The 54908-nt window shown below is 71.7% G+C and carries 52 protein-coding genes and 1 riboswitch (2 of these 53 only partly in view); of the genes, 26 read left to right on the forward strand and 26 right to left on the reverse strand.

Annotated elements, in window-relative coordinates; genetic code table 11:
* Positions 1–987: the 3' portion of a serine--tRNA ligase gene (gene serS / locus ACFZCF_RS11540; protein WP_391286209.1), read on the forward strand. It extends 303 nt beyond the left edge of the window; the window shows 987 of its 1290 coding nt (coding positions 304–1290); its start codon lies off the left edge, out of view; it ends in the stop codon at positions 985–987.
* Positions 984–1790, forward strand: a complete 807-nt coding sequence (locus ACFZCF_RS11545; RefSeq protein WP_391286211.1) for an HAD-IIB family hydrolase — start codon at positions 984–986, stop codon at positions 1788–1790. Before serS ends, ACFZCF_RS11545 begins: the two co-directional genes overlap by 4 nt.
* A 169-nt stretch (positions 1791–1959) precedes the next feature.
* Here ACFZCF_RS11545 and ACFZCF_RS11550 read toward each other — a convergent pair whose 3' ends face one another.
* Both ACFZCF_RS11550 and lpdA read right to left on the reverse strand, forming a co-directional pair.
* Entirely contained in the window at positions 1960–2577 is a 618-nt protein-coding gene (locus tag ACFZCF_RS11550) for a rhomboid-like protein (protein ID WP_388442238.1), read from the reverse strand.
* Positions 2578–2684: 107 nt separating this feature from the next.
* The gene (gene lpdA / locus ACFZCF_RS11555) at positions 2685–4088 is read right to left on the reverse strand and encodes a dihydrolipoyl dehydrogenase (protein ID WP_189949299.1); all 1404 of its coding nucleotides are present in this window, start codon (positions 4086–4088) and stop codon (positions 2685–2687) included.
* Positions 4089–4245: 157 nt separating this feature from the next.
* On the opposite strand from lpdA, the gene ACFZCF_RS11560 reads away from it, so the two are divergent.
* Together ACFZCF_RS11560 and ACFZCF_RS11565 are read left to right on the forward strand one after the other, a co-directional pair.
* Positions 4246–4944: an FCD domain-containing protein gene (locus ACFZCF_RS11560; RefSeq protein WP_391286215.1), complete on the forward strand. Its 699-nt coding sequence runs from the start codon at positions 4246–4248 to the stop codon at positions 4942–4944.
* Entirely contained in the window at positions 4941–6212 is a 1272-nt protein-coding gene (locus ACFZCF_RS11565) for an MFS transporter (protein WP_391286217.1), read from the forward strand. Before ACFZCF_RS11560 ends, ACFZCF_RS11565 begins: the two co-directional genes overlap by 4 nt.
* A 16-nt stretch (positions 6213–6228) precedes the next feature.
* On the opposite strand, the gene ACFZCF_RS11570 is transcribed toward ACFZCF_RS11565, so the two are convergent.
* From ACFZCF_RS11570 to ACFZCF_RS11585, 4 genes are read right to left on the reverse strand one after another with little or no spacing between them, the layout of a single operon-like run.
* On the reverse strand, positions 6229–6948 hold the full coding sequence (locus ACFZCF_RS11570) for an ABC transporter permease subunit (RefSeq protein WP_391286219.1): 720 nt from the start codon (positions 6946–6948) through the stop codon (positions 6229–6231).
* A gap of 16 nt (positions 6949–6964) precedes the next feature.
* On the reverse strand, positions 6965–7876 hold the full coding sequence (locus ACFZCF_RS11575) for an ABC transporter ATP-binding protein (RefSeq protein ID WP_359527970.1): 912 nt from the start codon (positions 7874–7876) through the stop codon (positions 6965–6967).
* 49 nt (positions 7877–7925) lie between these two features.
* Positions 7926–8828 (reverse strand): ABC transporter permease, encoded by a 903-nt coding sequence (locus ACFZCF_RS11580; protein WP_391286222.1) that lies wholly within the window; start codon positions 8826–8828, stop codon positions 7926–7928.
* On the reverse strand, positions 8825–9790 hold the full coding sequence (locus ACFZCF_RS11585; RefSeq protein ID WP_388443482.1) for an ABC transporter ATP-binding protein: 966 nt from the start codon (positions 9788–9790) through the stop codon (positions 8825–8827). Before ACFZCF_RS11585 ends, ACFZCF_RS11580 begins: the two co-directional genes overlap by 4 nt.
* 294 nt (positions 9791–10084) lie before the next feature.
* Here ACFZCF_RS11585 and ACFZCF_RS11590 point away from each other — a divergent pair, with 294 nt between their 5' ends.
* From ACFZCF_RS11590 to ACFZCF_RS11610, 5 genes are all read left to right on the forward strand, one after another.
* On the forward strand, positions 10085–10930 hold the full coding sequence (locus ACFZCF_RS11590) for a M24 family metallopeptidase (RefSeq protein WP_388442253.1): 846 nt from the start codon (positions 10085–10087) through the stop codon (positions 10928–10930).
* On the forward strand, positions 10930–12729 hold the full coding sequence (locus tag ACFZCF_RS11595) for an SDR family oxidoreductase (protein WP_388442256.1): 1800 nt from the start codon (positions 10930–10932) through the stop codon (positions 12727–12729). Before ACFZCF_RS11590 ends, ACFZCF_RS11595 begins: the two co-directional genes overlap by 1 nt.
* A gap of 88 nt (positions 12730–12817) precedes the next feature.
* Positions 12818–13759, forward strand: a complete 942-nt coding sequence (locus ACFZCF_RS11600) for a MerR family transcriptional regulator (protein ID WP_391286225.1) — start codon at positions 12818–12820, stop codon at positions 13757–13759.
* Positions 13760–13855: 96 nt separating this feature from the next.
* Positions 13856–14398: an RNA 2'-phosphotransferase gene (locus ACFZCF_RS11605; protein WP_391286227.1), complete on the forward strand. Its 543-nt coding sequence runs from the start codon at positions 13856–13858 to the stop codon at positions 14396–14398.
* A 127-nt stretch (positions 14399–14525) separates the two neighbouring features.
* Positions 14526–14990 carry a hypothetical protein gene (locus tag ACFZCF_RS11610; RefSeq protein WP_391286229.1) on the forward strand — a complete coding sequence of 155 codons (465 nt, stop codon included), beginning with the start codon at positions 14526–14528 and terminating at the stop codon, positions 14988–14990.
* A 23-nt stretch (positions 14991–15013) separates the two neighbouring features.
* Here the strand turns inward: ACFZCF_RS11610 and ACFZCF_RS11615 are convergent, their stop codons facing one another.
* Positions 15014–15916, reverse strand: a complete 903-nt coding sequence (locus ACFZCF_RS11615; RefSeq protein ID WP_391286231.1) for an LLM class flavin-dependent oxidoreductase — start codon at positions 15914–15916, stop codon at positions 15014–15016.
* A 258-nt stretch (positions 15917–16174) separates the two neighbouring features.
* Here ACFZCF_RS11615 and ACFZCF_RS11620 point away from each other — a divergent pair, with 258 nt between their 5' ends.
* Positions 16175–17056: a Cof-type HAD-IIB family hydrolase gene (locus ACFZCF_RS11620; RefSeq protein WP_391286233.1), complete on the forward strand. Its 882-nt coding sequence runs from the start codon at positions 16175–16177 to the stop codon at positions 17054–17056.
* Here ACFZCF_RS11620 and ACFZCF_RS11625 read toward each other — a convergent pair.
* The 4 genes from ACFZCF_RS11625 to ACFZCF_RS11640 all read right to left on the reverse strand — a co-directional run bounded on the left by ACFZCF_RS11625 (position 17053) and on the right by ACFZCF_RS11640 (position 24938).
* Entirely contained in the window at positions 17053–18765 is a 1713-nt protein-coding gene (locus ACFZCF_RS11625; RefSeq protein ID WP_391286235.1) for a GAF domain-containing protein, read from the reverse strand. The two genes, ACFZCF_RS11620 and ACFZCF_RS11625, sit on opposite strands and share 4 nt — an antisense overlap.
* A gap of 20 nt (positions 18766–18785) precedes the next feature.
* On the reverse strand, positions 18786–22319 hold the full coding sequence (gene cydD / locus ACFZCF_RS11630; protein WP_391286237.1) for a thiol reductant ABC exporter subunit CydD: 3534 nt from the start codon (positions 22317–22319) through the stop codon (positions 18786–18788).
* An 81-nt stretch (positions 22320–22400) separates the two neighbouring features.
* Positions 22401–23402 (reverse strand): cytochrome d ubiquinol oxidase subunit II, encoded by a 1002-nt coding sequence (gene cydB / locus ACFZCF_RS11635; RefSeq protein ID WP_391286238.1) that lies wholly within the window; start codon positions 23400–23402, stop codon positions 22401–22403.
* An 18-nt stretch (positions 23403–23420) separates the two neighbouring features.
* Positions 23421–24938 (reverse strand): cytochrome ubiquinol oxidase subunit I, encoded by a 1518-nt coding sequence (locus tag ACFZCF_RS11640; protein WP_391286240.1) that lies wholly within the window; start codon positions 24936–24938, stop codon positions 23421–23423.
* Positions 24939–25140: 202 nt separating this feature from the next.
* Between ACFZCF_RS11640 and ACFZCF_RS11645 the strand changes: the two genes are divergently transcribed.
* Complete coding sequence (locus ACFZCF_RS11645) at positions 25141–25515, forward strand: cyclophilin-like fold protein (RefSeq protein ID WP_391286243.1); 375 nt, start codon at positions 25141–25143, stop codon at positions 25513–25515.
* A gap of 67 nt (positions 25516–25582) precedes the next feature.
* Here the strand turns inward: ACFZCF_RS11645 and hisC are convergent, their stop codons facing one another.
* Positions 25583–26680 (reverse strand): histidinol-phosphate transaminase, encoded by a 1098-nt coding sequence (gene hisC, locus ACFZCF_RS11650; protein ID WP_388442289.1) that lies wholly within the window; start codon positions 26678–26680, stop codon positions 25583–25585.
* A gap of 393 nt (positions 26681–27073) precedes the next feature.
* Between hisC and ACFZCF_RS11655 the strand changes: the two genes are divergently transcribed.
* From ACFZCF_RS11655 to ACFZCF_RS11665, 3 genes are all read left to right on the forward strand, one after another.
* Positions 27074–28180 (forward strand): LacI family DNA-binding transcriptional regulator, encoded by a 1107-nt coding sequence (locus ACFZCF_RS11655; protein WP_388442292.1) that lies wholly within the window; start codon positions 27074–27076, stop codon positions 28178–28180.
* Between the two features lie 484 nt (positions 28181–28664).
* Complete coding sequence (locus ACFZCF_RS11660; protein ID WP_391286246.1) at positions 28665–30089, forward strand: metallophosphoesterase; 1425 nt, start codon at positions 28665–28667, stop codon at positions 30087–30089.
* A 161-nt stretch (positions 30090–30250) separates the two neighbouring features.
* Positions 30251–30892, forward strand: a complete 642-nt coding sequence (locus tag ACFZCF_RS11665; protein WP_388442298.1) for a hypothetical protein — start codon at positions 30251–30253, stop codon at positions 30890–30892.
* 63 nt (positions 30893–30955) lie between these two features.
* On the opposite strand, the gene thiC is transcribed toward ACFZCF_RS11665, so the two are convergent.
* On the reverse strand, positions 30956–32731 hold the full coding sequence (gene thiC, locus ACFZCF_RS11670; RefSeq protein ID WP_388442301.1) for a phosphomethylpyrimidine synthase ThiC: 1776 nt from the start codon (positions 32729–32731) through the stop codon (positions 30956–30958).
* A riboswitch (TPP riboswitch) is annotated at positions 32726–32862 on the reverse strand. Its footprint overlaps the gene before it by 6 nt.
* 71 nt (positions 32863–32933) lie before the next feature.
* On the opposite strand from thiC, the gene ACFZCF_RS11675 reads away from it, so the two are divergent.
* On the forward strand, positions 32934–34304 hold the full coding sequence (locus ACFZCF_RS11675; protein WP_388442304.1) for a YibE/F family protein: 1371 nt from the start codon (positions 32934–32936) through the stop codon (positions 34302–34304).
* 138 nt (positions 34305–34442) lie between these two features.
* Here the strand turns inward: ACFZCF_RS11675 and ACFZCF_RS11680 are convergent, their stop codons facing one another.
* The 4 genes from ACFZCF_RS11680 to ACFZCF_RS11695 form a co-directional block, all read right to left on the reverse strand.
* Entirely contained in the window at positions 34443–34883 is a 441-nt protein-coding gene (locus ACFZCF_RS11680) for an SsgA family sporulation/cell division regulator (protein ID WP_388443485.1), read from the reverse strand.
* Positions 34884–35021: 138 nt separating this feature from the next.
* Positions 35022–35786 carry a helix-turn-helix domain-containing protein gene (locus ACFZCF_RS11685; protein WP_391286249.1) on the reverse strand — a complete coding sequence of 255 codons (765 nt, stop codon included), beginning with the start codon at positions 35784–35786 and terminating at the stop codon, positions 35022–35024.
* Positions 35787–36070: 284 nt separating this feature from the next.
* On the reverse strand, positions 36071–36289 hold the full coding sequence (locus tag ACFZCF_RS11690) for a DUF5326 family protein (protein WP_388442309.1): 219 nt from the start codon (positions 36287–36289) through the stop codon (positions 36071–36073).
* 162 nt (positions 36290–36451) lie between these two features.
* Positions 36452–36769: a cupin domain-containing protein gene (locus ACFZCF_RS11695; protein ID WP_189953407.1), complete on the reverse strand. Its 318-nt coding sequence runs from the start codon at positions 36767–36769 to the stop codon at positions 36452–36454.
* 50 nt (positions 36770–36819) lie between these two features.
* Here ACFZCF_RS11695 and ACFZCF_RS11700 point away from each other — a divergent pair, with 50 nt between their 5' ends.
* From ACFZCF_RS11700 to ACFZCF_RS11715, 4 genes are all read left to right on the forward strand, one after another.
* Positions 36820–37203: a phage holin family protein gene (locus tag ACFZCF_RS11700; protein WP_391286252.1), complete on the forward strand. Its 384-nt coding sequence runs from the start codon at positions 36820–36822 to the stop codon at positions 37201–37203.
* Between the two features lie 9 nt (positions 37204–37212).
* Positions 37213–37731, forward strand: coding sequence for a low molecular weight protein-tyrosine-phosphatase (locus ACFZCF_RS11705; RefSeq protein WP_391286254.1), 519 nt, complete (start codon positions 37213–37215; stop codon positions 37729–37731).
* Positions 37728–38900 carry a cystathionine gamma-lyase gene (locus tag ACFZCF_RS11710; protein WP_391286256.1) on the forward strand — a complete coding sequence of 391 codons (1173 nt, stop codon included), beginning with the start codon at positions 37728–37730 and terminating at the stop codon, positions 38898–38900. The genes ACFZCF_RS11705 and ACFZCF_RS11710 overlap by 4 nt, the downstream gene beginning before the upstream one ends.
* Before the next feature lie 126 nt (positions 38901–39026).
* Positions 39027–39506, forward strand: coding sequence for an NUDIX domain-containing protein (locus tag ACFZCF_RS11715; RefSeq protein WP_391286258.1), 480 nt, complete (start codon positions 39027–39029; stop codon positions 39504–39506).
* Here ACFZCF_RS11715 and ACFZCF_RS11720 read toward each other — a convergent pair.
* Entirely contained in the window at positions 39438–40670 is a 1233-nt protein-coding gene (locus ACFZCF_RS11720) for a globin domain-containing protein (protein WP_391286260.1), read from the reverse strand. The genes ACFZCF_RS11715 and ACFZCF_RS11720 overlap by 69 nt on opposite strands.
* Positions 40671–40901: 231 nt before the next feature.
* Here ACFZCF_RS11720 and ACFZCF_RS11725 point away from each other — a divergent pair, with 231 nt between their 5' ends.
* The 3 genes from ACFZCF_RS11725 to ACFZCF_RS11735 all read left to right on the forward strand — a co-directional run bounded on the left by ACFZCF_RS11725 (position 40902) and on the right by ACFZCF_RS11735 (position 42823).
* On the forward strand, positions 40902–41765 hold the full coding sequence (locus ACFZCF_RS11725; protein ID WP_391286263.1) for a GNAT family N-acetyltransferase: 864 nt from the start codon (positions 40902–40904) through the stop codon (positions 41763–41765).
* 117 nt (positions 41766–41882) lie between these two features.
* Entirely contained in the window at positions 41883–42341 is a 459-nt protein-coding gene (locus tag ACFZCF_RS11730; protein ID WP_391286265.1) for a MarR family transcriptional regulator, read from the forward strand.
* Positions 42342–42370: 29 nt separating this feature from the next.
* Positions 42371–42823, forward strand: a complete 453-nt coding sequence (locus ACFZCF_RS11735; protein WP_391286267.1) for a GNAT family N-acetyltransferase — start codon at positions 42371–42373, stop codon at positions 42821–42823.
* Positions 42824–42890: 67 nt separating this feature from the next.
* On the opposite strand, the gene ACFZCF_RS11740 is transcribed toward ACFZCF_RS11735, so the two are convergent.
* Positions 42891–44273 carry a serine hydrolase gene (locus tag ACFZCF_RS11740; RefSeq protein WP_391286269.1) on the reverse strand — a complete coding sequence of 461 codons (1383 nt, stop codon included), beginning with the start codon at positions 44271–44273 and terminating at the stop codon, positions 42891–42893.
* A gap of 37 nt (positions 44274–44310) precedes the next feature.
* Positions 44311–45786: a replicative DNA helicase gene (dnaB, locus tag ACFZCF_RS11745; RefSeq protein ID WP_388443488.1), complete on the reverse strand. Its 1476-nt coding sequence runs from the start codon at positions 45784–45786 to the stop codon at positions 44311–44313.
* Positions 45787–46228: 442 nt separating this feature from the next.
* Here dnaB and ACFZCF_RS11750 point away from each other — a divergent pair, with 442 nt between their 5' ends.
* Complete coding sequence (locus ACFZCF_RS11750) at positions 46229–47566, forward strand: MATE family efflux transporter (RefSeq protein WP_391286271.1); 1338 nt, start codon at positions 46229–46231, stop codon at positions 47564–47566.
* A gap of 121 nt (positions 47567–47687) precedes the next feature.
* Here the strand turns inward: ACFZCF_RS11750 and rplI are convergent, their stop codons facing one another.
* The 4 genes from rplI to rpsF form a co-directional block, all read right to left on the reverse strand.
* On the reverse strand, positions 47688–48134 hold the full coding sequence (gene rplI / locus ACFZCF_RS11755; RefSeq protein WP_169094053.1) for a 50S ribosomal protein L9: 447 nt from the start codon (positions 48132–48134) through the stop codon (positions 47688–47690).
* Positions 48135–48152: 18 nt separating this feature from the next.
* On the reverse strand, positions 48153–48389 hold the full coding sequence (gene rpsR / locus ACFZCF_RS11760) for a 30S ribosomal protein S18 (RefSeq protein ID WP_005315025.1): 237 nt from the start codon (positions 48387–48389) through the stop codon (positions 48153–48155).
* 64 nt (positions 48390–48453) lie between these two features.
* A complete protein-coding gene (locus ACFZCF_RS11765; protein WP_391286274.1) occupies positions 48454–49059 on the reverse strand; it encodes a single-stranded DNA-binding protein in 606 nt (201 codons plus the stop codon).
* Between the two features lie 69 nt (positions 49060–49128).
* Positions 49129–49419, reverse strand: coding sequence for a 30S ribosomal protein S6 (gene rpsF / locus ACFZCF_RS11770; RefSeq protein ID WP_004950685.1), 291 nt, complete (start codon positions 49417–49419; stop codon positions 49129–49131).
* A gap of 240 nt (positions 49420–49659) precedes the next feature.
* On the opposite strand from rpsF, the gene ACFZCF_RS11775 reads away from it, so the two are divergent.
* From ACFZCF_RS11775 to ACFZCF_RS11785, 3 genes are all read left to right on the forward strand, one after another.
* The gene (locus ACFZCF_RS11775) at positions 49660–49974 is read left to right on the forward strand and encodes a hypothetical protein (RefSeq protein ID WP_319011551.1); all 315 of its coding nucleotides are present in this window, start codon (positions 49660–49662) and stop codon (positions 49972–49974) included.
* 118 nt (positions 49975–50092) lie between these two features.
* On the forward strand, positions 50093–51211 hold the full coding sequence (locus ACFZCF_RS11780; protein WP_388442345.1) for a lipid II:glycine glycyltransferase FemX: 1119 nt from the start codon (positions 50093–50095) through the stop codon (positions 51209–51211).
* Between the two features lie 110 nt (positions 51212–51321).
* Positions 51322–52353: an alanine racemase gene (locus ACFZCF_RS11785; protein ID WP_388442348.1), complete on the forward strand. Its 1032-nt coding sequence runs from the start codon at positions 51322–51324 to the stop codon at positions 52351–52353.
* Between the two features lie 24 nt (positions 52354–52377).
* Here ACFZCF_RS11785 and ACFZCF_RS11790 read toward each other — a convergent pair whose 3' ends face one another.
* Both ACFZCF_RS11790 and ACFZCF_RS11795 read right to left on the reverse strand, forming a co-directional pair.
* Entirely contained in the window at positions 52378–53931 is a 1554-nt protein-coding gene (locus ACFZCF_RS11790; protein ID WP_391286278.1) for a glycosyltransferase 87 family protein, read from the reverse strand.
* 203 nt (positions 53932–54134) lie between these two features.
* Positions 54135–54908: the 3' portion of a transglycosylase domain-containing protein gene (locus tag ACFZCF_RS11795; protein ID WP_391286280.1), read on the reverse strand. Its footprint extends 2064 nt past the window's final position; the window shows 774 of its 2838 coding nt (coding positions 2065–2838); its start codon lies off the right edge, out of view; the stop codon is at positions 54135–54137.

The following is a 54908-nucleotide window of genomic DNA, read 5'->3' on the forward strand; positions in this document are numbered from 1 at the left end:
CTCGGCAACATCGTCCACGAGGACGTGCCGGTCGGCGGCGAGGAGGACTTCGTCGTCCTCGAGACGCACGGCACCATCCGCGACTTCGCCGCCGAGGGCTTCGAGCCCAAGGACCACCTGGAGCTCGGCGAGGCGCTCGGCGCCATCGACGTCGAGCGCGGCGCCAAGGTCTCGGGCTCGCGCTTCTACTACCTGACCGGCGTCGGCGCGCTCCTGGAGCTCGCGCTGGTCAACGCCGCCATCGCGCAGGCCACCGAGGCCGGCTTCATCCCGATGCTCACCCCCGCGCTGGTCCGCCCGCGCGCGATGGAGGGCACCGGCTTCCTCGGCCAGGCCGCGGAGAACGTGTACCACCTGGAGAAGGACGACTACTACCTCGTCGGCACCTCCGAGGTCCCGCTCGCCGCGTACCACATGGACGAGATCATCGACGCCGACAAGCTGCCGCTGCGGTACGCGGGCTTCTCGCCCTGCTTCCGCCGCGAGGCCGGCACGTACGGCAAGGACACCCGCGGCATCTTCCGCGTCCACCAGTTCGACAAGGTCGAGATGTTCTCGTACGTCGCGCCCGAGGACGCGGAGAACGAGCACAAGCGGCTCCTGGACTGGGAGACGCAGTGGCTCACCTCCCTGGAGCTGCCCTTCCAGGTCATCGACGTCGCCACCGGCGACCTCGGCGCCTCCGCCTCCCGCAAGTTCGACTGCGAGGCGTGGATCCCGACCCAGGGCAAGTACCGCGAGCTGACCTCGGCGTCCAACTGCGACGGCTTCCAGGCCCGCCGCCTGTCGGTCCGCATGCGCGAGGAGCAGGGCGGCAAGAAGACCGTCCAGCCGCTCGCCACGCTGAACGGCACGCTGTGCGCCGTCCCCCGCACCATCGTCGCCATCCTGGAGAACCACCAGCTCGCCGACGGTTCGGTGCGCGTCCCGGAGGTCCTCCGGCCGTACCTGGGCGGGCGCGAGGTCCTGGAGCCGATCGCCAAGTGAGCGCCTTCCCCTACCGCCTGGTCGCGACGGACCTCGACGGCACGCTGCTGCGGGCCGACGAGTCCGTCTCGGACCGCACCCGGGAGGCACTGGCCGCGGCGACGGCGGCGGGCGCCGCGCACATCGTCGTCACCGGCCGGGCGGTGCCCTGGACCCGGCACATCCTCGACGACCTCGGCTACGAGGGCATCGCGGTGTGCGGCCAGGGCGCGCAGGTCTACCACGCCGGCGAGCACCGGCTGCTGACCTCCCTCACCCTGGACCGGCAGCTCGCCGGACTCGCGCTGTCCAAGATCGAGGCGGAGATCGGCCCGCTGGCGCTGGCCGCGAGCCGGGACGGCCTGGAGGGCGAGGTCCTGGTGGGCACCGGCTACCGCGCCCAGGAGGGCCCGCTGCCGTACGTGCCGTACGAGGACCCGGCCGAGGTGTGGGCGGCGCCGCTCACCAAGCTCTACATCCAGCACCCGACGCTGAGCGACGCCGAGCTGACCGCCGTCGCGCGCGCCACCGTCGGCGGCCTCGTCGACGTGGTCATGGCGGGCCCGGGGATCGTGGAGATCCTGCCGCTCGGTCTGAGCAAGGCCACCGGCCTCTCGCTGGCGGCACGCCGGCTGGGCGTGAAGGCGGCGGAGACCATCGCCTTCGGCGACATGCCCAACGACATCCCGATGTTCGGCTGGGCCGCGCACGGCGTCGCGATGGGCAACGCGCACGAGGAGCTGCGGGCGGTCGCGGACGAGGTGACCGCCTCCAACGAGGAGGACGGCATCGCGGTCGTCCTGGAACGTCTGCTGGCGGTCTGACCCGCGTCGCGCACCAGCGGCCCGACCCGCGCCCCCGCACCACCGGAGAACCCGTGCGAAGGCCCGCTCCCTGAGGGAGCGGGCCTTCGTCGGTCGCGGCCCGCGCGGATCGGAGATCCGCGCGCTCGAAGCGGCCGCCACCGGGGGATCCCCCGTTTCCCCCGCACAACTAGTGTGCGCCGGGCGGGCGTTCGGTTGCGAACGGTTTTCCGCGAGCCGGGTGCCGGGTGAGCGGGTAGCAGGCGAGACCGATGGCGAGCGAGAGCGCGTGACCGAGGTCGGTGAAGGTGCGGTCCGTCAGCAGGGGGACGAGGAAGAAGGCCACGGCGGCGGTCAGGTAGAGCCATCGCCAGGGCCGGGGGACGCGGTGGGCGAGGATCCCCGCGGAGGCGGCGAGACCGTAGCTGACGCCGATGTCGACGACGTGCGCCATGCTGCGGGGCACGTCGTGGTGGGCGATCGCGTAGAGGACGGCCTGCTGGCTGACGAGGGTGGCGGCGACGTGGGCGGTGGCCACGGTGAAGAGCCACTTGGGCGTGCCCAGCCAGCGTTCCACGGGGGCGTGGAAGAGTTCGAAGAGGAGCGCGTAGAAGGCCAACGCGGCCGGATCCTGGATCCAGAAGGCGCTGCCGAGCAGGGCGCGGACCGGATGGCGGGCGAGCTGGTGGAGATTGCTGCTGTTGCGGTGCAGCAGATAGGTCTCGAAGCCCTCGGGCGAGAGGGCGAGGACGAGGCTCGTGATCGTGATGACCGCGAGCCAGAGGTGCGTACCGGGTGACGAACGCACCCACGACCTGATCGGTCGGGACGGTTCGCCACCCGGAGTGGTTTCGCTCGGCACCTGTCCGTGCCTATCACCTGGGACCGCGGGGCCCGGTGAAGCCCGGCGGGGTCTCAGAAGTTGATCATGTGGCCGGCGATGCCGTGGATCGCTTCCTTGACGGCCTCGCCCAGGGTCGGGTGGGCGTGGACGTTGCGCGCGACCTCGTGGACGGTGAGGTCCCACTGCTGGGCCAGGGTCAGCTCGGGCAGCAGCTCGGTGACGTCGGGGCCGATCAGGTGGGCACCGACGATCTCGCCGTACTTGGCGTCGGCGACGATCTTGACGAAGCCGGTGGAGTCGCCGAGGCCGTGCGCCTTGCCGTTCGCCATGAAGGGGAACTTGGCGACCTTGACGTCGTAGCCCTTCTCGCGGGCCTGCGCCTCTGTGTAGCCGAAGCTGGCGATCTGCGGCTGGCAGTAGGTCGCGCGCGGGATCATCGCGTAGTCGAGCTCCATGGTCTCGGCGCCCGCGATGGTCTCGGCGGCGATGACGCCCATGGCCTCGGCGGTGTGCGCGAGCATCAGCTTCGCGGTGACGTCGCCGATGGCGTAGATGTGCGGGACCGAGGTGCGGCTGCGGCCGTCCACATCGATGGCGCCGCGCTCGGTGAGGGCGACACCGGCGGCCTCCAGGCCGTAGCCGGTGACGTTCGGCGCGAAGCCGATGGCCTGGAGGACCTTGTCGGCCTCCAGGACCTTGCTGGCGCCGTCCTTGCCGGTGACGGTGACGCGGACCTGCGGGCCGGACTCGTCGATGGCGTCCACGCGGGTCGAGGTGAGGACGTCGATGCCGAGCTTGCGGTACTGCTTCGCCAGCTCCTTCGACACCTCCTCGTCCTCCAGCGGGGCCATCCGGTCGAGGAACTCGACGATGGTGACCTTGGTGCCGTAGTTGTTCAGCACGTACGCGAACTCGATGCCGATCGCGCCGGCGCCGGCGATGATGATCGACTTCGGGGCGTCCTCGGCGAGGATCTGCTGCTCGTACGAGACGACGCGGTCGCTCAGCGCGGTGCCGGGCAGCAGACGCGGGCTGGCGCCGGTGGCGATGATGCAGTTGTCGAAGGTGATCGTCTGCGTGGTGCCGTCGGCCTTCGCCACCTGGAGGGTGTTCGCGTCGAGGAAGGTGCCCCGGCCGTCGAACTCCGTGATGCCGTTCTTCTTCATCAGGAAGTGGACGCCCTTGACGCGGCCGTCCGCGACCGAGCGGCTGCGGCGGTAGGCGTCGCCGTAGTCGAAGGTCACCGAGCCGTCGACCTTGATGCCGAAGGTCTTGGCCTCGTGGTTGAAGATGTGCGCCAGTTCGGCGTTGCGGAGCAGCGCCTTGGTGGGGATGCAGCCGACGTTCAGGCAGACACCGCCCCAGTACTTCTCCTCGACGACCGCGACCCGCTTGCCCAGCTGGGCGGCGCGGATGGCGGCGACGTAGCCGCCGGGGCCAGCTCCGAGTACGACGACGTCGAAGCGGTCTGACATGACTGACTCCCGAAGGTGGTGAGGGTGTTCGGTGCACGTACGAGCCCACAGTAGTCCGGTCGTCCGCCCGTGGCCGGGGAGATCCACCACACCTGCGGACGAGTTGTAGGATGACTGGGCAACTGGGTGATCGATCGGAACGTGAGGTACCGGACGGATGGCGGCACTGAGAGCGGCGGGGCGGACCTCGCTGGTGGACTCCGCGGTGGAGCAGCTGCGGGCGCAGCTCGCCGAGGGCGAGTGGTCCGTCGGCGACCGCATCCCCACCGAGCACGAGCTCGCCCAGCAACTCGGCGTCGGCCGCAACACCGTCCGCGAGGCGATCCGGGTCCTCGTCCACGCCGGCCTCCTGGAGTCCCGGCAGGGCAACGGCACCTTCGTCCGCTCCACCGCCGACCCGGCCGCCGTCCTGCGCGGAGTCCGCCACGCGGGCGCCCGGGACGTGCTGGAGGTGCGGACCGCCCTGGAGGCGGAGGCGGCCCGGCTGGCGGCCGAGCGGCGGGACACCCACGACCTGCTCCGGCTGCGGGCCGCCCTGGCCACCCTGCGCGAGGAGGGCGACCGGGACGCCGACGCGGACCTGGCCTTCCACCTCGCCGTGGTCGGCGCCACCCACAACGCCGCCTTCATCGAGGTCTACCGCTTCTTCTCCACCCAGGTCCACGAGGTGCTGGTGGAGGCGCTCGGCGACCGCGCGATGCCGCCGGTCGACATCGACGCCCACGAGGCCCTGGTCGCCGCCGTCGAGGCGGGCGACGCGGACGCTGCCGAACGGCAGGCCCGCGAGCTGCTGCGGATACCGGCGGAGACCGTCGCGGGACTCATGGCGGAGCGTGCCGACGGGACGCGGGCGTGAGGGGCACGGAGACGGACCACGCGCGCGTGCTGGTCGACGCCGAGGCGGACGTACGGCCCTCCGCGGCGGGGGCGGCCGCCCGACGGGCGCTGCTCGCCCATCCGGTGCTGCTGCTCGTCGGCATCGTGCTCGCCTCGCTCAACATGCGGGTCGCGCTGGCGAGCGTGGCGCCGCTGGTCGGCGAGATCGCCGGGCACTTCGGGCTGTCCTCGACCGCCGGCTCCCTGATCACGTCGATCCCGGTGCTCTTCCTGGGGCTCGGGGCGCTCGTCGCCCCGTGGCTCGGCCGCCGCTTCGGCGCCGAGCGGACGGTCCTCGCCGCGCTGCTGCTGCTCGCCGCCGGCATCCTGGTGCGCCTGCTGCCGTCGGTCCTGGCGCTGTACGGTGGCGGGATCCTCGTCGGTACGGCGATCGCCCTGCTCAACGTGCTGATGCCGGGTCTCATCAAGCGGGACTTCCCGGACCGCGCGGCCGCGATGACGTCCGTCTACACGGGGGCGATGGTCGCGGGGGCCACGGTCGCCGCGGCGGCGGCCGTCCCCCTGGAGGAGGCCCTCGGCGGCGGCTGGCAGGGTTCGCTCGGCTTCTGGTCGCTGCTCGCCGTCGTGGCGGCGGTGGGCTGGCTCCCGCAGGTGCTGATCGCCCGGGGCCGCACCGGGCACGAGGTACGGCCCGTCCCGGCCGCCGGCGCCGCGCCCACGCGCGTGTGGCGCTCGGCGCTCGCCTGGCAGGTGACCCTCTTCATGGGCCTGCAGTCGGTGTGGTCGTACGTGCTCATCGCCTGGATGCCGACGATCTTCACCGACCACGGGATGAGCCGCTCCGAGGCGGGCGTGGTCTTCGCCTTCAACAACCTGATCCAGGTCGCCGGGGCCTTCGTGGTGCCGCTGCTCGCGGGCCGCAGGCGCAGCCAGCGCCCCTTGGTGGTGCTGGTGACGGCGATGGTCGCGGCCGGGTACGCGGGGCTGCTCGTCGCCCCGGCCGAGGGGGCCTGGCTCTGGGCCGCGGTCCTCGGCGTCGGCCAGGGCGGGGCCCTGGGGCTCGCCCTGACCCTGATCGTGCTGCGGACCGGGGACGCCCCGACGGCGGCCCGGCTCTCCGGCATGGCGCAGACGGTCGGCTATCTGCTGGCCGCCGCCGGGCCGCTCGCGGCCGGGGCCCTGCACCAGGCGACCGGCTCGTGGACGGTGCCGATCGCGCTGGTCATCGGGGTGTGCGCGGCCGCCGCGGGCGTCGGCCTGTTCGCCGCCCGCGACCGCACCGTCTGACTCCGCCCGAGGGCGCCTACTCCTCGCCCGCCAGCGCCAGCGTGCGCAGCTTGTGGCCGGCGAACCAGGTGGCGCCGAGGGTGACGGCGACCAGGAGGATCGCCGCCGTCGGCAGGGCCACGTCCGAGCTGATCAGCCCCTCGCCGGTGACCCTCTGGGCGAGCGCCAGCGCCCACTGCTGGACGCTGAGGGTGCGGGCGCCGGCGACCAGGGAGCCGAAGAGCGCCTCCCAGACCAGGGCGTAGACGAGGCCGATCACCACGGCGTGCCGGCTGATCGTGCCGAGCAGCAGGAACAGCGCGCTGTAGGCGAGGGAGGCGACCAGCGCGGCGACCGTGTAGGCGACGGCGACCTGCTGCCCGTTGCCGTTCAGGATGAAGCCGGCGATCAGGGTGGGCAGGGCCGAGAAGGCCATGGTGACGGCGATGGCCACGATCAGCTTGGTGGTGATGATCGTCGACCGCTTCACCGGCTTGGAGAGCAGGTAGACGATCGAGCCGTCGTCGATCTCCGGGCCGATCGCGCCCGTGCCCGCGATGACGCCGATCAGCGGGACCATCGTGGCGAGCGCGAAGCCGCCGAGGAGGTCGGCCGCGACCTGGTCGTCCGCGCCGTTGATGACGCGGACGGCGGTCGCGATGAGCAGGAGCAGCCCGGGCAGGAGGAAGAGGATCGCCGCCCGGCGGCGGCCGAGGAGGGCCCGGTAGGTGAGCCGGGCGACCGTGGGGTCGTACATCGGGGTCGTGCTCCTTTCAGGCCGCGACGAGATACGAGAAGACGGATTCGAGGGACTCGTCGGACGGCGAGACCGTCAGCAGCCGGATCCCACGCGCGCGTGCCACCTGCGGCAGCAGCTCGGTGAACCGGCCGAAGTCGACGGCCTGGATCCGCAGTCCGCCCTCCACCACGTCGACCTCGATGCCGGCCGTGGACGGGTCGGCGATCAGCGCGGCGGCGAGCGCCCGGTCGTCGCTGGAGCGGATCAGATAGCGGTGCGGCCGGTCGGTCATGAGGCGGCGGATCCGGCGGAAGTCGCCGGAGGCGGCGTGCCGGCCGGCGACGATCACCTCGATGTGCGAGGCGAGCTGCTCGACCTCCTCCAGGATGTGCGAGGAGAACAGGACCGTGCGGCCCTCGGCGCCCATCCGGCGCAGCAGCTCCATGAGCTGCATCCGCTGGCGCGGGTCCATGCCGTTGAACGGCTCGTCGAGCAGCAGCACGGACGGCTCGTGGACGAGGGCCGAGGCCATCTTCACGCGCTGCCGCATGCCCTTGCTGTACGTGGCGATCTTCCGGTCCTGCGCGTGCTCCATCTCGACGGTCGCGAGCGCCTTCTGGGCCTCCGCCGCGCCGAGGCCCTGGAGCTCCGCGTTGGCCACCACGAACTCGCGGCCGGTGAGGAAGTCGTACATCGCCTCCCGCTCGGGGACGACGCCGATGGAGCGGTAGACCGACTCGTTGCGCCAGACCGGCTCGCCGTCGAGGGTCACGCTGCCCGTGGAGGGGTCGAGGAAGCCGCCCATCATGTTGATGAGGGTGGACTTCCCGGCGCCGTTGGGGCCGAGGAGGCCGGTGACGCCGGGGCCGATGGACATCGTGACGTCGTTGACGGCGACGACGTTGCCGAACCAGCGCGAGACGTGGTCGATGGTGAGGGTGCTCATGGGCGCAGCCCCTTCCTTGGAGGGGTGGTGGCGGGGGACGGGAGGGCGCTCACAGTCCGACCTTTCGGTAGCGGCGCATCAGGATGCCGTAGCAGGCGGCGATGAGGCCGAGGACGACCAGGAGGTAGACCGTGCCGACGCCGGCCCCGACCGGCACCTCGCCGGGGAAGGAGGCCGGAGCGCCGAGGAAGGCGTTCTGCAGGCCGATGACGAGGGTCAGCGGGGAGAAGAGGCCGAGCCAGGCGATGGCGTCGGTGTTCTCGGTGGCGTAGGAGATGCCCTGGAGGGTGGAGACCGCGCCGTAGGAGATGGTGAGGACGGCGATCACCGCGGCGACGCCGAAGCCGCGGCGCGGGGTGAGCGCGGCCATGACCAGGCCGATGCCGCCGAAGAGCACCGAGAGGACCGCGACCGAGACGAGTCCCTGGCCGAACAGCTTGGCCTGCTCGACGAAGTCCATCTTGGCCAGCATCGAGCCGATCCACAGGATCAGCAGCGGGGTGGCGGTGAGGACGAAGAGCGCCGAGGCCATCGCCCCGTACTTGGCGAGCACGTAGTCCACCCGCTCGATGGGCCGGGAGAAGTACAGCGGGACCGTCCGGAACCTCAGGTCGCGGGAGACCGACTGGGGGGCCTGGGAGGCCAGGTAGACGGCGATGACGAGCTGGAGGAAGACCGCGTACTGGGTGTACTCGACGAACAGCTCGTCGGCCTTGGTGTACACCGAGATGGCGACGATGATCAGCGCCGGGACACACATGACGCCGAAGAGCAGCATCGGCAGCACCTTCGACTTGGCGCTGCGGCCCAGGCCGTACGCCCCGCGCAGCGACTGCGAGAAGAGCGAGCGGCGGGCGTAGGAGCGGCCGAGCCTCGGGCCGTCGTAGGACCGGTATCCGATGTTGTGGATCCGGGTGGTGTCGGGGGCGGCCCCGGGGGCGGGGGTGCTCATCGGGCCTTGACCTCCTCGTGCTGCGCGGCTGCCTCGGGACGGAAGACCTCGGCGATGTGGTGGCGGCGCTGCTCCATGCGGACCAGGCCGAGGCCGAGGCCGGCGACGGTGTCGCGCACCAGGTCGTACGTCTCCTCGCCGGGGGCCTCCAGGAGCAGGATGTGGCCGGCCCCGGGCAGTCCTTCCTCCACACCCGCGTGGAGGGTGACGCCGGCGGCGGCGAGGGCCGCGCGGAGGGCGGCCGTGCCGTCCGGATGGGCGTCGGAGTCGGTGACCTCGACCGCCAGGGTCGTGGTGGTGCGGGTGAAGTCGCTGGTGGAGCTGGACCGCAGGAGCTTGCCGCCGTCGATGACGACGACGTGGTCGCAGGTCCGCTCCAGCTCGCCGAGGAGATGGGAGGTGACGAGCACCGAGATGCCGAAGTCGGTCCAGACGCGGCGGATCAGGCCGAGCATCTCGTCGCGGCCGACCGGGTCGAGGCCGTTGGTCGGCTCGTCGAGGAGGACCAGCTTCGGGTCGTGGACCAGGGCCTGGGCCAGCTTCACCCGCTGCTTCATGCCGGTCGAGTAGCCTCCGATGGGGCGGTAGCGCTCCTCGTACAGGCCGACGTGGCGCAGGGTGTCGGCCGTCCGCTCGCGGGCGGCGGTCGGCGGCAGGCCGGACATCCGCGCCATGTGGACGACGAACTCGGTGGCCGAGACGTCGGGCGGCAGGCAGTCGTGCTCGGGCATGTAGCCGACGCGCTCGCGGATCTCGGGCCCGTGCGTCGAGACGTCGAGGCCCAGGACCTCGGCGCGGCCTTCCGTGGCGGGGGAGAGGCCGAGCAGGATCTTGATCATCGTGGACTTGCCGGCTCCGTTGGCACCCACCAGTCCGGTCACACCGGGCCCGATGTCCAGGGAGAGCCGGTCGAGAGCGGTCACCCGGGGGAACCGCTTGCTGAGGCTTTCGGTGGCGATCACAGTCACGCTTCGACGGTAGTGGCGCGCGCCACAGCCGTCGTCAGCCCTACGGATCGATCGCTCTCCGACTTCCGGCGTACGAACCCCGAGAGGCATCGCGACGAAAGTCGTCGCGGCCCTCGGGGGCGGGGCCGTGGCGCTCCCCGGGCGGAGGAGTCCCGGTCGCAACAGCGGAGTTTTCCACAGGGTCTCGTGCACACCCCTTGACGTAGCCGCCGAGCATTGTCACATTCATCGATGTCAAGTTACGGACGCGTAGGGCGACCAAGCGCTCACACGGGACGGGCGGGTGGCATGACCTCAGCAGTGGCAAGCGAACTGACCGCGGAACTGCGGGGGTTCAAGGAAGTGCAGCAGCTCTCCTACGCCTGCGCGGAGGCCGTCGCGGCCCAGCTCAGGCCGGGGGTGACCGAGCGCGAGGCGGCCCGGATGCAGCGCGAGTGGCTGTACGAGCGTGGGGTGAAGGACTGGTTCCACCGCCCCTTCGCCTGGTTCGGGGACCGCACCGCCTTCGTCGACTTCAAGATCCCGCTGCAGTTCTTCCCCACCGACAAGCGCCTGGAGCCGGGGATGCCCTTCATCCTCGACATGGCGCCCGTCCACAAGGGGTACACGGCCGACATCGGCTACAGCGGCTGCCTCGGGCTCAACCCGCTGCACGACAAGCTGCTCGCCGATCTGCGCGAGCACCGCGAGCTGATCCTCCGCGAGGTGCGCGAGCGGCGCAGCCTGCGCGAGATATACGAGGACGTGGACCGGCTCATGGTCCGCCAGGGATACGCCAACCGGCACCGGGCCTATCCCTTCGGCGTGATCGCCCACAAGATCGACCGGGTGAAGGAGCGGCGGTTCGCCCCCACCCTGTTCGGCTTCGGCACCCAGTCCCTCAAGGGCCTGCTGAGCGACGCCGTGCACGGCCACCGGGACGGCTGGTCGCCGCTGTGGTCCCCCTACACGTTCTCCGACCACCCGCCCACTCCGGGCCTCTGGGCGGTCGAGCCGCACCTCGGATTCCGGGGTACGGGCGCGAAGTTCGAGGAGATCCTGGTCGTCACCGACTCCAGGGACCCCGAGCAGAGCGCGTTCTGGCTGGACGACGACCTGCCGCACGTGCGGCGGTGGAACGAAGGAGCGGTGTGATGGCGGGCGCGGGACTCGACGGGGCGCGGGAGCGCCGGGTCCGTACGGGCGGGATCGAGCTGTGCGTCGCCGAACTCGGCGACGCCGACCGGCCGACGGTACTGCTGGTGCACGGCTACCCGGACTCGAAGGAGGTCTGGTCCGAGGTCGCGGCGCGGCTCGCCGGGGAGTTCCACGTCGTGCTGTACGACGTGCGGGGCCACGGTCGTTCGACGGCGCCGACGCCGCTGCGCGGCGGCTTCACCCTGGAGAAGCTGACCGACGACTTCCTCGCCGTCGCCGACGCGGTCAGCCCGGACCGGCCGGTCCACCTCGTCGGGCACGACTGGGGCTCGGTGCAGTCGTGGGAGTTCGTCACCGTGCCGCGCACGGAGGGCCGGATCGCCTCCTTCACCTCCCTGTCGGGCCCCTCGCTCGACCACTTCGGGCACTGGATCAAGAGCCGGATGACCCGCCCCACCCCGCGCCGGGTCGGGCAGCTCCTCGGCCAGGGCGCCAAGTCCTGGTACGTGTACATGCTGCACACGCCGGTCCTGCCGGAGCTCGCCTGGCGCGGCCCCCTGGGCAAGCGCTGGCCGAAGCTCCTGGAGCGGCTGGAGAAGGTCCCGGCCGGCGACTACCCGACGGCCTCGCTGCCCCACGACGCGGCCACCGGTGCCTGGCTCTACCGGGACAACGTCCGGGCGCGCCTGTCCCGGCCGCGCCCCGACGCCTTCGCGCACGCGCCCGTCCAGCTGATCACCCCGACCGGGGACGCCTTCCTGTCCGAGCGGCTCTACGACGACCTGGGCGCCTGGGTGCCGGACCTGACCCGGCGCACCCTGCCCGCCAAGCACTGGGTGCCCCGCACCCGTCCCGACCAACTGGCGGCGTGGATCACGGACTTCGTCCGCACCCACGAGGAGCCGGAGACGCGGGCGCCCCGGCCGGTGGCGGAGTCGACCGCGAAGAGCGGGGTGAAGCCCGCGTACGCGGAGCGGTTCGGCGGCCAGCTGATCCTGGTCACCGGCGCCGCCAGCGGCATCGGGCGGGCCACCGCCTTCGCCTTCGCGGAGGCCGGGGCCCGGGTCGTCGCGGTCGACCGGGACGCCGAGGGCGCCGCCAGGACGGCGGAGATGGCACGGCTGATCGGCGCGCCGCAGGCATGGGGCGAGGTGGTGGACGTCGCCGACGAGCAGGCGATGGAGAAGCTGGCGGCCAGGGTGGCCGAGGAGTACGGGATCGTCGACGTCCTGGTCAACAACGCGGGGATCGGCCTCACCGGCTCCTTCTTCGAGACGACCGGCGAGGAGTGGAAGCGGGTCCTGGACGTCAACCTGTGGGGCGTCATCCACGGGTGCCGGGTGTTCGGGGCGCAGATGGTGGCGCGCGGCCAGGGCGGCCACATCGTCAACACCGCCTCGGCGGCGGCCTTCCAGCCCTCCCGGGCGCTGCCGGCGTACAGCACCTCGAAGGCGGCGGTGCTGATGCTCAGCGAGTGCCTGCGGGCCGAACTGGCGGACCGGTCCATCGGGGTGTCCGCGATCTGCCCCGGGATCGTCAACACCAACATCACCGCCACCGCCCGCTTCGCCGGGGTCACGGACGCGGCGGAGGAGAAGCGGCGGCAGCGGAAGGCCTCGCGGCTGTACGGCCTGCGGAACTACCCGCCGGAGAAGGTGGCGGACGCGATCCTGGACGCGGTGCTGCACGACCGGGCGGTCGTGCCGGTCACGCCGGAGGCCCGGGGCGCCCACGCGCTCTCCCGGCTGGCTCCGGGTGCGCTGCGGGCCCTGGCCCGCTGGCAGCCGCCGGCGTGACGGCGGGGGGCCCTGGCGGGTGGTCGGTCGTACGATCCCTCGCAGCAGGGCCCCGCGCGGGGTGGAACGATCGGCCGGTGGGAGCGGGATGTCCGAGCAGTCAGCAGTGCGAGCGGAGTACCGGATCGAGGACCTCGCCCATCACAGCGGGGCCACGGTCCGGACCATCCGCGCCTACCAGGACCGCGGCCTGCTGCCCCGCCCTGAGCGGCGGGGCCGGGCCAACGTCTACGGGGACAGCCATCTGGCCCGGCTGCGCCGCATCGCCGACCTCCTGGACCGCGGCTACACGCTGGCCTCGATCAAGGAGCTCCTCGACGCGTGGGACACCGGCCGGGGGCTCGGCGGGGTGCTCGGGCTCGTCGCGGAGGTCCAGGGGCCGTGGACGGACGAGGAGGCGGCCCGGATCACCCGCGCGGAGCTCGACGCCCGCTTCGGCGGCGACCCGGACGAGGACGCCGTGCGGGAGGCGGTCGAGCTCGGCGTCCTGGAGCGGATCCCGGGGCGGGAGGCCGAGGAGTTCCTGGTCCCGAGTCCACAAGAGCTGGCGGTGGCCGTGGAGTTGCACGCCGCCGGGGTGCCGCTCTCCGCGATCACCGGTCATCTGAGGGAACTTCGGGAGCAGGTCGAGCACATAGCCTCCCGTTTCCTGGAGTTCACCACCGAGCACGTCTTCGCCCGCTATCTGGAGCACCGGCCGCCGACGGACTCGGACGCGGCCGAGGCGGCGACGATGGTCCGGCGGCTCCGGCCGCTGGCCCAGCAGACGGTGGAGGCCGAACTGGCCCGTGCCATGCGGATCCTGGCGACGCGTCACCTCCAGATCCACCTTTCGCCCGAGGGGCCGCCGGTGAGGGACGACGAGCCGCGTCCGGTACCGATCCCGGCGGACACGATCAGGGCCGTACAGAGGCTGGTCGGCCCGGAGGCCGTCGCGGCGTTCGTGACAGCGGCGACCGAACGCGAGGTCCAGAAAAGGACATTGGACGCATTGACAGCAAATGCCTTCGATTCTCCCACACTTCAATAAACCACTTGATCCGTCAGGGTACTTGTCCACAGAATCCTCAACTGACCTGTGAATAACTTATGTTGGCTGTGGATCAAACCTGGACGGGGAAGAACGATGGACGAACGTCGCACGGTGAAGGTGTCCAAGTACCTCTCGAAGCACCTACGGCACCAGCCGGAGCGGATCGGCCTGGTCCTGGACGCGCAGGGCTGGACCGAGATCGACGCGCTGCTCGTCGCCGCGGCCGCCCACGGCTTCCCGATCGACCGCGCGGAGCTGGACCACGTGGTCGCCTCCAACGACAAGCGGCGGTTCGCCGTCGAGGGCACCCGGATCCGGGCCAACCAGGGCCACACGGTCGGCGTCGACCTCGACCTGCCGGCCGCGGAACCGCCCGCGTACCTGTACCACGGAACGGTCGCCGCCCACCTGACCGCGATCCGGGCGGAAGGACTGCGGCCCATGGCCCGCCACGACGTCCACCTCTCCCCCGACCGCGAGACGGCGACCCGGGTCGGAGCGCGTCGGGGCCGGCCGGTGGTGCTGAGCGTCGACGCGGGGGCGATGCACCGGGCGGGCCACGAGTTCCGGGTCAGCGCCAACGGGGTCTGGCTGACGGCGGCCGTGCCGACGGAGTACATCCGCTTCCCCGGCTGAGCGGCGGCACGACGACCGAACCTCCGGACGCCCTGAGCCCCCAGAGGCCCAGAGGCCCGGAGGCCTTGAGACCCCGAGCCCCCGGAGGCCCGGAGGCCCCGCGGAAGCCCTGGGGCATGATCGGGTCATGCCGCACCCGCACCCGCACCCGCACCCGCCCAGCACCCAGGCCGCCGTCGACGCCGTCCGCGCGTTCGCCGAGGAGTTCGGCCTGGAGATCACCGTGACCGACGACATCGGCGCGGACCAGACCTCGCGCCGCACCTCTTCCGGCGCCTTCAGGGTGCTGGACGAGGACGGTTCGCTGCCGCACGAGGCCTATGTGGAGCTCGGCGGCTCCCCCTCCGTCTCCGTGCGGCTCTACCCCGAGGACGACGCCCGGATCCTGGTGGACGGCGTCGAGTTCGACGACGTGCCGAGGGACGCCGTCCCCGGCTTCGTACGGGCGCTCCACACCGGTCTCGCGCACGTGAAGGGACGGTTCTTCCCGCCCGGCCAGTGGCTGATCGTCCCGGTGCCCGGCGGCGAGACCTACAAGGAGCTCATCCCGTCGATGACGCTCACCCCGTGGCTGAGCGGCCGGATCCGCTGACGGATCCGGTCTCCGGTCTCCGGTCAGCCGAGGCGTGCCAGGGCCTCCGTGGCGATGGACTCGAAGACGGCGTGGTCGGCGGCGAACACAGAGTCCTGGATCGGCCAGTGGATCACGATCTCGGTGAAACCGAGGTCGCGGTGGGTGCCGGCGAAGTCCACGAAGGCCTCCAGGGAGGAGAGCACGTCGTTCTTCTCCGGGGTGAAGCCGGTGAGCAGGATCTTGTCCAGTTCGGCCACCTCCCGTCCGGTGTCCGCGCACGCCTTGCCGAGCCGCTCGACCTGCCCGCGCAGGGCCTCCACCGACTCGGCCGCCGTACCCGACTCGTACAGCTTCGGGTCGCCGGTCGTCACCCACGCCTGCCCGTGCCGGGCGGCGAGCCGCATCCCGCGCGGGCCGGTCGCGGCGACCGCGAAGGGCAGCCGGGGGCGCTGCACGCAGCCCGGGATGTTGCGGGCCTCCTCGGCCGCGTAGAACGTGCCGTGCTCCGTCACCGCGTCCTCGGTGAGCAGCCGGTCGAGCAGCGGGACGAACTCCGCGAACCGGTCGGCCCGCTCCTTCGGCGTCCACGGCTCCTGGCCGAGCGCGGTGGCGTCGAAGCCGTTGCCGCCGGCGCCGATGCCGAGGGTGATCCGGCCGCCCGAGACGTCGTCGAGCGCGATGAGCTCCTTGGCCAGCGTCACCGGGTGCCGGAAGTTGGGCGAGGTGACGAGGGTGCCCAGGCGCATCCGGTCCGTGGCGGTCGCGGCGGCGGTGAGCGTCGGCAGGGCGCCGAACCACGGGCGGTCCCGGAAGGTGCGCCAGGACAGGTGGTCGTAGGTGTACGCGGTGTGGAAACCGAGCTCCTCGGCGCGCTGCCAGGTGGAGCGGCCCCCCTCGTGCCAGCGGTCGACAGGCAGGATCACGGTGCTCAGACGCAGACTCATGCCCCGAGCGTACGTCGCCCGCGCGCGCCGGGCCCGCCCTCGGCCCGTCCGCCGAACCCCCACCGGCCCGCGCACCAGGGCCGCCCCCATCCCTCACCCCCATCCCCACCCCCGTCCCCAGCGCAGCGCAGCGCAGTCAGTGCCACTCTCCCCTCCGACAGCCCCGAAGACGCCCAGCTCACGCGCTTCCTCCCCGCCCGGCCACTCAAATGTGCGGGGACACGCACGCCCGTGCGCGTCGTGCGGCACCATAAGGAGGTGACCTCTCCCCGCCTCCCCTCCGCCTCCTCCCGGCCCACCGCCCGTCTCGTCGCCACCGACCTCGACGGCACCCTCCTGCGCGACGACAAGTCCGTCTCCGAGCGGACCGTCGCCGCCCTCGCCGCGGCCGAGCGGGCGGGGATCGAGGTCTTCTTCGTCACCGGCCGTCCGGCCCGCTGGATGGACGTCGTCAGCGCCCACGTCCACGGCCACGGCCTCGCCATCTGCGCCAACGGCGCCGCCGTCGTGGACCTGCACGCGGGCGGTGCCTTCCAGCAGGTGCGCCCGCTGCCCCGACCCGCCGCGCTCGACGTCGTACGGGCCCTGCGCGCCGCCGCGCCCGGCACCAGCTTCGCCGTGGAGATGACGACCGGGATCCACTACGAGCCGCTGTACCCGCCGTTCTTCCTCGACCCCGGCGCCACCGTCGCCACCGCCGAGAAGCTGCTGTACGAGGAGGTACCCGACGCCGCCGCGCCGGTCCTCAAGCTGCTCGCCCAGCACCCCGAGCTCGACCCCGACGCGTTCCTGGCGACGGCCCGGGAGGCCGCCGGCCACCTGGCGTCGTTCACCCGCTCCAGCCCCACCGCGCTCATCGAGATCAGCGCCCTCGGCGTCTCCAAGGCGTCGACGCTCGCCCTCTGCTGCGAGCAGCGCGGCATCTCGCCGGACGAGGTGGTGGCCTTCGGCGACATGCCGAACGACATCGAGATGCTGAGCTGGGCCGGCCGCTCGTACGCCATGGGCAACGCCCACCCCGACGTCGTCGCCGCCGCCTCCGGCCGCACGGTGGGCAACAACGACGACGGCGTCGCCGTCGTCGTCGAACAGCTCGTCGCCGAAGCGGTCGCGGCGCAGCGCGCGGGCGACCTGCCCTAGAGCGGCGCCTCCCACACGACCGTCGTGCCGCCGCCGTTCTCGGCGAGGCCGGGGCCGCACCAGCTCGCGCCGCCCAGGGACTCGGCGCGGCGGGCGAGGTTGCGCAAACCGCTGCGTCGGCCGCCCTCGGGCAGGCCGACGCCGTCGTCCGCGACGGTGAGCCGCACCCCCGGCGACCCGTCCGGCAGGGTCACGGTCGCGTCGACGACGACCTCGATGCGGCCGGCCGAGGCGTGCCGGAAGGCGTTGGAGAGTGCCTCGCGGAGCGCGGCGATCAGGTTCTTGCCCGTCAGCTCGCCGACGGTCGCGTCGATCGCGCCGAGGAAGCGGTGCGCGGGCTTGAAGCCCAGCGGCACCGCCGCCATGTTGATCTCCCGCAGCACCCGCGTGCGCAGCCCCGAGGGCGCCTCCGCCGGGCCCTGCTGGAGGGCGAAGATCGCCGTGCGGATCTCCTGGATGGTCACGTCCAGCTCGTCCACGGCCTTGCCGACGCCCTCCTGGACGGCCGGCACGATCGCCTTCCGCTGGGCGCTCTCCAGCATCATGCCGGTGGCGAAGAGCCGCTGGATGACGAGGTCGTGCAGGTCACGGGCGATCCGGTCGCGGTCCTCGAAGACGGCGAGCCGTTCCCGGTCGCGCTGGGCCTCGGCCATCATCAGCGCGAGCGCTGCCTGCGAGGCGAACTGGGTGGCGAGGGTCCGTTCCGCCTCGGAGAAGGGCCGGGCGCCGCGTGCCCGGGGCATCGCGAGCGCGCCGAGGACCCGGCCGCCGCTCTGCAGCGGCAGCAGCATGCTCGGCCCGTACAGGGAGGTCAGCGGGCTGGTCATGCGCGGGTCGGTGGAGGCGTCGTGGACGAAGACCGCCTCGCCCTCCAGGAGGAGCTCCACGACCCGGCTCTCCGGCGGGACGACCATGCCGAGGGCCTTGGTGGCGCGGGCCGAGGAGACGGCGGCGACCTCCAGGCCGCCCTCCTCGGCAGGCAGCAGCACGATCCCGGCGTCCGCGTCGGCGAGCCGCCGGGCCTGTTCGGCGACGACGGAGAGGGCGTCGTCGGCGTCGCCGCCGGAGAGCAGGGCGGTGGTGACGGCGACGGAGCCGTCGATCCACCGCTCACGCTGGCGGGCGGCTTCGTAGAGGCGGGCGTTGCCGATGGCGATGCCCGCCTCGGTGGCGAGCACCCGGACCATGTGCTCGTCGTAGTCGTTGAACTCCTCGCCGCTCCGCTTCTCCGCGAGGTAGAGGTTGCCGAAGATCTCGCCCTGGACGCGGATGGGGACGCCGAGGAAGCTCCGCATGACCGGGTGACCGGGCGGGAAGCCGGCCGAGCGCGGGTCGGAGGCGAGGTCGGCGAGCCGGATGGTCCGGGGATCGCGGATGAGCGCGCCGAGCAGCCCGGCGTGCCCGTCGGGGAGGCGTCCGATGCGCCGGGCCACGTCCTCGCCGACGCCGTGGGTGACGAAGTCGGAGAGGCCCTTGCCCTCCTCGTCGACGACTCCGATGGCCGCGTAGCGGGCGGCGGCCAGCTCGGCCGCGGTCTCGCAGATCCGGTCGAGGGTGGTGTGGAGTTCGAGCCCGGTGCCCACCGACCTCATCGCTTCGAGCAGCTGCGGCACCCGGGCGGTCAGCTCCGTGGAGAGCCCCTGGAGGGTGCGGGTGGCCTCGGTGGCGGCGACCAGGGAGTCCGGAGGATCGGGCGGCGCGGCGGTCATGGCCCTGAGCCTAGTTAGTCCTATTTAGAGAGAAAAGTCGGACGGTCGGGCGAGGTCGGCCCGGCACCGGCGAGGAGCAGATCGGCCGCCCGTTCCTGCTCCAGCATCCGCCGCAGCGGCCCGTCCTCGGCGACGAGCTCGGCGTACGGTCCGCGCTGCACGGTCCGGCCGCCGTCCAGGACCACCACTTCGTCGACCGCGTCGAGTCCGTGCAGCCGGTGGGTGATGAGGACGGTGGTACGGCCCTCGGTGGCGCGGAGCAGGTCGTCGGTGAGCGCGTCGGCCGTGGCCAGGTCCAGGTGCTCGGCCGGCTCGTCGAGGACGAGGACCGGGAAGTCGGCGAGGAGGGCGCGGGCCAGCGCGAGCCGCTGCCGCTGGCCGCCGGAGAGCTTCGAACCGTGCTCGCCCACCAGGGTGTCGAGCCGGTCGGGGAGCCCGTCGACCCAGTCGAGCAGCCGGGCCCGGCGCAGCGCCTCCCGCAGCTCCCCTTCGCCCGCGTCCGGCCGGGCCAGCCGCAGGTTCTCCCGCAGGGAGCTGTCGAAGAGGTGCGCGTCCTGTGCGCACAGGCCGACGAGGCGGCGCACGTCGTCGCCGTCGAGCTCCTCCGCGGGCACCCCGCCGATCCGGTAGGTCCCCGCCTCCGCGTCCAGGAAGCGCAGCAGCACCTGGGCGAGCGTGGTCTTGCCGGAGCCGGAGGCACCGACGACGGCGACCCGCCGACCGGCGTCGAGGGTGAGCGCGAATCCGTCGAGCGCGGGCCGCTCCTGCTCGGCGTACCGGGCCGAGAGCCCCGCCAGCTCCAGCGGGAACGGCCCGGCCGGGGGAGCCGCGGGCACCGTCGGCTCGTGGACGGGGAGGGGCGCGTCGAGCACCTCGAAGACGCGCTCGGCGCTGTGCCGGACCCGACGGCGGTACTGCACGGCGAGCGGCAGCCCCGTCACGGCCTCGAAGGCGGCGAGCGGTGTGAGGACGACGACCGCGAGCGCGACGCCGTCGAGCCTGCCGTCCCGGACGGCCTGTACGCCGACCCAGGCGGCGGCGACCACCGTCAGACCGCACACCAGGGCCGAGAGCCCGGCGCCGAGCGCGGCCGCGGCGGACTGCCGGGAGGCGATGGCGGTGAGGGTGCGATCGGCCGCCCGCGCCCGGTCGAGCCGGTCCCGCAGCGCCCCGGCCACGGTCAGCTCGGCACAGCCGCGCAGCGGATCGGCGACGGCGGTCGCGAGTGCCCCGCGCGCCGGGGCGAGCCGCCGCTCGGCCCGGCGGGCGAGGGCGGCGCCCAGCGGCGGCACGAGCACGCCGGCCACGAGCAGGCCCACCGCGAGCACGGCGCCCGCCTCGGGCAGCAGCCAGGCGGTGAAGCCGACCGAACCGAGCCCGACGACGAGCGCGGCTCCGGCGGGGAGCAGCCAGCGCAGCCAGTAGTCCTGGAGGGCGTCGACGTCCTGGACGAGCCGCGCCAGCAGGTCGCCGCGCCGCGTGCGGCTCAGTCCGGCCGGGGCGATCCGTGCGAGCCGGGAGTAGACGGAGACCCGCAGTTCGGCGAGCGTCCGCAGCACGGCGTCGTGCGACACCAGCCGCTCTGCGTACCGGAAGACGGCCCGCCCGATACCGAAGGCGCGGGTGGCGGTCACGGCGACCATGAGGTGCAGCACGGGCGGCTGCTCCGAGGCACGAGAGATGAGCCATCCGGACACGGCCATGAGGCCCACGGCCGAGCCGAGCGCGAGGCCGGCGAGGAGCAGCGCGAGCCCCATCCGCCCCTTGAGCTCACCTGCCATGGACCGCACCCGGGCGAGCACGCCCCGCCCGGCCTCGGTCACCTGAGCGGCCTCCTGCCGCGCGGGCGCGGCCGCGGGTGCGGCCGCCGGGGCGGCGGTCGCCGTCTCTTCCGGGTCCACGGCGGCCTGGCGAGCGGACACCTCGGTACCGATCGCCACGACCCGGTCCGCCACCGCGAGCAGCGCCGGCCGGTGCACCACGAGCAGCACGGTCCGCCCGGCGGAGAGCCGCCGCACCGCGTCGACGATCCCCGCCTCCGTCTCCCCGTCGAGCGCCGCGGTCGGCTCGTCGAGCAGCAGCAGCGGCCGGTCCGCGAGGAAGGCCCGCGCCAGTGCGAGTCGCTGCCGCTGCCCGGCCGAGAGTCCGGCCCCGTCCTCGCCGAGGACGGTCCCCGCTCCCTCGGGCAGGGCGTCCACGAAGCTCTCCGCCCCGGCGTCCCGGAGCGCCGCCCGCACCTCCTCGTCACCGGCGTCGGGCCGGGAGAGCCGCACGTTCTCGGCGATCGTCCCGGCGAAGAGGCAGGGCCGCTGCGGCACCCACGCGATCCGCTCGCGCCAGGCCGCCGGGTCCAGCTCCGCCAGGTCCACGCCCCCGACCCGTACGCTGCCCTCCGCCGGCTCCGTGAAGCCGAGGACGACGTCGAGCAGGGTCGACTTCCCGGCGCCGCTCGGGCCGACGAGCGCCACCGTCTCCCCCGGCTCGACGGTGAGGCGCGCCGCGTCCAAGGAGGGTTCCGCGCGCCCCGGGTGGCGGACCGTCACCCCGTCGAGCTCCAGCCGCGTCCCGGCCGGCACCGCCCGCGTGCCGCCGCTCCGCACCGGGGTCTCCAGGACCTCGAAGATCTCCTCGGCCGCCGCGAGGCCTTCCGCCGCCGCGTGGAACTGCGCGCCGACCTGCCGCAGCGGCAGATACGCCTCGGGGGCGAGGACCAGGATGACGAGCCCGGTGTAGAGGTCGAGGGTGCCGTGGACCAGCCGCATGCCGATGGTGACGGCGACCAGCGCCACCGACAGCGTGGAGAGGAGTTCCAGCGCGAAGGAGGAGAGGAACGCGATGCGCAGGGTGCGCATGGTCGCCCGCCGGTAGTCGGCGGTGATGGCGCGGATCGACGCCGCCTGCGCCTTGGCCCGGCCGAAGACCTTGAGGGTGGGGAGGCCCGCGACGACGTCGAGGAAGTGGCCGGAGAGCCGGGAGAGCAGCTTCCACTGCCGGTCCATCCGGGCCTGGGTGTACCAGCCGATCAGGATCATGAAGACCGGGATGAGCGGCAGGGTGACGACGATGATGGCGGCCGAGACCCAGTCCTCCGTGACGATCCGCGCGAGGACCGCGATCGGGACGACGACGGCGAGGCCGAGCTGGGGCAGGTAGCGGGCGAAGTAGTCGTCCAGCGCGTCCACGCCCCGGGTGGCGAGCGCGATGAGCGAGCCGGTGCGCTGCCCGCCGAGCCAGCCGGGCCCGAGCGCGGTGGCCCGCTCCAGGAGGCGGCCGCGGAGTTCGGACTTGACCGCCGCCCCGGCCCGGTGGGCGGCGAGCTCGGTCAGCCAGGAGACCAGGCCCCGGGCCACCGCGACCCCGGCGAGCAGCAGCAGGGGAGTCGAGAGCGCGGAAACCGAGAGGCCCTGCTGGAAGGCCCCCACCACGATCTCGGCGATGAGCATCGCCTGGGCGATGACCAGGCAGGCCCCGACCAGGCCGAGCACGACGACGGCGACGAGGAAGACGCGGGTCGCCCGGGCGTACCGGAGGAGACGCGGGTCGATCGGTTTCACGTGAAACATGCCCCTCTGGATGAGCGCCCGGGTCCTCCCGGACCCGGGCGACGACGGCACTGGCAGGCGCCCGCGGCAGCCCTAGTGGGCGTCGGCGATGTGCTGGGTGCCGATCCGCTTGCGGAAGACCCAGTAGGTCCAGCCCTGGTAGAGCAGGACCAGCGGTGTGGCGATGGCCGCGCACCAGGTCATGATCTTGAGCGTGTACGGGCTCGACGACGCGTTCGTCACCGTCAGGCTCCACGCGGGGTCGAGCGAGGACGGCATGACGTTCGGGAAGAGCGTCAGGAAAAGCATCGCGACCGCTGCGGCGATCGTCACGCCCGAGAGCGCGAACGACCAGCCCTCGCGCCCCGCCTTGATCGCGCCGATCGCGCCGACCAGGGAGAGCGTCGCGACGATCATCGCCGCGAGGCTCCAGCCGTCGCCGGAGTGGACCTGGGTCCAGATCAGGAAGGCGAGCGCCGACACCGCCGTGACCAGCCCCAGCTTCAGGGCGAGCGCCCGGGCCCTGACCCGGATGTCACCGACCGTCTTCAGGGCCACGAAGACCGTGCCGTGGAAGGTGAAGAGGGTGAGCGTCACCACTCCGCCGAGCAGGGCGTACGGGTTGAGCAGGTCCCAGAAGGTGCCGACGTACTCCATGTCGCCGTCGATCTTCACCCCTCGGACGATGTTCCCGAAGGCGACGCCCCACAGGATCGCGGGGATCAGCGAGGTCCAGAAGATCGCCCGCTCCCAGTTGCGCTGCCAGTTCTCCTCGGGCCGCTTGGCGCGGTACTCGAAGGCGACGCCGCGGACGATGAGGCAGACCAGGATGATCAGCAACGGCAGGTAGAAGCCGGAGAAGAGCGTCGCGTACCACTCGGGGAAGGCCGCGAAGGTCGCGCCGCCGGCGGTCAGCAGCCACACCTCGTTGCCGTCCCAGACGGGTCCGATGGTGTTGATCAGGACCCGCTTCTCGGGCCGGTTCCTGGCGAGCAGCCTGGTGAGGACGCCGACCCCGAAGTCGAAGCCCTCCAGGAAGAAGTAGCCGGTCCAGAGGACGGCGATGAGTACGAACCAGACGTCGTGGAGTTCCATGCCTCGATCTCCTGAGCCTCAGTACGAGAAGGCCATGGGCCGGTCGGGGTCGCGGGTGTCCCCGCCGATCTTGGTGGGCGGGTTGAGGTCGGCGTCGGTGAGCTCGGGCGGGCCGGCCTTCACGTACTTCACGAGGAGCTTGACCTCGACAACGGCGAGGATCGCGTAGACCGTGGTGAAGACGATCATCGAGGTGAGCACCTCGCCCTGGGTGGTGCCGGGGGAGACGGCGGCGCTGGTCTTCATCACGCCGTAGACGACCCACGGCTGGCGGCCCATCTCGGTGAAGATCCAGCCCCAGGAGTTGGCGATCAGCGGGAAGAGCATGGTCCAGAGGGCCACGATCCAGTACCACTTGCCGATCTTCGGGCTGAGCGCCTTGTTCTTGAAGAGGACGAGGTTCGGCACGTCGTCCTCACCGGTCCGCAGGCCGGGCGCGAGCAGGAACTTCTTGCGGGTCAGCCAGAGCCCGATGACACCGAGGGTGAGCGAGGCCATGCCGAAGCCGATCATCCAGCGGAAGCCCCAGTAGGCGACGGGGATGTTGGGCCGGTAGTCGCCGGGCCCGTACTTCTCCTGCTCGGCCTTGTTGATGTCGTTGATGCCGGGGACGTACGAGTGGAAGTCGCCGTTGGCGAGGTAGGACAGGATGCCGGGGACCTCGATGGCGACCTTGTTGTGGCCCTTGTCGACGTCGCCGACGGCGAAGATCGAGAAGGGCGCGGGCGCCTCGCCGTCCCACAGGGCCTCGGCGGCGGCCATCTTCATCGGCTGCTGCTTGAACATGACCTTGCCGAGCATGTCCCCGCTGATCGCGGTGCCCAGGCCGGCGATGATCAGGGTGACCAGGCCGAGCCGCAGCGAGGTCCGCATCACCCGGACGTGCCGCTTGCGCGCCAGGTGGAAGGCGGAGATGCCGACCATGAAGGCGCCGCCGACGAGGAAGGCGGCCGTCATGGTGTGGAAGAACTGCGTGAGGGCGGTGTTCTGCGTGAGCACCGCCCAGAAGTCGGTGAGCTCGGCGCGCGGGCCCTGCCCGCGGTCCTCGTTGATGCGGTAGCCGACCGGGTGCTGCATCCAGGAGTTGGCGGCCAGGATGAAGTACGCGGAGAGGATGGTGCCGATCGACACCATCCAGATGCAGGCGAGGTGGATCCTCTTCGGCAGCTTGTCCCAGCCGAAGATCCACAGACCGATGAACGTGGACTCGAAGAAGAAGGCGATGAGCGCCTCGAAGGCCAGCGGGGCGCCGAAGACGTCGCCGACGAAGCGGGAGTAGTCCGACCAGTTCATACCGAACTGGAACTCCTGCACGATGCCGGTGACGACACCCATGGCGATGTTGATGAGGAAGAGCTTCCCCCAGAACTTGGTGGCCCGGAGGTACTTCTCCTTCTCGGTCCGCACCCAGGCGGTCTGGAGCCCCGCGGTGAGCGCGGCGAGCGAGATCGTCAGCGGGACGAAGAGAAAGTGGTAGACGGTGGTGATGCCGAACTGCCAGCGCGCCAAGGTCTCCGGCGCCAGAGCGAGGTCCACGTCGTCTTCTCCTTACATCGCCGTGGTCACATCGGCAGTTTGTCCCTTTGATCCCCCTGTAACGGGAGAAACGGGACGTGCTTGTGAACGCGTTCACATTCACAAGCAATTATGACTCATACGAAATCCGCACTGCAGGGTGGGGGGCTGTACCGAAGGTCACACCTTCCCAAGCCCTTCAACATATTGTTGAATTCGGCGCATGACCCTTCGGATACGCCTCAGTTGGCCGGCCGGACACACCACGGCCACCCTCGACGAAACCCCCACGAGCACGGCGCTCCTGGGGGCTCTGCCGATCGTCTCCACCGCCCGCACGTGGGGCGAGGAGGTCTACTTCGACACTCCGGTCTCGGTGCCGCGCGAGGCGGGGGCGCGCCAGGTCGTCGAGCCCGGCACGGTGGCCTTCTGGACCGACGGCGACGCCCTCGCCCTCCCCTACGGGCCGACCCCGATCTCACGGGGCGAGGAGTGCCGACTGGCGAGCCCCTGCAATCTGCTGGGCTCGCTCGACGAGGACCCGCGGATCCTGGCCACCGTCCGCGACGGCGACCCGATCCGCGTGGAACTCGCCTGAGCGACGCGCTCCCGGGGCCGCCAGGCTCGGGGAGGCGCCGCCGGGCTCACGGAGGCGCCGCCAAGCCTCAGGCCCCCTGACGGAAGCCCTCCGTCACCTTGAGGAACAGGTCGTTCGCCTCGGTCTCGCCGATCGTGACGCGCACGCCCTCCCCCGCGAACGGCCGGACCACCACACCGTGCCGCTCGCACTCCGCCGCGAACTCCATGGTCCGCTCGCCGAGCCGCAGCCAGACGAAGTTCGCCTGCGCGTCCGGCACCGTCCAGCCCTGGGCCACGAGCCCCGCGCGGACCCGCTCGCGCTCCGCCACCAGCGAGCCGACCCGGCCGAGCAGCTCGTCCTCGGCGCGCAGCGAGGCCACCGCCGCGTCCTGCGCCAGCTGGCTCACGCCGAACGGCACCGCCGTCTTGCGCAGCGCCGCCGCCACCGGCTCGTGGGCGATCGCGAAGCCGACCCGCAGCCCCGCCAGGCCGTACGCCTTGGAGAAGGTCCGCAGCACCGCCACGTTCGGCCGGTCGCGGTAGAGCTCGATGCCGTCCGGGATGTCGGCGTCGCGGACGAACTCCTTGTACGCCTCGTCGATCACGACCAGGACGTCGGAGGGCACCCGGTCCAGGAAGCGCTCCAGCTCGGCGCGGCGCACCGCGGTGCCCGTGGGGTTGTTGGGGTTGCAGACGAAGATCAGGCGGGTGCGGTCGGTGATCGCCGCGGCCATGGCGTCGAGGTCGTGCACCTCGCCGTCGGTCAGCGGCACCTGCACCGAGGTCGCCCCGCTGATCTGCGTGATGATCGGGTACGCCTCGAAGGAGCGCCAGGCGTAGATCACCTCGTCGCCCGGGCCCGAGGTCGACTGGAGCAGCGACTGGGCGACGCCGACCGAGCCGGTGCCGGTGGCGATGTGCGAGACCGGGACGCCGAAGCGGTCGGCCAGCTCCGCGGAGAGCGCGGTGCACGCCATGTCCGGGTAGCGGTTGAAGGTCGCGGCAGCGGCCAGCGCGCTCTCCATCACACCCGGCAGCGGCGGGTAGGGGTTCTCGTTGGAGGACAGCTTGAAGGCGACCGGGCCGCCCGCCGCAGCCGGCTTGCCGGGCTTGTAGGTGGGGATGCCGTCCAGCTCGGCGCGCAGCCTCGGGGTGGACGTGCTCGTCCCGCTGGTCTCGCTCACAGTGTGGCCTCCTCGACCGTCCGTACCGCCAATGCTTCTCACCTTATGAGGATTCCGGCCCGCTGCGAATGGGCTGTGGACAACAGCCCTGCAACGCTGTGGAAAACCCGGCCCACCGGGCCTCGCCGAGCGAGGGGGCGCGCGGGCGGGTGGCGTGCGCCGGTGGCGAGCGCCGTGGCGCGCGTCCCCCGTAGAGGTGAGTTGAGACCTCTTCGAGACCTCGCCCCCACACCAGGCCCATCCCGTCCGACAACATCAACTCGCAAGGAGAAACCCTCAACTACCTTGGATTATCCCCTCTTTGAGCTTGTTCGACCATGCAGAAACGTGCCTGTCAACGCCTGCATATGCGGCCGTCCCGCCCACCCCACATCGCCCTACTATCGGCTCGCCATGACAGCAGCAGGGAAGCACCAGGTGAGCCGGGCACAGACCCGGGGAAGCCGGCAGGGCCGGGCAGGCATCCGGGACGTGGCCGCCGCCGCCGGGGTCTCCATCACGACTGTCTCCGACGCGCTCAACGGCAAGGGACGACTCCCGGACGCCACCCGCAGACACGTCCGCGAGGTCGCCGACCGGCTGGGCTACCGCCCCTCCGCGGCGGCCCGCACGCTCCGCACCGGCAAGTCGGGACTCATCGGCCTGACCGTGACGACGTACGGGGATGAACCTTTCACCTTCACGGAGTTCGCCTACTTCGCGGAGATGGCCAGGGCCGCCACGTCGGCCGCGCTCGCCCGCGGCTACGCCCTCGTCATCCTGCCCGCGACATCACGCCATGACGTCTGGTCGAACGTCGCCCTCGACGGCACCGTCGTCATCGACCCCTCCGACCACGACCCGGTCGTCACCGAGCTCGTCCGCCAGGGCCTCCCCGTCGTCTCCGACGGACGCCCCGCCGGCACGCTCCCGGTGACCGCCTGGGTCGACAACGACCACGAGGCCGCCGTCCTCGCCCTCCTCGACCACCTCGCCGACGCCGGTGCCCGCCGGATCGGCCTCCTCACCGGCACCACCACCGACACCTACACCCGCCTCTCCACCACCGCGTACCTCAACTGGTGCGAGCGGGTCGGACAGGACCCCGTCTACGAGGCCTACCCGGCGCACGACCCGTGCGCGGGCGCCGTCGCGGCCGACCGGCTGCTCGCCCGCCCCGACCGTCCCGACGCCGTCTACGGGCTCTTCGACCCCAACGGCACCGACCTCCTCGCCGCCGCCCGCCGCTACGGGCTGCGCGTCCCCGACGACCTGCTGATCGTGTGCTGCAGCGAGTCCACCGTCTACGCCTCCACCGAACCGCCCATCACGACGCTCTCGCTCAAACCGCGGCGCATCGGCACCGCCGTCGTCCAGCTCCTCATCGACGCCATCGAGGGGATCGAGGGCGACGGTCCCCTCGAACAGGTGATACCGACCGAGCTGATCGTCCGCACCTCCTCGCAGCGCCGGTCGCCGCGGACGACGGTGAGCCCGCCGCGCTCACCCGCGAAGGACTGACGGGCCGCAGGGCCCGGACGACCGACGCACCCTCCGAACTCCGGCCGCGCCGAAAGAGCGGCCGGACGAACGACCCGAGCAGGACGAGTACGACCCCAGCGGGACCCGACCGGGCATCCACCGGGCACGACCGAGCGGGTTCGAGCAGCACCGATCGCGATCCGAGGACCACCCCGGGGGCGAGCGCGCACCACGAAGCGGGCCCGTCCCGGCACGGGCCGGTACGACCCCGAGAACGAGCGCCGTCCCGTCCCTGCCCGAGGGCGGCGACGGCGAAACCGGGCACCCCACCGGACCCGACCCTGGACTGGACCTTCTCAATTCGGGCGAAACAACCGGTGAACCCGGAGCGAACCCGGATTCACCACCCCTGGTGCGTCACACAGGCGGACCCTCATTCCTATGATGGGCGCACGACACCGCGGACCCCCCGACCAGGCCGGTCCGCGATGTGCAGGGCATCGCGACGGTGGTGGAGGGGTCGATGACTCAGGGGGCCGGGCAGGATCCCGTGGAACGCACGGCGACATTGCGTGACTTCCGCGTACCCCCGTACGCCCGGGTGCCCGTGCAGGGCCACGCGGGCGAGCCTCCGGCGCCGCCCGCCGACCCCACGCTCCACCTGGGCACCCGCCCGGCCGCGTACGCCGAGCCGGTCGCGTTCCCGGAGCCCCCGGCACGCCCCGAACCGGGCCACACCGAGCCCCCGTACGCCGAGGCTCCGGCGCGCCCCGAGCCCGCGTACGCCGAGGCCCCCGCACGCCCCGAGCCGACCGCGTACCCCGAAGCCCCGGCACGCCCGGAGCCCGCCGCGTACGCCGAGACCCCCGAGCCCGCCGCGTACCCCGAGGCCCCGGCCGCGCCCGCCGGCGCCGCCCACCCCCTGGCCGCGCATCCCTTCGGCGCCGCGCCCGTGGCAGCCGCGCCCGTCGCCGCCACCGCCCACCCCGGTGCGGGCGGCTTCCCCGACGACTTCCCGGACGGCTACACGCCCACCGAGCGCGACCTCCCGGTCATCCAGCGCGGCGACACGCTCCAGGTCCCCGTCGCCCCGGCCGCCGCTCCCGCGCCCGCGCCCACCGGCGACGGCCCCGGGCCGCTCTACGTCGTCGGCGACGTCCACGGCTACCTCGACGAACTCCTCGCCGCCCTCCGCGCCCAGGGCCTCGTCGACGAGAACGGCGGCTGGGCCGCGGGCAACGCCCGGCTCTGGTTCCTCGGCGACTTCACCGACCGCGGACCCGACGGCATCGGCGTCATCGACCTCGTCATGCGGCTCTCCGCCGAGGCCGCCGCCGCCGGCGGCTACTGCAAGGCGCTCATGGGCAACCACGAGCTGCTCCTCATCGGCGCCAAGCGCTTCGGCGACACCCCCGTCAACTCCGGGGCCGGCACCGCCACCTTCCAGGCCGCCTGGCTGCTCAACGGCGGACAGAAGCACGACATGGACCGCCTCCAGGACGTCCACCTCCAGTGGATGTCCCGGCTCGACGCCGTCGTCCGCGAGGACGACCACCTCCTGCTGCACTCGGACACCACCGCGTACCTCGACTATGGCGGGACGATCGAGGACGTCAACGACACCGTCCACGAGATCCTCACGCGCAACGACGCCGACGAGGTCTGGGACCTCTTCCGGAAGTTCACCAAGCGCTTCGCCTTCCGCGACGACGGCGGCCCGCAGGCCGTCCAGGAGCTGCTCGGCACCTACGGCGGTTCCCGGGTCGTGCACGGCCACAGCCCGATCCCGTACCTTCTCGGCCAGGTCGGCACGGAGGACGGCGAGGAGGACTCCCGCCCGGTCGTCGACGGCCCGCACGTCTACGCCGACGGCCTCGCCATCGCCATGGACGGCGGCGTCACCATGGCCGGAAAGCTGCTGGTGGTCCAGCTCCCGCTGGCGGACTGACCCGCGCTCCGGGCATCCGGAGGGGGCGAATTCCGGAAACCCCCTGTCAGTGCGCACGGTCACGGCCCTACCATCGGTCTCCCCAGTTAGGCAGGCTCTCCTCCGCTTCCGCCCGGACCGCCGTTCTCCACGGCCGGTCCCGGCCCGTCGAGCATCGGGGGATGCACATGAACGTGGCTCCGCACCTGCTGACCGAGGACCGTGCCGAGTACGAGCGGGTCCTCGACGACGCACTGCGCACCGCTCCGGAACGGCCGGAACTCGTCGGCGCGGGCACCCGGCTGACCGCCGGTCAGCTCCGCGCGATGGCGCTGAACGCGACAGCGCTCATCACCGCCGCGGCGGCGAGCGAGTACGAGCACTTCACCCAGGTCCGCGAAGCGGGTCGGGCCGCCTCCAACGTGCCCCGGAGCCCCGCCCCCGACGAGTCCCCGGGGGCCGTCGCGGTCCTCACGGTTCTCGTCCCGGTCCTCGCCGGCACCGCCGCCGCGATCTTCCTGCTGGTCGGCGCCGTGGTCCACTGGCTCGCCCCGGACGCCGCCCTCGGCACCACGCTGCTCACCGCAGGACTGGTCTTCGGCGCCCTCGCCGCCGCCGGGCTGCTCTGCGCGGGCGCCGGACTCCTCCTGACCGCGCTCCGCAACAGCCCGGCCGAGACCGGCGCCCCCGACGACGAACTCGCCCGGGCCCGCGCCGCCTGGCGCCACGCCCTCCTGGAGCGCGGCGTCATCCCCTTCCTCCAGGCCGCCCTCGCGGCCACGGCGGCCGACCCCGACCGGGACCCGGCACCACCGCCCGCCTGACGCGCTCCGGCCCGCGATCCCCCCGTGGACCGCGGGCCGGGGCGGGTCCGGTACCGGCGACCGCTACTCCGCCATCGGCAGGTAGACGCGGTTGCCGGAGGCGGCGAACTCCGCCGACTTCTCGGCCATGCCGGCCTCGATCTCCTCCTTCTTCAGGTCCCCGCCGTGCTCGCGGCGGATGTCCTGGGAGATCTTCATCGAGCAGAACTTCGGACCGCACATCGAGCAGAAGTGGGCGGTCTTCGCGGGCTCCGCCGGCAGCGTCTCGTCGTGGAACTCACGGGCGGTGTCGGGGTCGAGGGCCAGGTTGAACTGGTCCTCCCAGCGGAACTCGAAGCGGGCGTCGGAGAGCGCGTCGTCCCACTCCTGCGCGCCCGGGTGCCCCTTGGCCAGGTCCGCCGCGTGCGCCGCGATCTTGTACGTGATGACACCGGTCTTCACGTCGTCGCGGTTCGGCAGGCCCAGGTGCTCCTTGGGCGTGACGTAGCAGAGCATCGCGGTGCCCCACCAGGCGATCATGGCCGCGCCGATGCCCGAGGTGATGTGGTCGTAGGCGGGCGCGACGTCCGTGGTCAGCGGGCCGAGCGTGTAGAACGGCGCCTCCTCGCAGATCTCCTGCTGAAGGTCGATGTTCTCCTTGATCTTGTGCATCGGGACGTGGCCCGGGCCCTCGATCATCGTCTGCACGTGGTGCCGCTTGGCGATCGTGTTCAGCTCGCCGAGCGTCCGCAGCTCCGCGAACTGGGCGTCGTCGTTGGCGTCCGCGATCGAGCCGGGGCGCAGCCCGTCACCGAGCGAGTAGGTGACGTCGTACGCCGCGAGGATCTCGCAGAGCTCCTCGAAGTGCGTGTAGAGGAAGTTCTCCTTGTGGTGCGCGAGGCACCAGGCGGCCATGATCGAACCGCCGCGCGAGACGATGCCGGTCTTGCGGCGCGCGGTGAGCGGCACGTACGGCAGGAGTACGCCGGCGTGCACGGTCATGTAGTCCACGCCCTGCTCGGCCTGCTCGATGACCGTGTCCTTGTAGATCTCCCAGGTCAGCTCCTCGGCCTTGCCGTCGACCTTCTCCAGGGCCTGGTAGAGCGGCACGGTGCCGATCGGCACGGGGGAGTTGCGCAGCACCCACTCGCGGGTGGTGTGGATGTTGCGGCCGGTGGACAGGTCCATGACCGTGTCGGCGCCCCAGCGGGTCGCCCAGGTCATCTTCTCGACCTCCTCCTCGATGGAGGAGGTGACGGCCGAGTTGCCGATGTTGGCGTTGACCTTCACCAGGAACCGCTTGCCGATGATCATCGGCTCGATCTCCGGGTGGTTGACGTTGGCCGGCAGCACGGCGCGGCCCGCCGCGATCTCCTCGCGGACGACCTCGGGCGAGACGTTCTCCCGGATCGCCACGTACTCCATCTCCGGGGTGATCTCGCCCCGGCGGGCGTACGCGAGCTGGGTCACGGCCTGCCCGTCGCGGCCCCGGCGGGGCAGCCTCGGACGGCCGGGGAAGACGGCGTCGAGGTTCTTGAGCCCGCCGCCGCGCGGCGAGGTGTGCTTGATGCCGTCGTCCTCGGGGCGGACCGGACGGCCCGCGTACTCCTCCGTGTCGCCGCGCGCGATGATCCAGTTCTCGCGGAGCGGGAGGAGGCCCCGGCGCACGTCGGTGTCGACGGCCGGGTCGGTGTACGGACCGGACGTGTCGTAGAGCGTCACGTCCTTGCCGTTGGTGAGGTGCACCCGGCGGACCGGCACCCGGAGGTCGGGGCGGGAGCCCTCGACGTATCCCTTGTGCCAGCCCGGCGTGCGCTCGTCCTGGCTGGAGGCAGGCGTGCGTGCATCCTGAAGGGTCATGTGACCGAATCTCCCTACGCCGGCATTACCCGGTAACAGGTTCGGCGGTCGGCGCAGCCTCCTCCCGTACGTGTGCGTACGGTGATCAGCGCCCTCTCAGCCCGGTGCTCCGAGCTCCCGCGTGTGCAAAGGTGTCACGAGGCTAGCGCCCTCCCGGGCGTGCTGAACAGTGGGCCCCCGCCGTTCTTGCGATGATCGGGCGGTGACTTCCCCCCAGCAGTCCCCCGATCCGCACGGCCACGAGCACGGGCATGGTTTCGGCCAGCACGGTCCTGACCACGGTTCCGGCCACGGGCACAGCCACAGCCACGGACCCGCCGCGCCCGTCTCGCGCCATCTGCGAAGAGTCATCGCGGCGGTCCTCATCCCCTTCGCCACCGCCGTCGTCGTCGGCCTCGCGGTGCTGTGGCCCGGCGGTACGCCGGCGCACGAGCGGACCGGCGTCGGCTTCGACCGGCAGACCGAGCAGGGCAAGGTCGTGGCGGTCGAGCGGGTGGACTGCAAGGACGTGAACGCGGCACAGGTGCCGCCCACCGGCGACACCTCCACGCCGCAGGGCCGCGAGGCGGTCAACGCGCAGCAGGGGCAGTGCGAGAAGGCGACGATCGAGGTCACCAGCGGCCCGGACCAGGGGCGGCGGTTCACCGAGATCGTGCAGCCGGACGCCCCGCGCCAACTGGACGAGGGCCAGGGCGTGGTGGTCGCCTACGCCCCCGACGCCCCGAAGGACCTCCAGTACTCGGTGACGGACGTGAACCGGAAGGTGCCGATGGCGGTCCTCGCGGGCATCTTCGCGCTCGCGGTCGTGCTCGTCGGCCGGATGCGGGGCGTGATGGCGCTGATCGCCCTCGCGGTGAGCTTCCTGGTGCTCACCCTCTTCATCCTGCCCGCGATCCTGGAGGGGTCGAACCCGCTGATCGTGGCGGTGGTCGGGTCGAGCGCGATCATGCTGCTCGCGCTCTACATGTGCCACGGCCTGTCGGCCCGGACCTCGGTCGCGGTCCTGGGCACGCTGATCTCCCTGCTGCTGATCGGCCTGCTCGGCTCCTTCTTCATCGGCTGGGCCTCGCTCAGCGGCAACACCGACGACTACACCGGGCTGATCCACGGTCTCTACCCGGAGATCGACATGTCCGGCCTGCTGCTGGCCGGGGTGATCATCGGTTCGCTCGGTGTCCTGGACGACGTCACCGTGACCCAGACCTCGGCCGTCTGGGAGCTGCACCAGGCCGATCCCGGCATGGGTCCGCGCGCCCTGTACCGGGCCGGGATCCGGATCGGCCGCGACCACATCGCCTCGGTGGTCAACACGCTGGTCCTGGCCTACGCCGGTGCCGCGCTCCCGCTGCTCCTGCTCTTCACCATCGCGCAGAGCAGCATGGGGACGGTGGCCAACAGCGAGCTGGTGGCGGAGGAGATCGTCCGGACGCTGGTCGGCTCGATCGGTCTGGTCGCCTCGGTTCCGGTCACGACGGCACTCGCGGCGCTCGTGGTCTCGGCCGACCGTCCCTCGGCGGCGGAGGCGGGTGGCCGGGCCGCGGGTGGCGGCGGACGGCGGCGCCGCGCGAAGTGACGCGCGCGCGGCGGCCGTACGCGCGGACCGCGTCGGCGGCCGTACGGAGCGGGGCGCCCGCGGCGGTCGTACGGGAGGGGCCCCGGCGCCGGCGGTACGGGAGGGGTGCCGACGTCGGGCGTACGGGTCGGGCCGGCGTCAGGCGGGGCCGGCGCTCTCCTCGGCGAGGATCTTGCCGAGCGCGGCCTCCAGGCTGTCCTCGAAGTCGCCCAGCGCCTGTTCCTGACCGAGCGGCACCAGCTTGTCCGTGCGGTCGAGGAAGGCGACCAGCGGCGGGGCGCTGGCGCGGAAGAGGGCGCGGTCGCCGCCCACCTGGAGCCGGATGGAGACGTCCGACAGGCCCTCGGGTTCGGTCGGGGCGATGTGGACGTCGCCGTCGCCGCTCGGGCGGTTGATCCCGTCGAGCAGCAGCTCTCTGCCGAAGGCCCAGGTCACAGGCGCGTCACCGGGGAGGTGGAAGGTCATCCGCACCGCGTAGGGATCCCGGGTCTCGTATCGCAGTTCGACTGGGATCTTGAAGGAGAGCTCCTCGGAGACGAGGAAGCTCATCAGGACCTCGGCCTGAACCGACTCTCGCATCATGTACCCCGCAGTAGATGGAGCAGTTGTGTAAACACAGCTGCTGAAAGCTGTGACCGAAACGGCCAGGAATGATCCCCCGTGGCCCTCTTGACGCAATCGTGCTGTACGCGCTAGCGGATCACAAGGAGTGATTTTTCAGATACTGATAGAGAGGGCGAAGGAACTGAAGAGCTTCCCGATCTCTTTCTGTAGCCGCTCGACTGCTGGGAGCAACCGTTCTTCCTGGTGAAGAGGGAGAGAAATGGCCAGAGTGGCCGCCGTGTCCCCCACCGTGAGGGGGATTGCGGCGCAAACCGTGCCGAGCGCATATTCCTGCCGCTCCACCAGGGGCTCCATTCGCCCCAAACCGCCCAAACGATCCAAAAGTATCCGCTGGTTACGCACCGTGTGCGGAGTGATGGCTTCCACCGGGTGTCGGTCGAGGTGGTCTTGACGAGATTTCAGATCGAGTTGACTGAGCAGACACTGGCCGATCGCGTGGGCGTGTCCGGTCTCCCGGAAGCCGGCCCATTCCTCCACGGCGGGGGAGTCGGGAGTGTCCGCCACGGAGACCAGTTCGATCTCGCCGTCGCGGTAGAGCGCGAAATAGACGGGTACACCGATCTCGTCCCGCCAGCGGGCAAGGAGGTCCTCGATCTTGATGCGACGATTCTGCACCGCGCCGTCGCGGGCCAGCCGGGCGGCTGCCTCGCCGAGACGGAACACACCCTTCTCGCGGAGCAGATAGCCCTCGTGCGTCAGGGTGCGGAGAAGGTGGTACGTCGTGGGCAGCGGGAGGTTGGTCTCCCGGGCGAGTTGCTTGGCGGGGGCACCGTCCGCATGGGAGGCCACGGCCTCCAGAAGTCTCAGCGCCCGCTGCACCGAGCCGATCAGGGTCGGCGCAGCTGTCTGCGTGGCCATGGCCAAAGGTCACCCCCAGGCGTGACAACGGATGCGCTGCATCCGTTCGCGGGGGCCGCCCCCGCGCACCCGCCGGGCCTGGGACGCCTATGGGGCCCGATGCACGGGCCCCTCAGGGACGAGCGGGAAGCCGCTGGTCTGCCGGAGATCTACGACCGTAGTCCCCGACTCGGCGGAGATCTGCCACTCTAGTGGCTTGTCCTCACCCCCACCCGTTTCCACCAGCGCGTTCCCTCTGCCGGGCTAACACCCGGCAGCAGCTGAATACCGATGAGTAGCTCGTGCTACCAGTCGCGGTCGGACTTCGACGGGGCCCCGAACTTCCGGACGACGTAGATGAGTCCGGCCACGAGCGCGACGAACAGCAGCACCTTGAACAGCAGGCTCACCACGAAGGTGAGCACGCTGGTGATGACTCCGCCGAAGACGAGCAGCACCAGAGCGGGTATGGCGACCCACTTCACCCACCACGGCAGTCCCGCGAGAATCTCCTGTACGGCCATGGCCCGCTCCTTCGCTCTCGACGTGCTGTCCGGAACCCTCCGTCCCCGACGCCTCAAGGCTAGGCGGGCCCCCCGGCCCGGCGGGGCCCCGGAAGCCCGGGCTCTCCCCTGATCCGCCCCCTAGGGGAACCAGGGGTCCGGCCCCGAGACCCTCGGGCGCCCTCACGCCTCCGGCGGGGAGAAGACGACCAGGACCCGCAGGTCCTCGCTGATGTGGTGGAAGCGGTGCGGCACCCCGGCGGGGACATAGACGACGCTGCCGCGCGCCACCTGTGTCGTCTCCTCCCCGACGGTGATCGCCGCCCGCCCGGACACCACGAAGTACACCTCGTCCTGACCGTGCGGCGACTGCGGGTCCAACTCGCCCGCGTCGAGCGCGTACAGCCCCACCGACATGTTCCGCTCACGCAGGAACTGGAGGTACGCCCCCTGATTGGCGAGGCGCTCCGCCTCGAGTTCGTCCAGCCGGAATGCCTTCACTGCCGTTCGCCCCTGCCCTCAGCCCGATGGTCTCTGCCACGATCAGACACATGAAGAATTTCGTAGTCAAGACGCTCGCGAACGCGGGCGCCCTCGCTGTGGCCATCTGGCTGCTCGGGGGCATCACCCTGACCGGTGACGACGAGATCACCGGCAAGGCGATCGGCAGCCTGCTGCTCGTCGCCCTCGTCTTCGGCCTCGTCAACTTCCTGGTCAAGCCGATCGTGAAGCTGCTGACGCTGCCGCTCTTCATCCTGACCCTCGGGCTGATCACCCTGGTGGTCAACGCCCTGATGCTGCTGCTCACCTCGTGGCTGGCCGATCAGTTCGACCTCAGCTTCCACGTGGACGGCTTCTGGACCGCCGTCCTCGGCGGCCTGATCATCTCCGTCGTCTCGTGGGCGCTCAACGTGCTCCTGCCGGACGGCGACTGAGCGACCGCCATGACCTACCGCGTCTGCTTCGTCTGCACCGGCAACATCTGCCGCTCCCCGATGGTCGAGCACGTCTTCCGCGCGCGCGTGGAGGAGGCCGGCCTCGGCGGGGCGGTCGAGGTGGACAGCGCGGGCACCGGCGGTTGGCACGAGGGCGAGGCGGCGGACCCGCGCACCGTCGCCGTCCTGGAGGAGCACGGCTACACCGCCGCCCACACCGCCCGCCGGTTCCGCGCCTCCTGGTTCGCCGACCGCGATCTGGTCATCGCGCTCGACGAGAGCCACGCCCGGGAGCTCCGCCGCCTCGCCCGTACCCCCGACGAGGCGGCGAAGATCCGGTTGCTCCGCTCGTACGACCCCGCCGCCGGGGACGCGCTCGACGTCCCCGACCCCTATTACGGCGGGCGTGACGGCTTCGAGGAATGCCTGGAGATGGCCGAGGCCGCGAGCGAGGGACTCCTCGCCGCCATCCGCTCCGCCATCGGGGGGAGACGCCAGGGGGACGAGACCATGGAAAGGACCCCGTGAACCCGTTGATCCCTCAGGAACGGCACCACCCCGACGAGGGGCCCGGCGACGGGACGCTCGCCGTGCGGGCCGGACTGCCCGAGCCCGTGAAGCACGAACCGACCCTGCCGGGGCCGGTCTTCGCCGCCCACTTCCACCTGCCGGGCGAGCCCACCGGACCGTACACCTACGGCCGCGACGAGAACCCGACCTGGACCCATCTGGAACGGGCCATCGGCACCCTGGAGGCGCCCGGGGAGACCGGCGTCGAGACCGTGGTCTTCGCCTCCGGCATGGCCGCCATCTCCGCCGTGCTCCTCTCCCAGCTCTCCGCCGGCGACGCCGTCGTCCTGCCGGCCGACGGCTACCAGGCGCTGCCGCTCCTCCACGAGCAGCTGCGGGCGTACGGGATCGAGGTGCGCACCGCGCCGACCGGCGGCGACGCCCAGCTCGACGTCCTCGACGGCGCCCGGCTGCTGTGGATCGAGACCCCGTCCAACCCGGGGCTCGACGTCTGCGACATCCGCCGGCTGGTCGCCGCGGCCCACGCCGGCGGGGCGCTCGTCGCCGTCGACAACACCCTCGCCACCCCGCTCGGCCAGCGCCCCCTGGAACTCGGCGCCGACTTCTCGGTGGCCAGCGACACCAAGGGCATGACCGGTCACGGCGACGTGCTGCTCGGCCACGTCAGCTGCCGCGACCCGCTGCGGGCCGCGGAGGTACGGCGCTGGCGCAAGATCGTCGGCGCGATCCCCGGGCCCATGGAGGCCTGGCTCGCCCACCGCTCGCTGGCCACGCTCCAGCTCCGCGTCGACCGCCAGTGCGCCACCGCCCTGGAGCTCGCCCGCGTCCTCGCCGAGCACCCCGACGTGACCGGACTGCGCCACCCGGGGCTCCCTGAGGATCCCTCGCACGCGATCGCCGCGCGGCAGATGCGGCGGTTCGGCTCGGTGATCTCCTTCGAGCTCGCCGACCGCGCACGGGCCGAACGCTTCCTGGAGGAACTGCGCCTGGTCGACGACGCCACCAGCTTCGGCGGGGTGCGCTCCTCGGCCGAGCGGCGCGGGCGCTGGGGCGGGGACGCCGTCGCGGAGGGCTTCGTCCGCTTCTCCGTGGGCGCGGAGGACCCGGAGGACCTGATCGCCGACGTGCTGCGGGCTCTCGACGCGGCGCGCGATGCTGTCGGCTGACAGCCCGTCCCGGAACGGATCCGGGACCGGCCTCGACGCGCGTGTGTACGTCGCGGAGCGGGACCGTTCCCGGATCGCGGGGGAGTGGCGCGTTTCAGCCCGACGGGAACGGGCCATTTTCTTCCCATGACCGAACGGCCCGTGGTCAAGCGCACCGCACGCGCCATCCTGCTCGACGGAGACGACCTCATCCTCATCAAGCGCACCAAGCCGGGGATGGATCCCTACTGGGTGACACCCGGTGGCGGTGTCGACCCCTCCGACTCCACCGTCGTCGAGGCCCTGCACCGCGAGGTGCACGAGGAGCTCGGCGCCAAGATCGTCGATGTGGTCCCCTGTTTCGTCGACACCGTCGAGCACATCGTCGACGGCGGGGTCTCCGGCGTGAAGGTCCAGCACTTCTTCGTCTGCCGGCTCGAATCGATGGACCTCGGCCTGCGGCACGGCCCCGAGGTCGACGAACCCGTCGGCGAGTACGAGATCGTCCGGGTGCCCTTCACCCGCGTCGGGATCGCCGCCGTCCATCTGGTGCCGCTCTCACTGCGCCACTACCTCGACGGCAACATCGAGGGTGTCCGCGCCATGCACGCCCCCGACCTCGGCTGACCCGGCCCCCACCGTGGCGAGCTCCGCCAGGAAGTCGTGGCGGATCCGCTCGGTGGGGACCCCCGAGCCGCGCAGCACGTCGATGCCCTCCCGCACCATGCCGAGCGGTCCCGAGAGATAGGCGTCCCGCTCGGTCCAGGGGCCCGCCGCCCGGACGGCCTGCGGCAGGGGGCCCTGTGCCTCGGTGACGGGGTGGACGGCGAGCCACGGGAAGGTCCGCTGGAGCCGCAGCAGGGTGTCGATGTCGTAGAGGTCCTGGCCGCTGCGCGCGCCGTAGAACACGTCGACCTTCCTGCGGTCGCCGTGCTCGGCCACGTCCTCGACCAGCGCCTTGATCGGCGCGATGCCCGTCCCGCCGCCCAGGCAGAGCAACCCGGTGTCGGTCGCGTGGTCGACCGTCATGGAACCCGACGGCGGGCCGAGCCGGAGCACGTCCCCGGGCCGGGCCCGGTGGACCAGCGCCCGGGAGACCCACCCCGCCGGGACCGCCTTCACATGAAGGGTGAGCAGCCCGTCCGGCCGGGGCGCCGAGGCGAAGGAGTAGTGCCGCCAGACGCGCGGCCACCAGGGCGTCTCCAACGTGGTGAACTGCCCGGCGAGGAACGGGTAGGGCGCGTCGGGCCGCAGGGTGAGCACCGCGATGTCGGGGGTCCGCAGATCGTGCGAGACCACCTCGGCCTGCCACCAGGCCGGCGCCCGCGTCTCGTCCTCGGCGGCCGCGTCGATCATCAGCTGCGAGATCGCCGTGTACGCCCGGACCCAGGCCGCCTCGGTCTCCGCGTCCCAGCTCCGCTCGGCGTACCGCGCGAGCGCGCCGATCAACGCCTCCCCGACCGCCGGATAGTGGGCCGCCTCGACGCCGTACTTCCGGTGCCCCCGGCCGAGATGGCCCAGGTACTCGACGAGGAAGGCGGTGTCGTCCATCCGCTCGGCGACCGTGAGCAGGGCCTTGAGCAGGCGGTCCCGCTGGGTGTCCATCGCGGCGGGGAACAGCTCGCGCAGGGCCGGGGTCCGGATGAAGAGCAGGGCGTAGAAGTACGAGGTCACCTTGCCGGCGACCGGGGAGATCTCCTCAAGGGTGCGACGGACGAGCACCGCGTCGCGGGAGGGCTCTGCTATTCGGGCCCCCGTCCCGCCCGTCGTTCTGGTCGGACCATCCATCATGTGCCTCGCCTCATGCAGCCGGCTTCCGTGTTCGCAGCATGGCGGCCGGCGGAAGGGCTTCGGGCGGAAAGCGGTGTTCTCGGGCCACAGGGCGGGGTGGCGGGCTAGGCTCCCCCCTTTCGGGGCGCGCGGGTGTTTCACGTGAAACACCGGGGCCTCCTCGGGCCGAAAGCCCGGCCGAGACGGAAAACCCCTGGACGGAAGATCACCCCGTCGGAGAACCTGGCCGTCATGCCGACCTCCCCCACCGCCCTCGCCCAGCTCCCCATCCGGCGTCTCGACTCCGCCGATCTGCGGGCATGCGCCGACCTCTCCGAGAACCGCGGCTGGCCGCGCGAGGAGCACAAGTGGGGTCTGCTGCTCGCCGCGGGCACCGGGTACGGCATCGACTCCCCGGACGGCGAGGGACTGCTGGCCTGCTGCGTGGTCACCTCCTACGGCCCCGGCCTCGCGGCCATCGGCATGGTGCTGGTCGACGGGCGCCATGCCCGGCAGGGCGTAGGACGCCGGCTGATGCGCCATGTCGTGGAGCAGGCCGGAGACACTCCGCTGACCCTCCACGCCACACCGAACGGCCAGCCGCTCTACGAGGGACTCGGATTCACCGAGATCGGCCGCGCCGAGATGGTGAAGGGACGATTCTCCGCCGCCGTGCCCGCGCCCGGGATCGCGGTCCGCCCGGCCACCGCGGAGGACCTCCAGGAGGTGCTCCGCCTCGACCACGAGATCTTCGGCCTGGACCGCACTCCGCTGATCGCCCGGCTCCCGGCCTTCGCCGACCATCTGCGGGTCGCCGTCGAGGACGGTGCGATCACCGGCTTCGCCGCCGCCTGGCCCAACATGGACACCCATGTCGTCGGGCCGCTGATCGCCCGGGACACCGCCACCGCCCAGGCACTCGTCGCCTCGCTGGCCGCCGCCACGGACCGTCCGCTCCGCACCGACGTCGACGTCCGCCACACCGAGCTCCTCGACTGGCTCAAGGGCAACGGCCTGGACCCGATCATCGAGAACGCGGTGATGATCCGCTCCGCCCCGGGCCTCCCTGGCGACCTCTCCCGTCGCTTCGCCCCGCTGACCGTCGCGGCGGGCTGACCACCGGGCCGGACCGAGGACCGGAGATCCAAATACTTGCATACGCGCACTATTGCGAGTCATCGTCTACCCTGGATCCGAGCAGCCGACCGACCAGGAGAGGTACGAGGAGAGACCATGACCGCGACGGATCCCGCCCTCACCGGACTCGCCCAGCGCTGGTGCGCCCTCTCCCTGCTGCACGGCCGGATCGAGTCCCACATCGAGCGCGCCCTGGAAGCCGGGCACGGCCTGAGCGCCCGTGAGTACTCACTCCTCGACGTCCTCAGCCGCCAGCACGACGGGCCGGGCGGGCACCTCCAGATGAAGCAGGTCGCCGACGCCGTGGTGCTCAGCCAGAGTGCCACCACCCGGCTGGTCACGCGCCTGGAGGACCGGGGCCTGCTCACCCGCTACCTCTGTGCCACCGACCGGCGCGGCATCTACACCGACGTCACCGAGTCCGGCCAGAAGCTCCTCGCGGAGGCCCGTCCCACCAACGACCGGGCCCTGCGCGAGGCCTTGGACGCGGCCGCGAAGAACCCCGTGCTCGCCCCGTTGGTCCACGTCCTCGAAGGCGAGACCGTCACCGTCTGACGGTCGGCCCGGCCCCGTACGCTGCGGGCATGAGCGATCTTGAGATTCGTCCCGCCACCGCCGAGGATGTCCCCGCCATCGTCGCGATGCTCGCCGACGACCCCCTCGGCGCCCAGCGGGAATCCCCCGACGACCCCGCCCCGTACCTCTCCGCCTTCAGTCGGCTCGCGGAGGACCCGAACCAGCACCTCGTCGTGGCCACCCGCGACGAGAAGGTGGTCGGCACGCTCCAGCTGACGATCATCCCCGGGCTCTCCCGGCGCGGCGCCACCCGCGGACTGATCGAGGGCGTGCGGATCCACGCCGACGAGCGCGGCAGCGGCCTGGGCACCCGGCTCATCGAATGGGCCATCGAGGAATCCCGGCGCCTGGAGTGCGTCCTGGTCCAGCTGACCTCGGCCGTCACCCGCACCGACGCGCTGCGCTTCTACGAGCGGCTCGGTTTCCAGGCGAGCCACGTGGGCTTCAAGCTCGCGCTCTGACCTTCGGAGGGTGCCCGTGTTTCACGTGAAACACGGGCATCCGCGTCCTACGGACCTACGGACCGGCTCAGAGCCCCCGCCACCCCTGCTCGTCGACGCCGCCAGGGACCGCGTCACCGGTCTCGTAGGGCTCCCGGGTGAAGACGAAGGAGGCGAGGTCGAGGTGGCTGACGCTGCCGTCGGGCCGCCGCACCACACGCAGCCGCTCCCCCGCGTAGTACCCGTCCAGACCGATCCAGCCGCCCTCGGGCACCGCCCGGAAGCGGGCGCCCCGGCCGGCCCCGCGCAGGGGCTCCAGCACCACTCCGCGGTCCGCGCCGAGCCGCAGGCCGTAGGCGTACGTCCCCCAGTACCAGGGGCCGGTCAGCGCCAGGAGCTCCTGGTCGACCTCGGCCTCGGGCAGCGGCCGCCACGGCTCGGGGAACCGCGGCTCTGCCTCCGCCACGATCCGTACGAGGTCGGTGGCGACGAGCCCGGGCTGCGGGCCGCTCGTGGCGTTGGCGAGCGCCACGCCGACCAGACCCTCCTCGACGTCCACCCAGAGACCCGCGACGAAGCCCGGCAGCGAACCGCCGTGCCCGATGAGCGTGCCGCTCTCCTTACGAGCCACCTGGAGACCGAGGCCGTACCCCATCAGGGGATCCCCGGCCGCCGGCGGCCCCACGGGAACCCGCATCTCGGCGACGGAGGAGGCGCTCAGCACCCGCTCGTCGCCTTCCGCGAGGAAGACGCCGAACCGGCAGAGGTCCGCTGCCGTCGACCACAACCGGCCGGCCGCGCCCATCACCCCGAGGTCCTCGGAGGGCTCCGGAAGCATCACGTCGGCCCAGGGATGCACCGCCCACCCCCCGGCGTGCGGAGCGACGGGCTCCCCCGTCGTCCGGTCCATGCCCAGCGGCTCCAGGATCTCGGTGCGCAACGCCTCCTCCCAGGAGACCCCGCGCACCGCCTCGATCAGCGCGCCGAGCAGGGTGTAGCCGGGGTTGGAGTAGTGGAAGGTGCGGCCCGCCGGATGGAGCACGGGCGTCTCCCCCAGCACGTCGGGGAGCGCGGGCCGCAGGGTCCCCGGCGTCCGCTCCCACCAGGGCGAGGGCGTCTCCGCCGCGAGCCCCGCGGTGTGGCCGAGGAGCTGGGCGATGGTCGCCTCGCCCACCCCGGTGCCGGGCAGGTGCTTCTCCAGCGGGTCGTCGAGCCCGAGCAGCCCCTCGTCCCGCAGCCGGAGGACGAGGACGGCGGTGAACACCTTGGTGATCGATCCGATCCGGTACTGCGTGTCGGCGTCGGGCGCGTGCCCGTCGACACAGCTGCGGGAGCCGCTCCACACCATCGCTCCCCCTCGGGCGACGGCGCCCACGAACGACGGCGCGCGGCCCTCGCTCTGGGCGCGGGCCACGCGGTGCAGCAGAGAACGCTCGGTAGTGGGCAGCAGGGCTTCGAAGGCTGAGGTCATGCAGATGATCATGCCTTGGCGCCCCGCTCCGGCACGATCAGGTTTGTGCCATGTCCACGAAGCGCGAGTAGTGGCCCTGGAAGGCCACGGTGATCGTGGCCGTGGGGCCGTTACGGTGCTTGCCGACGATGATGTCGGCCTCGCCGGCGCGCGGTGACTCCTTCTCGTAGGCGTCCTCGCGGTGGAGCAGGATGACCATGTCGGCGTCCTGCTCGATGGAGCCGGACTCACGGAGGTCGGAGACCATCGGCTTCTTGTCGGTGCGCTGCTCGGGGCCACGGTTCAGCTGGGAGAGCGCGATCACCGGGAGCTCCAGCTCCTTGGCGAGGAGCTTGAGGTTTCGCGACATGTCGGAGACCTCCTGCTGGCGGCTCTCCTGCCGCTTGGAGCCGCCCGACTGCATCAGCTGGAGGTAGTCGATGATGACCAGCTTGAGGCCGTTGCGCTGCTTGAGCCGGCGGCACTTGGCGCGGATCTCCATCATCGACAGGTTCGGGGAGTCGTCAATGTAGAGCGGCGCCTGGGAGACGTCGGGCATGCGGCGGGCGAGCCGGGTCCAGTCCTCGTCGGTCATGGTGCCGGAGCGCATGTGGTGCAGGGCCACCCGTGCCTCGGCGGACAGCAGACGCATCGCGATCTCGTTGCGGCCCATTTCGAGGGAGAAGATGACGCTGGGCAGGTTGTGCTTGATCGAGGCGGCCCGGGCGAAGTCCAGGGCGAGCGTCGACTTACCCATGGCCGGTCGGGCGGCGATGATGATCATCTGGCCGGGGTGGAGGCCGTTGGTGAGCGAGTCGAGGTCGCTGAAGCCGGTGGGCACACCGGTCATCTCCCCGCTGCGGGAGCCGATCGCCTCGATCTCGTCGAGCGCGCCCTCCATGATGTCGCCGAGCGGCAGGTAGTCCTCGGTGGTCCGCTGCTCGGTGACCTTGTAGATCTCCGCCTGGGCCGAGTTCACGATCTCGTCGACGTCGCCGTCGGCCGCGTAGCCCATCTGCGTGATCTTGGTGCCGGCCTCCACGAGGCGGCGCAGCACGGCCCGCTCGTGGACGATCTCCGCGTAGTACGAGGCGTTCGCCGCGGTCGGCACCGACTGGACGAGGGTGTGCAGGTAGGAGGCGCCGCCGACACGGTTGATCTCGCCGCGCTTGGTGAGCTCGGCGCCGACCGTGATGGGGTCGGCGGGCTCGCCCTTGGCGTAGAGGTCGAGGATCGCGCCGAAGACGGTCTCGTGCGCGGGCTTGTAGAAGTCGTGGCCCTTGATGATCTCCACGACGTCGGCGATGGCGTCCTTGGAGAGCAGCATGCCGCCCAGCACCGACTGCTCGGCGTCGAGGTCCTGCGGGGGGACCCGCTCGAATCCGACGAGGCCGCCGTCCCAGGGGCCGTCGCTGCCGCGCTCGTGCTGCTCCTCACGGCCCCGGCCGCGCCCGCGGCCCTCGCCACGGCCCTCGCCCCGGGTGCGTACGGGCAGCCGGTCGCTCGGTCCGCCGTCCGCCCAGGGGTCGTCCATGGGCTCGGGAACGCTCACCCGCCACCTCTTCCCGTCCGCTCAGCGGACCTCGCCGTGCCACTCCTTCTTACGCCACGGCCTTGATCAAAGAGTGGCTTTGCGTCCCGGTTCTGGCGCGTCGGGCGCCGGTCCACGGTAGGCCCGGGAGAGGCGTCAGCCAATCTGGTTATCCACAGGCTCTGTGGGTGAAGCCCCCAATGCTGTGGATAAGCCGCCGGATCCTGTGCACGGACCGGGGGACAGCCATGTGGACAAACTCATAAGACCAGCCCGGTTGCCGTCCTGACCTGCGCTTTTTCCATCCACGGGCTGTGGGGGAGAAAAACTTTTGCACCAGGGCCACGATCAGAACAAACAGCCCACACCCGAAGCCCCGATCCCCCTCAGGGTAAGGACTGCAGATCGATTGCATCCCTTACCTGTGGACGATTAGATTGGCCTCATGACCCAGGCCCCCACGCGTTCCAAGGCCACGCCGCGCCGACACGACCGGGAGATCCTCTCGCTCGCCCTGCCGGCCTTCGGCGCCCTCGTCGCCGAGCCCCTCTTCCTCATGGTCGACAGCGCCATCGTGGGACACCTCGGGACCCCTCAACTCGCGGGCCTCGCCATCGCCGGCGCCCTGCTCTCCACCTTCGTCAGCGTCTTCGTCTTCCTCGCCTACGCCACCACGGCCGCGGTCGCCCGACGGGTCGGCGCGGGTGATCTGTCCTCCGCCCTCCGGCAGGGCATCGACGGCGTCTGGCTGGCCCTGCTCCTCGGCCTCGCCGTCATCGCGGTCACCCTCCCCCTGGCCCCCTGGCTGGTCGAGGTCTTCGGGGCCTCCGCCACCGCGGCGCCCCACGCGACCACGTATCTGCGGATCTCCCTCCTGGGCATCCCCGCGATGCTGGTCGTCCTGGCCGCCACCGGTGTCCTGCGCGGTCTCCAGGACACCCGCACACCGCTCTATGTGGCCATCGGCGGCTTCGCGGCCAACGGCGCCCTCAACCTCGGCCTGGTCTACGGCGCCGGGCTCGGCATCGCGGGCTCCGCCTGGGGCACCGTCATCGCCCAGTGCGGCATGGCAGCCGCGTACCTCGTCGTGGTCGTCCGTGGCGCCCGGCGGCACGGGGCCTCGCTCCGGCCCGACGCCGCCGGCATCCGGGCCTCGGCCCAGGCCGGCGTCCCGCTCCTGGTCCGTACGCTCTCGCTGCGCGCCGCCCTGATGATCGCCACCGCCGTCGCCGCCCGTCTGGGAGACACCGAGGTCGCCGCCCACCAGATCATCCTCTCGCTGTGGAGCCTGATGGCCTTCGCCCTGGACGCCATCGCCATCGCGGGCCAGGCCATCATCGGCCGTTACCTGGGGGCCGACGACGCCGAGGGCGCCCGTCAGGTCTGTCGGCGGATGGTCCAGTGGGGCGTCGTCTCCGGGGTGGTCCTCGGACTGCTGCTCGTCCTGAGCCGCCCGCTCTTCATCCCGCTCTTCACCGGCGACCCCGCCGTCCGGTCCACCCTGCTGCCGGCCCTGCTGGTGGTGGCGCTCTCCCAGCCGATCTCCGGCGTGGTCTTCGTCCTCGACGGCGTCCTCATGGGCGCGGGCGACGGCCCCTACCTCGCCTGGGCGATGCTGCTCACCCTGGCGGTCTTCGCCCCGGCCGCCCTCCTCGTGCCCGTACTCGGCGGCGGGCTGACGGCACTCTGGTGGGCCATGACGCTGATGATGGCGGTCCGGCTGGCCACCCTCTGGTTCCGGATGCGCTCCGGCCGCTGGATCGTCACGGGCGCCACCCGCTGACCGAGGAGGGCGGTGTTTCACGTGAAACTCCGCAAAGGGACGCAGCCGCCTGTTTCACGTGAAACGGCAGATGGGCCGCCCCCCAGTGGGGAGCGGCCCATCCGTACTGCTGAGAGCAGCGTTACGCGGCAACGACCTCGATGCCGAGCTTCGCGGCAACCTCGGGGTGCAGACGCACGAGCACCTGGTGCGAGCCCAGGGTCTTGATCGGCGAACCGAGCTCGACGCGACGCTTGTCGACCTCGGGGCCACCGGCGGACTTGATCGCCGTGGCGACGTCGGCCGGGGTCACGGAGCCGAAGAGACGGCCGGCGTCGCCGGAGCGAACGGCCAGACGGACCTTCGTGCCCTCGAGCTTGGCCTTGATCTCGTTGGCCTGCTCGATGGTCGCGATCTCGTGGATCTTGCGGGCGCGGCGGATCTGCGCCACGTCCTTCTCGCCACCCTTGGTCCAGCGGATCGCGAAACCACGCGGGACCAGGTAGTTGCGAGCGTAGCCGTCCTTGACCTCGACGACGTCGCCGGCCGCACCGAGGCCGGAGACTTCCTGGGTGAGGATGATCTTCATTTTTCGGTCACCCTTCCCTTATCGCGCGGTGGACGTGTAGGGCAGCAGCGCCATCTCACGGCTGTTCTTGACGGCCGTGGCGACGTCACGCTGGTGCTGCGTGCAGTTGCCGGTCACGCGGCGGGCACGGATCTTGCCGCGGTCGGAAATGAACTTCCGCAGCATGTTCGTGTCCTTGTAGTCCACGTACGCGGTCTTGTCCTTGCAGAACGCGCAGACCTTCTTCTTAGGCTTGCGCACAGGCGGCTTCGCCATGGTGTTTCTCCTGTGTGATCAAGAAGTGTGGGGTACGAGCTGCTTCCAGGGCCCCGAGGGATCCCTAGAAGGGGGGCTCGTCCGAGTAGCCGCCGCCGGAGTTGCCACCCCAGCCGCCACCGCCGCCGGCCTGCTGGCCGCCGCCGGAGGAGGAGCCGCCGGAGGAGGAGCCGCCGGAGGCCCAGGGGTCGTCGGAGGGAGCTCCGCCGCCCTGCGGCTGGCCGCCGCCGGAGTTGCCACCCCAGCCGCCGCCACCCTGCTGGCCGCCGCCGCCGAAGCCGCCGCCGCCACCCTGGCCACCGCGGCCGGTGGTCTTGGTGACCTTGGCCGTGGCGTTGCGCAGGCTGGGACCGACTTCCTCGACGTCCAGCTCGTAGACCGTGCGCTTGACGCCCTGGTTGTCCTCGTAGGACCGCTGCTTCAGGCGGCCCTGAACGACGACGCGCATGCCCCGCTGAAGGGACTCGGCGACGTTCTCCGCCGCCTGACGCCAGACCGAGCAGGTCAGGAAGAGGCTCTCGCCGTCCTTCCACTCGTTGGTCTGACGGTCGAAGGTGCGGGGAGTGGACGCGACGCGGAACTTCGCGACCGCCGCACCGGACGGGGTGAAGCGCAGCTCGGGGTCGTCGACGAGATTGCCGACGACCGTGATGACGGTCTCGCCTGCCATGGGTGAACCTCTCGGCGTTGCTTCTGGCTGCTTGCTGCTACTCGGACCCGATTACCTCTGAGCGAAAGCTCAGTGGGTCTCGGGGCGGAGGACCTTGGTCCGGAGGACCGACTCGTTCAGGTTCATCTGGCGGTCGAGCTCCTTGACGACCGCAGGCTCGGCCTGCAGGTCGATGACCGAGTAGATGCCCTCGGGCTTCTTCTTGATCTCGTAGGCGAGACGACGACGGCCCCAGGTGTCGACCTTCTCGACCTTTCCGTTGCCCTCACGGACGACGGAGAGGAAGTTCTCGATCAGCGGGGAGACAGCGCGCTCCTCGAGATCGGGGTCGAGGATGACCATCACCTCGTAGTGACGCATGTGGAACCCACCTCCTTTGGACTCAGCGGCCACGGTCGTTCCGTGGCAGGAGGGTCGTGATGCGTGAGCGACGGCGTCCAGACTGGCAGGACCAGGGCAGACACCGGCGCAGACCGTACAGAGTACCTGCACAACGCCTTGCGGTTGAAATCCGGTGGGGAGGGGACGCAATCTGTACACATCGGACGTCGGCGGCGCTAGGATGCGCCGCCCTCCGCTCGGCACGCCAGGAGGTGCCCCATGGCACAGGCAATGCGACCCGACCCCGGCCACTCCCTCTTCGCGACGGACGGCAAGCCGCACCCCCTCCAGGACACGCTGCTCGCGGTGACCCTGGTGCTCGGCATCCTGTCCTTCGTCACGGCGCAGTTCCACAGCCTGCACCTGCTCAGCTCGTGGACGGGCCTGATCGGCATCCTGACCGGGGCCTACGGACAGTTCATCTCCGTCACCACCCGCGAACGCTTCTTCCTGATCATCGGCCTCGGCGCCGCGGCGGTGGGCTTCTATCTCGGCATGGCTCACGGCGGGCTCTTCACCGGCGTGATCAACTGACACCGAGCACGTCAGGGCCCCCGTGGCCCTTCGGGGCGCTCCCCGGTCGCAGTAGGCTTCGGCGCGAGAGCCGGAGCCCCTGACCGATGGGGACACACCTGCCGAGGAGCGCCCCGACATGAGCCTGACCCTGAGGACCATCAGCCGAGAGCAGCATCTGGCGTACATCCAGAGCCTGCCCGGCGCGAGCCACTGCCAGGTCCCGGCGTGGGCGGACGTGAAGACCGAGTGGCGCTCGGAGAACCTCGGCTGGTTCGACAAGAGCGGCGAGCTCGTCGGCGTGGGCCTGGTGCTGTACCGCCAGCTCCCCAAGCTCAAGCGCTACCTGGCATACCTCCCCGAGGGCCCGGTCATCAACTGGTACGCCCCCAACCTCGACGAGTGGCTCCAGCCGATGCTGGCCCACCTGAAGCAGCAGGGCGCCTTCTCCGTGAAGATGGGCCCGCCGGTCGTCATCCGCCGCTGGGACGCGGCCGCGATCAAGTCCGGCATCCAGGACCCGGACGTCAAGCGCCTCAAGGACGTGCAGGCGACCGAGGTCGTGCCGCACGCCTTCGAGGTGGCCGACCGGCTGCGGAAGATGGGCTGGCAGCAGGGCGACGACGGCGGCGCGGGCTTCGGCGACGTGCAGCCCCGCTACGTCTTCCAGGTCCCGCTGGCCAACCGCTCGCTCGACGACGTCCTCAAGGGCTTCAACCAGCTGTGGCGCCGCAACATCAAGAAGGCCGAGAAGGCCGGCGTCGAGGTCGTCCAGGGCGGCTACGAGGACCTCGCCGAGTGGCAGCGCCTGTACGAGATCACCGCCGTCCGCGACAAGTTCCGGCCGCGCCCGCTCTCGTACTTCCAGCGCATGTGGACGGTCCTCAACAACGAGGACCCCAACCGGATGCGCCTCTACTTCGCCCGTCACAACGGCGTGAACCTCTCCGCGGCGACGATGCTCGTCGTCGGCGGCCACGTCTGGTACTCGTACGGCGCCTCCGACAACATCGGCCGCGAGGTCCGGCCGTCCAACGCCATGCAGTGGCGGATGCTCCGCGACGCGTACGCGATGGGCGCCACCGTCTACGACCTGCGCGGCATCTCCGACTCGCTCGACGAGACCGACCACCTCTTCGGCCTGATCCAGTTCAAGGTCGGCACCGGCGGCGAGGCCGTCGAGTACGTCGGCGAGTGGGACTTCCCGCTGAACAAGCTGCTCCACAAGGCGCTGGACATCTACATGTCGCGCCGCTGACGCTCCGCGCGGGGCTTGCGTAACCTCGTAGTCCCACGAGTAGTTCCGCGAGTCTCGTACACACCTGCGAAACCCCCCACCGCAGCCATCAGAAAGGTTCCGGGCCGGCCATGGCGCTCTCCCTCTACGTCGACACCGCTCGCTGGCGGGCGCACCAGAAGTCCGTGATCGACCAGTTCCCCGGTCTGATCCCGGTCTGCAAGGGCAACGGCTACGGCTTCGGCCACGAGCGACTCGCCGAGGAGGCGGCCCGTTTCGGCGCCGACATGCTCGCGGTCGGGACCACGTACGAGGCCGCGAAGATCAAGGACTGGTTCGGCGGCGACCTGCTGGTCCTCACCCCGTTCCGGCGGGGTGAGGAGCCGGTGCCGCTGCCGGACCGGGTGATCCGCTCCGTCTCCTCGGTCGACGGGGTGCACGCCCTGGTCGGCGCCCGGGTCGTCATCGAGGTCATGAGCTCGATGAAGCGGCACGGCGTCCGCGAGGAGGAGCTCGGCCGGCTCGCCGCCGCGATCGAGGACGTGCGCCTGGAGGGCTTCGCCCTGCACCTGCCGCTGGACCGTACGGACGGCACGGACGCCGTCGAGGAGGTCATCTCCTGGATGGACCGGCTGCGCGCCGCCCGGCTGCCGCTGCACACCATGTTCGTGAGCCATCTGCGGGCCGAGGAGCAGGCCCGGCTCCAGCAGCAGTTCCCGCAGACCCGCTTCCGCGCCCGGATCGGCACGCGGCTCTGGCTGGGCGACCACGAGGCCACCGAGTACCGCGGCTCGGTCCTGGACGTCACCCGGGTCGCCAAGGGCGACCGCTTCGGCTACCGCCAGCAGAAGGCGGCCTCGGACGGCTGGCTGGTCGTCGTCGCCGGCGGCACCTCGCACGGTGTGGGCCTGGAGGCCCCGAAGGCGATGCACGGCGTGATGCCGCGCGCCAAGGGCGTGGCCAGGGCCGGTCTGGCCACGGTCAACCGGAACCTGTCGCCGTTCGTCTGGGCCGGCAAGCAGCGCTGGTTCGCCGAGCCGCCGCACATGCAGGTGTCGATCCTCTTCGTGCCGGCCGACGCCCAGGAGCCGCAGGTCGGCGACGAACTGGTGGCGCACCTGCGGCACACCACGACGCAGTTCGACCGGCTCGTGGAGCGCTGAGCCGGCCGGACCCGCGTCGTCGGATCACCCCCGGGAGCCCTCGGCCCCGGGGGTTCCCCATGTCACGAGGAGCTCCCGCTCGCCGGGCTCGGAGGCCGCGTGCCGGGCCGGTCGTGCGGCGGCGCCCACCACGAAGACGTCCCGGGCGCCGTCCAGGACGCCGCCCGAGGGGTCGTCGGCGCCGTCCTGCCGGACCGGGTCCTTGTCGGGCGCCAGGATGTCCCGTACGACCACGGCGCACAGGTAGAGCGTGCCCAGCAGGTGCAGCACGATCGCGAAGTGGTAGCCGTCCAGCGGCAGCCCCTGCTTGTTGCCGCTGCCGGTGAACGCGAGGTACATCCAGATCCCGAGGTAGTACAGGACCTCGCAGGACTGCCAGATCAGGAAGTCCCGCCAGCGCGGCCGGGCGAGCGCGGCGAGCGGCACCAGCCAGAGGACGTACTGCGGCGAGTAGACCTTGTTGGTGAGGACGAACGCGGCGACCATCAGGAACGCCAGCTGGGCGAGGCGGGGCCGCCGGGGCGCGGCGAAGGCCAGCCAGCCGATCCCGCCCGCGGCGAGCAGCAGGAGCAGCAGCGCGTACAGGTTGGCCCGCTCGGGCGGGATGGTCTGCCCGGCGCGCTGGCTGACGAGCAGCCAGACCGAGCCGAAATCCACGTTCCGGTCGCGGCTGAAGAGGTAGAACTGCTTCCAGCCCTGGGGCGCGAGGAGCATCACCGGCAGGTTCACCACCAGCCAGGAGCCCGCCGCGCCGAGCAGGGCGGCGCCGAAGGCGCGCATCCGCCCGGCCCGCCGGCAGAGCAGCAGCAGCGGCCACAGCAGCAGCACCGGGTAGAACTTCGCCGCCACCGCCAGGCCCAGCAGGATGCCGGCGGCGAGCGGCCGGGAGCGGGACCACATCAGGATCGCGGCGGCGGTGAGGGCCACGGCGAGCAGGTCCCAGTTGATGGTGGCGGTGAGGGCCACGGCGGGCGCCAGGGCGACGAGCAGGGCGTCCCAGGGCCGGTTGCGGTGCGTCCGGGCCACGCAGACCGCGAGGACGGCCGCGCAGGCCATCAGCAGGCCGGAGTTGACGATCCAGTACGTCTGGCCGCGGCCCTGGGGGTCGCCGCCGGGCGTCATCCAGGCCGCCACCTCCATGAACAGCCCCGTCAGGACGGGGTACTCCAGGAACGGTATGTCGCCGGGGAGCCGGTCGAAGTAGGGCACCAGCCCCTCGGAGAAGCCGCGCCCGGCGAAGAGGTGCGGGATGTCCGAGTAGCAGGCGTGGGTGTACTGAGAGGTGGTGCCGCGGAACCAGGCCCAGTTGTAGCAGGGCAGTTTCTGCACCATGCCGAGGGCGAACATGCCAATGGCGACGAGTGCGATCACGCGCACCGGGGTGAACTGCCCGCCCCCGGGCCCGCTGCCGGGCAGGGCGCGCCGGCCGTAACGCCCGCCGATGAGGGCGCTGCCGGCGGCGGCCACCTCGTCGCGCCGGGTGGGGGCGACGACGGGCGCGACGACGGGGGCGTCGTCGACGGAGGCGTCGTCGACGGGGGTGTCGTCGGGGCCGTTCGTCTTCTTCAGGCTCGGCATGGGGGACATCCTGCCGTACGCCCCTGGGAATCCGGCCGCGTCCGGGGCGGCAACGCGGAGGGCCGCCGCGCTCCGCCCCGTACCGCGTGGGTACGGGGCGGGCGCGACGGCCCTCGCCACGCCGGTCGCCCGGCGGGTCGCCTGGCGGGTCGCCCGGCGCGTCGCCCGGCCGGTGATCCGGCCGGGCCTCCGGGTCGGGCGCCTCAGTCGAAGAAGCCTCCGGTGGAGGAGTCGGTCGGGTCTCCGCCGCTGCCTCCGTTGTTCCCGTTGCCTCCGTTGCCGGGTCCTGCCGGGTCCGTCGTCGTGTTCGTCGGCGTCGGGGCCGTGCTGCCGGTGGGTGTCGGCTGGGTGGACCCGCCGTCGCCGCCGCCCGTCTCGTTGCAGTCCCAGCTGTCCCAGATGCTGCAGGTGGTCTTGCCGGGCTTCGGCTCCTTCGTCGTCGGCTTGCCGCTGTCGGTGGGTGTCGCCGGGGGAGTCGTCGTCGGGGGGGCGGTGGTGGCCGTCTCGGTGGGCGTCGGCGTCTCGGTCGGCGTCGGGGTGGCCGTCGGCTTGGGCGTGGCGCCGCCGCCGTAGACCGCCTTGGCGTCCGCGAGCTTCTCCGGCTTGGGGAACTTCTCGGCGGGCAGGTCGGCCACGGCGTCCGTCATGTAGTCGTTCCAGATCTGGGACGGGAAGGACGAGCCGTGGATCGACTTCTGGCCGCCCGTGCCGTACATCTCCAGGAACTCGCGGCCTTCCTTGGTCTCGTCGTCGTCGAAGCGGTACATGTCGATCGCCGTCGCGAGCTGCGGCGTGTAGCCGACGAACCAGGCCGACATGTTGTCGTCGGTGGTACCGGTCTTGCCGGCCACGTCGCGGCCCGGGATGGCCGCGTTGTTGCCGGTGCCGTCCTCGTCCTCGACGACGCTGCGGAGCACGTCGGTGACGTTGGAGGAGATGGCCGAGGAGAACTTCTGCTCGGACTTGCCCTCGTGCTT

Source organism: Streptomyces sp. NPDC007945, assembly GCF_042958885.1.
Lineage (GTDB): Bacteria > Actinomycetota > Actinomycetes > Streptomycetales > Streptomycetaceae > Streptomyces.

What these genes read in the sequence shown, in the direction of transcription:
- lpdA (WP_189949299.1), bottom strand. Translation starts at nt 4,088, where the DNA reads ATGTCAGACCGCTTCGACGTCGTCGTACTCGGAGCTGGCCCCGGCGGC.
- ACFZCF_RS11560 (WP_391286215.1), top strand. Translation starts at nt 4,246, where the DNA reads ATGGCGGCACTGAGAGCGGCGGGGCGGACCTCGCTGGTGGACTCCGCG.
- ACFZCF_RS11570 (WP_391286219.1), bottom strand. Translation starts at nt 6,948, where the DNA reads ATGTACGACCCCACGGTCGCCCGGCTCACCTACCGGGCCCTCCTCGGC.
- ACFZCF_RS11575 (WP_359527970.1), bottom strand. Translation starts at nt 7,876, where the DNA reads ATGAGCACCCTCACCATCGACCACGTCTCGCGCTGGTTCGGCAACGTC.
- ACFZCF_RS11580 (WP_391286222.1), bottom strand. Translation starts at nt 8,828, where the DNA reads ATGAGCACCCCCGCCCCCGGGGCCGCCCCCGACACCACCCGGATCCAC.
- ACFZCF_RS11590 (WP_388442253.1), top strand. Translation starts at nt 10,085, where the DNA reads ATGACCTCAGCAGTGGCAAGCGAACTGACCGCGGAACTGCGGGGGTTC.
- ACFZCF_RS11595 (WP_388442256.1), top strand. Translation starts at nt 10,930, where the DNA reads ATGGCGGGCGCGGGACTCGACGGGGCGCGGGAGCGCCGGGTCCGTACG.
- ACFZCF_RS11600 (WP_391286225.1), top strand. Translation starts at nt 12,818, where the DNA reads ATGTCCGAGCAGTCAGCAGTGCGAGCGGAGTACCGGATCGAGGACCTC.
- ACFZCF_RS11605 (WP_391286227.1), top strand. Translation starts at nt 13,856, where the DNA reads ATGGACGAACGTCGCACGGTGAAGGTGTCCAAGTACCTCTCGAAGCAC.
- ACFZCF_RS11610 (WP_391286229.1), top strand. Translation starts at nt 14,526, where the DNA reads ATGCCGCACCCGCACCCGCACCCGCACCCGCCCAGCACCCAGGCCGCC.
- ACFZCF_RS11615 (WP_391286231.1), bottom strand. Translation starts at nt 15,916, where the DNA reads ATGAGTCTGCGTCTGAGCACCGTGATCCTGCCTGTCGACCGCTGGCAC.
- ACFZCF_RS11625 (WP_391286235.1), bottom strand. Translation starts at nt 18,765, where the DNA reads ATGACCGCCGCGCCGCCCGATCCTCCGGACTCCCTGGTCGCCGCCACC.
- cydB (WP_391286238.1), bottom strand. Translation starts at nt 23,402, where the DNA reads ATGGAACTCCACGACGTCTGGTTCGTACTCATCGCCGTCCTCTGGACC.
- ACFZCF_RS11645 (WP_391286243.1), top strand. Translation starts at nt 25,141, where the DNA reads ATGACCCTTCGGATACGCCTCAGTTGGCCGGCCGGACACACCACGGCC.
- ACFZCF_RS11655 (WP_388442292.1), top strand. Translation starts at nt 27,074, where the DNA reads ATGACAGCAGCAGGGAAGCACCAGGTGAGCCGGGCACAGACCCGGGGA.
- ACFZCF_RS11660 (WP_391286246.1), top strand. Translation starts at nt 28,665, where the DNA reads ATGACTCAGGGGGCCGGGCAGGATCCCGTGGAACGCACGGCGACATTG.
- ACFZCF_RS11665 (WP_388442298.1), top strand. Translation starts at nt 30,251, where the DNA reads ATGCACATGAACGTGGCTCCGCACCTGCTGACCGAGGACCGTGCCGAG.
- thiC (WP_388442301.1), bottom strand. Translation starts at nt 32,731, where the DNA reads ATGACCCTTCAGGATGCACGCACGCCTGCCTCCAGCCAGGACGAGCGC.
- ACFZCF_RS11680 (WP_388443485.1), bottom strand. Translation starts at nt 34,883, where the DNA reads ATGCGAGAGTCGGTTCAGGCCGAGGTCCTGATGAGCTTCCTCGTCTCC.
- ACFZCF_RS11685 (WP_391286249.1), bottom strand. Translation starts at nt 35,786, where the DNA reads ATGGCCACGCAGACAGCTGCGCCGACCCTGATCGGCTCGGTGCAGCGG.
- ACFZCF_RS11690 (WP_388442309.1), bottom strand. Translation starts at nt 36,289, where the DNA reads ATGGCCGTACAGGAGATTCTCGCGGGACTGCCGTGGTGGGTGAAGTGG.
- ACFZCF_RS11700 (WP_391286252.1), top strand. Translation starts at nt 36,820, where the DNA reads ATGAAGAATTTCGTAGTCAAGACGCTCGCGAACGCGGGCGCCCTCGCT.
- ACFZCF_RS11705 (WP_391286254.1), top strand. Translation starts at nt 37,213, where the DNA reads ATGACCTACCGCGTCTGCTTCGTCTGCACCGGCAACATCTGCCGCTCC.
- ACFZCF_RS11715 (WP_391286258.1), top strand. Translation starts at nt 39,027, where the DNA reads ATGACCGAACGGCCCGTGGTCAAGCGCACCGCACGCGCCATCCTGCTC.
- ACFZCF_RS11720 (WP_391286260.1), bottom strand. Translation starts at nt 40,670, where the DNA reads ATGATGGATGGTCCGACCAGAACGACGGGCGGGACGGGGGCCCGAATA.
- ACFZCF_RS11725 (WP_391286263.1), top strand. Translation starts at nt 40,902, where the DNA reads ATGCCGACCTCCCCCACCGCCCTCGCCCAGCTCCCCATCCGGCGTCTC.
- ACFZCF_RS11730 (WP_391286265.1), top strand. Translation starts at nt 41,883, where the DNA reads ATGACCGCGACGGATCCCGCCCTCACCGGACTCGCCCAGCGCTGGTGC.
- ACFZCF_RS11735 (WP_391286267.1), top strand. Translation starts at nt 42,371, where the DNA reads ATGAGCGATCTTGAGATTCGTCCCGCCACCGCCGAGGATGTCCCCGCC.
- ACFZCF_RS11740 (WP_391286269.1), bottom strand. Translation starts at nt 44,273, where the DNA reads ATGACCTCAGCCTTCGAAGCCCTGCTGCCCACTACCGAGCGTTCTCTG.
- dnaB (WP_388443488.1), bottom strand. Translation starts at nt 45,786, where the DNA reads ATGGACGACCCCTGGGCGGACGGCGGACCGAGCGACCGGCTGCCCGTA.
- ACFZCF_RS11750 (WP_391286271.1), top strand. Translation starts at nt 46,229, where the DNA reads ATGACCCAGGCCCCCACGCGTTCCAAGGCCACGCCGCGCCGACACGAC.
- rplI (WP_169094053.1), bottom strand. Translation starts at nt 48,134, where the DNA reads ATGAAGATCATCCTCACCCAGGAAGTCTCCGGCCTCGGTGCGGCCGGC.
- rpsR (WP_005315025.1), bottom strand. Translation starts at nt 48,389, where the DNA reads ATGGCGAAGCCGCCTGTGCGCAAGCCTAAGAAGAAGGTCTGCGCGTTC.
- ACFZCF_RS11765 (WP_391286274.1), bottom strand. Translation starts at nt 49,059, where the DNA reads ATGGCAGGCGAGACCGTCATCACGGTCGTCGGCAATCTCGTCGACGAC.
- rpsF (WP_004950685.1), bottom strand. Translation starts at nt 49,419, where the DNA reads ATGCGTCACTACGAGGTGATGGTCATCCTCGACCCCGATCTCGAGGAG.
- ACFZCF_RS11775 (WP_319011551.1), top strand. Translation starts at nt 49,660, where the DNA reads ATGGCACAGGCAATGCGACCCGACCCCGGCCACTCCCTCTTCGCGACG.
- ACFZCF_RS11780 (WP_388442345.1), top strand. Translation starts at nt 50,093, where the DNA reads ATGAGCCTGACCCTGAGGACCATCAGCCGAGAGCAGCATCTGGCGTAC.
- ACFZCF_RS11785 (WP_388442348.1), top strand. Translation starts at nt 51,322, where the DNA reads ATGGCGCTCTCCCTCTACGTCGACACCGCTCGCTGGCGGGCGCACCAG.
- ACFZCF_RS11790 (WP_391286278.1), bottom strand. Translation starts at nt 53,931, where the DNA reads ATGCCGAGCCTGAAGAAGACGAACGGCCCCGACGACACCCCCGTCGAC.